General features: G+C 47.2%; 55 protein-coding genes, 5 pseudogenes and 1 riboswitch (2 of these 61 only partly in view). Of the genes and pseudogenes, 19 read left to right on the top strand and 41 right to left on the bottom strand.

The genetic code is table 11. The features are described from left to right. From NST07_RS33520 to pnuC, 4 genes are all read right to left on the bottom strand, one after another. Positions 1 to 555 carry the 5' end (the start) of a phytase gene (locus NST07_RS33520; protein WP_341097327.1) on the bottom strand. It extends 849 nt beyond the left edge of the window, so the window shows 555 of its 1404 coding nt (coding positions 1-555); its start codon is at positions 553 to 555; the stop codon falls past the left edge of the window. 316 nt (positions 556 to 871) lie between these two features. Further along, positions 872 to 2263 (bottom strand): amino acid permease, encoded by a 1392-nt coding sequence (locus NST07_RS33525; protein WP_341097329.1) that lies wholly within the window; start codon positions 2261 to 2263, stop codon positions 872 to 874. 163 nt (positions 2264 to 2426) lie between these two features. Beyond that, positions 2427 to 2507, bottom strand: a riboswitch (glycine riboswitch). A 117-nt stretch (positions 2508 to 2624) separates the two neighbouring features. Further along, a complete protein-coding gene (locus tag NST07_RS33530) occupies positions 2625 to 3635 on the bottom strand; it encodes an AAA family ATPase (RefSeq protein WP_341097330.1) in 1011 nt (336 codons plus the stop codon). Beyond that, positions 3632 to 4309, bottom strand: coding sequence for a nicotinamide riboside transporter PnuC (pnuC, locus tag NST07_RS33535; protein WP_341097331.1), 678 nt, complete (start codon positions 4307 to 4309; stop codon positions 3632 to 3634). Before pnuC ends, NST07_RS33530 begins: the two co-directional genes overlap by 4 nt. A 269-nt stretch (positions 4310 to 4578) precedes the next feature. On the opposite strand from pnuC, the gene NST07_RS33540 reads away from it, so the two are divergent. Then, complete coding sequence (locus tag NST07_RS33540; RefSeq protein WP_342480859.1) at positions 4579 to 5607, top strand: helix-turn-helix domain-containing protein; 1029 nt, start codon at positions 4579 to 4581, stop codon at positions 5605 to 5607. Positions 5608 to 5742: 135 nt separating this feature from the next. Here NST07_RS33540 and NST07_RS33545 read toward each other — a convergent pair whose 3' ends face one another. The 8 genes from NST07_RS33545 to NST07_RS33580 all read right to left on the bottom strand — a co-directional run bounded on the left by NST07_RS33545 (position 5743) and on the right by NST07_RS33580 (position 12164). Continuing rightward, a complete protein-coding gene (locus tag NST07_RS33545; protein ID WP_341380232.1) occupies positions 5743 to 6639 on the bottom strand; it encodes a HAMP domain-containing sensor histidine kinase in 897 nt (298 codons plus the stop codon). Positions 6640 to 6661: 22 nt separating this feature from the next. Continuing rightward, complete coding sequence (locus tag NST07_RS33550) at positions 6662 to 7423, bottom strand: ABC transporter permease (protein ID WP_341380234.1); 762 nt, start codon at positions 7421 to 7423, stop codon at positions 6662 to 6664. Further along, positions 7416 to 8339 carry an ATP-binding cassette domain-containing protein gene (locus tag NST07_RS33555; RefSeq protein WP_341380236.1) on the bottom strand — a complete coding sequence of 308 codons (924 nt, stop codon included), beginning with the start codon at positions 8337 to 8339 and terminating at the stop codon, positions 7416 to 7418. The genes NST07_RS33550 and NST07_RS33555 overlap by 8 nt, the downstream gene beginning before the upstream one ends. Positions 8340 to 8422: 83 nt before the next feature. Continuing rightward, entirely contained in the window at positions 8423 to 9115 is a 693-nt protein-coding gene (locus NST07_RS33560) for a response regulator transcription factor (protein ID WP_341097340.1), read from the bottom strand. 249 nt (positions 9116 to 9364) lie between these two features. Next, positions 9365 to 10036 (bottom strand): SMI1/KNR4 family protein, encoded by a 672-nt coding sequence (locus NST07_RS33565; protein ID WP_342480860.1) that lies wholly within the window; start codon positions 10034 to 10036, stop codon positions 9365 to 9367. Positions 10037 to 10180: 144 nt separating this feature from the next. After that, the gene (locus tag NST07_RS33570; protein ID WP_341097342.1) at positions 10181 to 11158 is read right to left on the bottom strand and encodes a phosphotransferase; all 978 of its coding nucleotides are present in this window, start codon (positions 11156 to 11158) and stop codon (positions 10181 to 10183) included. Between the two features lie 21 nt (positions 11159 to 11179). Beyond that, positions 11180 to 11770, bottom strand: a complete 591-nt coding sequence (locus NST07_RS33575; RefSeq protein ID WP_342480861.1) for a hypothetical protein — start codon at positions 11768 to 11770, stop codon at positions 11180 to 11182. Positions 11771 to 11831: 61 nt separating this feature from the next. Next, on the bottom strand, positions 11832 to 12164 hold the full coding sequence (locus NST07_RS33580; RefSeq protein ID WP_341380242.1) for a helix-turn-helix transcriptional regulator: 333 nt from the start codon (positions 12162 to 12164) through the stop codon (positions 11832 to 11834). A gap of 136 nt (positions 12165 to 12300) precedes the next feature. Here NST07_RS33580 and NST07_RS33585 point away from each other — a divergent pair, with 136 nt between their 5' ends. The 5 genes from NST07_RS33585 to NST07_RS33605 are packed head-to-tail and all read left to right on the top strand — an operon-like array spanning position 12301 to position 16578. After that, on the top strand, positions 12301 to 13008 hold the full coding sequence (locus tag NST07_RS33585; protein WP_341380244.1) for a lantibiotic protection ABC transporter ATP-binding protein: 708 nt from the start codon (positions 12301 to 12303) through the stop codon (positions 13006 to 13008). Position 13009: 1 nt separating this feature from the next. Then, positions 13010 to 13738 carry a lantibiotic immunity ABC transporter MutE/EpiE family permease subunit gene (locus NST07_RS33590; RefSeq protein WP_341097350.1) on the top strand — a complete coding sequence of 243 codons (729 nt, stop codon included), beginning with the start codon at positions 13010 to 13012 and terminating at the stop codon, positions 13736 to 13738. 1 nt (position 13739) lies between these two features. Beyond that, positions 13740 to 14498, top strand: a complete 759-nt coding sequence (locus NST07_RS33595) for a lantibiotic immunity ABC transporter MutG family permease subunit (RefSeq protein WP_341097352.1) — start codon at positions 13740 to 13742, stop codon at positions 14496 to 14498. Positions 14499 to 14527: 29 nt separating this feature from the next. After that, on the top strand, positions 14528 to 15190 hold the full coding sequence (locus tag NST07_RS33600) for a response regulator transcription factor (protein WP_038598089.1): 663 nt from the start codon (positions 14528 to 14530) through the stop codon (positions 15188 to 15190). After that, the gene (locus tag NST07_RS33605; RefSeq protein WP_342480862.1) at positions 15178 to 16578 is read left to right on the top strand and encodes a HAMP domain-containing sensor histidine kinase; all 1401 of its coding nucleotides are present in this window, start codon (positions 15178 to 15180) and stop codon (positions 16576 to 16578) included. Before NST07_RS33600 ends, NST07_RS33605 begins: the two co-directional genes overlap by 13 nt. A 25-nt stretch (positions 16579 to 16603) precedes the next feature. Here the strand turns inward: NST07_RS33605 and NST07_RS33610 are convergent, their stop codons facing one another. Both NST07_RS33610 and NST07_RS33615 read right to left on the bottom strand, forming a co-directional pair. Beyond that, the gene (locus tag NST07_RS33610; RefSeq protein ID WP_341380246.1) at positions 16604 to 17482 is read right to left on the bottom strand and encodes a MerR family transcriptional regulator; all 879 of its coding nucleotides are present in this window, start codon (positions 17480 to 17482) and stop codon (positions 16604 to 16606) included. 148 nt (positions 17483 to 17630) lie between these two features. Then, positions 17631 to 18557 (bottom strand): LysR family transcriptional regulator, encoded by a 927-nt coding sequence (locus NST07_RS33615; RefSeq protein WP_341380247.1) that lies wholly within the window; start codon positions 18555 to 18557, stop codon positions 17631 to 17633. 133 nt (positions 18558 to 18690) lie between these two features. Here NST07_RS33615 and NST07_RS33620 point away from each other — a divergent pair, with 133 nt between their 5' ends. Together NST07_RS33620 and NST07_RS33625 are read left to right on the top strand one after the other, a co-directional pair. Further along, positions 18691 to 19701 (top strand): alpha/beta fold hydrolase, encoded by a 1011-nt coding sequence (locus tag NST07_RS33620; RefSeq protein WP_342480863.1) that lies wholly within the window; start codon positions 18691 to 18693, stop codon positions 19699 to 19701. Positions 19702 to 19723: 22 nt separating this feature from the next. Then, positions 19724 to 19983, top strand: a pseudogene (locus NST07_RS33625) (MFS transporter); the annotation flags it as partial. Here NST07_RS33625 and NST07_RS33630 read toward each other — a convergent pair. The 4 genes from NST07_RS33630 to NST07_RS33645 form a co-directional block, all read right to left on the bottom strand. Continuing rightward, positions 19979 to 20125, bottom strand: coding sequence for a hypothetical protein (locus NST07_RS33630; RefSeq protein WP_342482005.1), 147 nt, complete (start codon positions 20123 to 20125; stop codon positions 19979 to 19981). The pseudogene NST07_RS33625 and the gene NST07_RS33630 sit on opposite strands and share 5 nt — an antisense overlap. A gap of 101 nt (positions 20126 to 20226) precedes the next feature. Next, on the bottom strand, positions 20227 to 21198 hold the full coding sequence (locus NST07_RS33635; RefSeq protein ID WP_342480864.1) for a YafY family protein: 972 nt from the start codon (positions 21196 to 21198) through the stop codon (positions 20227 to 20229). Positions 21199 to 21267: 69 nt separating this feature from the next. Further along, positions 21268 to 21597: a hypothetical protein gene (locus NST07_RS33640; RefSeq protein ID WP_341097364.1), complete on the bottom strand. Its 330-nt coding sequence runs from the start codon at positions 21595 to 21597 to the stop codon at positions 21268 to 21270. Between the two features lie 212 nt (positions 21598 to 21809). Further along, complete coding sequence (locus NST07_RS33645) at positions 21810 to 22733, bottom strand: AraC family transcriptional regulator (RefSeq protein WP_341380253.1); 924 nt, start codon at positions 22731 to 22733, stop codon at positions 21810 to 21812. Positions 22734 to 22906: 173 nt separating this feature from the next. Here NST07_RS33645 and NST07_RS33650 point away from each other — a divergent pair, with 173 nt between their 5' ends. Continuing rightward, positions 22907 to 23635, top strand: a complete 729-nt coding sequence (locus NST07_RS33650) for an SDR family oxidoreductase (protein WP_342480865.1) — start codon at positions 22907 to 22909, stop codon at positions 23633 to 23635. Between the two features lie 173 nt (positions 23636 to 23808). Here NST07_RS33650 and NST07_RS33655 read toward each other — a convergent pair whose 3' ends face one another. Together NST07_RS33655 and NST07_RS33660 are read right to left on the bottom strand one after the other, a co-directional pair. Next, the gene (locus NST07_RS33655) at positions 23809 to 24570 is read right to left on the bottom strand and encodes a leucine-rich repeat domain-containing protein (RefSeq protein ID WP_341380255.1); all 762 of its coding nucleotides are present in this window, start codon (positions 24568 to 24570) and stop codon (positions 23809 to 23811) included. 199 nt (positions 24571 to 24769) lie between these two features. Further along, positions 24770 to 25318 (bottom strand): pyridoxamine 5'-phosphate oxidase family protein, encoded by a 549-nt coding sequence (locus NST07_RS33660; protein ID WP_341097372.1) that lies wholly within the window; start codon positions 25316 to 25318, stop codon positions 24770 to 24772. Positions 25319 to 25541: 223 nt separating this feature from the next. Here NST07_RS33660 and NST07_RS33665 point away from each other — a divergent pair, with 223 nt between their 5' ends. Together NST07_RS33665 and NST07_RS33670 are read left to right on the top strand one after the other, a co-directional pair. Continuing rightward, a complete protein-coding gene (locus NST07_RS33665) occupies positions 25542 to 26972 on the top strand; it encodes a PLP-dependent aminotransferase family protein (protein ID WP_342480866.1) in 1431 nt (476 codons plus the stop codon). Between the two features lie 309 nt (positions 26973 to 27281). Next, entirely contained in the window at positions 27282 to 27521 is a 240-nt protein-coding gene (locus tag NST07_RS33670; RefSeq protein WP_342480867.1) for a hypothetical protein, read from the top strand. A 102-nt stretch (positions 27522 to 27623) separates the two neighbouring features. Here NST07_RS33670 and NST07_RS33675 read toward each other — a convergent pair whose 3' ends face one another. Continuing rightward, positions 27624 to 28364, bottom strand: coding sequence for a glycoside hydrolase family 16 protein (locus NST07_RS33675; protein ID WP_341097378.1), 741 nt, complete (start codon positions 28362 to 28364; stop codon positions 27624 to 27626). Positions 28365 to 28517: 153 nt separating this feature from the next. On the opposite strand from NST07_RS33675, the gene NST07_RS33680 reads away from it, so the two are divergent. The 6 genes from NST07_RS33680 to NST07_RS33705 all read left to right on the top strand — a co-directional run bounded on the left by NST07_RS33680 (position 28518) and on the right by NST07_RS33705 (position 38373). Next, positions 28518 to 29438 carry an ABC transporter permease subunit gene (locus tag NST07_RS33680; protein ID WP_038598111.1) on the top strand — a complete coding sequence of 307 codons (921 nt, stop codon included), beginning with the start codon at positions 28518 to 28520 and terminating at the stop codon, positions 29436 to 29438. Between the two features lie 15 nt (positions 29439 to 29453). After that, positions 29454 to 30338 (top strand): carbohydrate ABC transporter permease, encoded by an 885-nt coding sequence (locus tag NST07_RS33685; protein WP_341097379.1) that lies wholly within the window; start codon positions 29454 to 29456, stop codon positions 30336 to 30338. 50 nt (positions 30339 to 30388) lie between these two features. Next, positions 30389 to 32056 (top strand): extracellular solute-binding protein, encoded by a 1668-nt coding sequence (locus tag NST07_RS33690; RefSeq protein ID WP_341097380.1) that lies wholly within the window; start codon positions 30389 to 30391, stop codon positions 32054 to 32056. Positions 32057 to 32191: 135 nt separating this feature from the next. Next, a complete protein-coding gene (locus NST07_RS33695; protein ID WP_341097381.1) occupies positions 32192 to 34033 on the top strand; it encodes a histidine kinase in 1842 nt (613 codons plus the stop codon). 12 nt (positions 34034 to 34045) lie between these two features. Next, a complete protein-coding gene (locus tag NST07_RS33700) occupies positions 34046 to 35572 on the top strand; it encodes a response regulator (protein ID WP_342482001.1) in 1527 nt (508 codons plus the stop codon). Between the two features lie 176 nt (positions 35573 to 35748). Further along, the gene (locus NST07_RS33705) at positions 35749 to 38373 is read left to right on the top strand and encodes a family 16 glycosylhydrolase (protein ID WP_342480868.1); all 2625 of its coding nucleotides are present in this window, start codon (positions 35749 to 35751) and stop codon (positions 38371 to 38373) included. 257 nt (positions 38374 to 38630) lie between these two features. On the opposite strand, the gene NST07_RS33710 is transcribed toward NST07_RS33705, so the two are convergent. From NST07_RS33710 to NST07_RS33755, 10 genes and pseudogenes are all read right to left on the bottom strand, one after another. Next, positions 38631 to 40613, bottom strand: a complete 1983-nt coding sequence (locus tag NST07_RS33710; RefSeq protein ID WP_341097383.1) for a fructose-specific PTS transporter subunit EIIC — start codon at positions 40611 to 40613, stop codon at positions 38631 to 38633. A gap of 305 nt (positions 40614 to 40918) precedes the next feature. Then, positions 40919 to 42853, bottom strand: coding sequence for a BglG family transcription antiterminator (locus tag NST07_RS33715; protein ID WP_341380270.1), 1935 nt, complete (start codon positions 42851 to 42853; stop codon positions 40919 to 40921). Positions 42854 to 42967: 114 nt separating this feature from the next. Next, on the bottom strand, positions 42968 to 43213 hold the full coding sequence (locus NST07_RS33720) for a hypothetical protein (RefSeq protein WP_341380443.1): 246 nt from the start codon (positions 43211 to 43213) through the stop codon (positions 42968 to 42970). Positions 43214 to 43328: 115 nt separating this feature from the next. Beyond that, positions 43329 to 44111: a methyltransferase domain-containing protein gene (locus NST07_RS33725; RefSeq protein WP_342480869.1), complete on the bottom strand. Its 783-nt coding sequence runs from the start codon at positions 44109 to 44111 to the stop codon at positions 43329 to 43331. 296 nt (positions 44112 to 44407) lie between these two features. Beyond that, positions 44408 to 44602 (bottom strand): annotated as a pseudogene (locus NST07_RS33730) (glycosyl transferase family 1); the annotation flags it as partial. Positions 44603 to 44860: 258 nt separating this feature from the next. Next, positions 44861 to 45116 (bottom strand): annotated as a pseudogene (locus NST07_RS33735) (histidine kinase dimerization/phospho-acceptor domain-containing protein); the annotation flags it as partial. 69 nt (positions 45117 to 45185) lie between these two features. Beyond that, positions 45186 to 45401 (bottom strand): annotated as a pseudogene (locus NST07_RS33740) (response regulator); the annotation flags it as partial. A gap of 209 nt (positions 45402 to 45610) precedes the next feature. Beyond that, entirely contained in the window at positions 45611 to 46888 is a 1278-nt protein-coding gene (locus tag NST07_RS33745) for a hypothetical protein (protein ID WP_341097386.1), read from the bottom strand. A 161-nt stretch (positions 46889 to 47049) separates the two neighbouring features. Continuing rightward, a complete protein-coding gene (locus tag NST07_RS33750) occupies positions 47050 to 48057 on the bottom strand; it encodes a phosphotransferase (RefSeq protein ID WP_341097387.1) in 1008 nt (335 codons plus the stop codon). 142 nt (positions 48058 to 48199) lie between these two features. Next, positions 48200 to 48475 (bottom strand): hypothetical protein, encoded by a 276-nt coding sequence (locus NST07_RS33755; RefSeq protein ID WP_342480870.1) that lies wholly within the window; start codon positions 48473 to 48475, stop codon positions 48200 to 48202. 81 nt (positions 48476 to 48556) lie between these two features. On the opposite strand from NST07_RS33755, the pseudogene NST07_RS33760 reads away from it, so the two are divergent. After that, positions 48557 to 48890: pseudogene (locus NST07_RS33760) on the top strand (helix-turn-helix transcriptional regulator). A 399-nt stretch (positions 48891 to 49289) separates the two neighbouring features. On the opposite strand, the gene NST07_RS33765 reads toward NST07_RS33760, so the two are convergent. The 3 genes from NST07_RS33765 to NST07_RS33775 all read right to left on the bottom strand — a co-directional run bounded on the left by NST07_RS33765 (position 49290) and on the right by NST07_RS33775 (position 51842). Continuing rightward, the gene (locus NST07_RS33765; RefSeq protein ID WP_342480871.1) at positions 49290 to 50087 is read right to left on the bottom strand and encodes a class I SAM-dependent methyltransferase; all 798 of its coding nucleotides are present in this window, start codon (positions 50085 to 50087) and stop codon (positions 49290 to 49292) included. A 487-nt stretch (positions 50088 to 50574) separates the two neighbouring features. After that, the gene (locus tag NST07_RS33770; protein WP_341097391.1) at positions 50575 to 50985 is read right to left on the bottom strand and encodes a contact-dependent growth inhibition system immunity protein; all 411 of its coding nucleotides are present in this window, start codon (positions 50983 to 50985) and stop codon (positions 50575 to 50577) included. 176 nt (positions 50986 to 51161) lie between these two features. Continuing rightward, complete coding sequence (locus tag NST07_RS33775; protein ID WP_341097393.1) at positions 51162 to 51842, bottom strand: TetR/AcrR family transcriptional regulator C-terminal domain-containing protein; 681 nt, start codon at positions 51840 to 51842, stop codon at positions 51162 to 51164. A gap of 131 nt (positions 51843 to 51973) precedes the next feature. On the opposite strand from NST07_RS33775, the gene NST07_RS33780 reads away from it, so the two are divergent. Then, a complete protein-coding gene (locus NST07_RS33780) occupies positions 51974 to 53326 on the top strand; it encodes an MATE family efflux transporter (RefSeq protein ID WP_342480872.1) in 1353 nt (450 codons plus the stop codon). Positions 53327 to 53439: 113 nt separating this feature from the next. Here the strand turns inward: NST07_RS33780 and NST07_RS33785 are convergent, their stop codons facing one another. The 7 genes from NST07_RS33785 to NST07_RS33815 all read right to left on the bottom strand — a co-directional run. Then, a complete protein-coding gene (locus NST07_RS33785) occupies positions 53440 to 53820 on the bottom strand; it encodes a hypothetical protein (protein ID WP_342480873.1) in 381 nt (126 codons plus the stop codon). Positions 53821 to 54054: 234 nt separating this feature from the next. Next, a complete protein-coding gene (locus NST07_RS33790) occupies positions 54055 to 54420 on the bottom strand; it encodes a GntR family transcriptional regulator (RefSeq protein WP_342480874.1) in 366 nt (121 codons plus the stop codon). Next, entirely contained in the window at positions 54417 to 55073 is a 657-nt protein-coding gene (locus NST07_RS33795) for an ABC-2 transporter permease (RefSeq protein ID WP_342480875.1), read from the bottom strand. The genes NST07_RS33790 and NST07_RS33795 overlap by 4 nt, the downstream gene beginning before the upstream one ends. Continuing rightward, positions 55066 to 55920, bottom strand: a complete 855-nt coding sequence (locus NST07_RS33800) for an ABC transporter ATP-binding protein (RefSeq protein WP_341097400.1) — start codon at positions 55918 to 55920, stop codon at positions 55066 to 55068. Before NST07_RS33800 ends, NST07_RS33795 begins: the two co-directional genes overlap by 8 nt. 166 nt (positions 55921 to 56086) lie before the next feature. Next, positions 56087 to 56215, bottom strand: coding sequence for a hypothetical protein (locus NST07_RS33805; protein WP_341097402.1), 129 nt, complete (start codon positions 56213 to 56215; stop codon positions 56087 to 56089). A gap of 111 nt (positions 56216 to 56326) precedes the next feature. Next, positions 56327 to 57295: a helix-turn-helix transcriptional regulator gene (locus tag NST07_RS33810; RefSeq protein ID WP_341380278.1), complete on the bottom strand. Its 969-nt coding sequence runs from the start codon at positions 57293 to 57295 to the stop codon at positions 56327 to 56329. 373 nt (positions 57296 to 57668) lie between these two features. Beyond that, on the bottom strand, positions 57669 to 57671 hold the final stretch of the coding sequence (locus NST07_RS33815; protein WP_342482002.1) for a tyrosine-protein phosphatase. 180 nt of this gene lie beyond the right edge of the window; the window shows 3 of its 183 coding nt (coding positions 181-183); its start codon lies beyond the right edge, outside the window — the gene reads right to left on this strand; the stop codon is at positions 57669 to 57671.

The raw sequence follows: 57671 nt of genomic DNA on the forward strand, positions 1-57671 counted from the left end.
CATTTTTCCTACTTTATAATTCTGAAGCTCTTTGCCGTTCAAATCATAGACGAGAATGCCTCCGCCTTTGTTCGTTGCAATGATTTTGGAATTCGCCGGGTTCGCAGAATCGAGCCAAATGGCCGGGTCATCGGCTGCATCCTCGCCATCTTCAACGGCTGCCGTCTCCACCTGGGCGGTTACCGGATACGGGGTGATGATATCCGCGGAATTGATGAACTTTGCATTTTCCGCCAGAATTGCTTGAAGCAGCTTGGAAGGAATGTACATCGTGCCATCGACTAATTTGACCTCCGCTGGAAGCTCGCCTGCTTTACCCGCTAGACGATATTCCTTATCGCCTGCCGTGAACGTGCCTGCGAATCCGTTCTTCAGCTTGACCAGTGCCGACTTATCGTCGCTATCCCAAGTGATAGTTGCTCCGATCCCATCCATATGCTTGCGCAGAGGTTCATATCCTTTTAGGTCTGAGGCGGATGCTGCATTAGTTGTTGCGGCAGGAAGTAGAGCGCCTGCAAGGAGTAGCGTAGATAGTACAGTTTCCCATGTTTTCATTGATGTTCAATGTTCCCCTCTATTGTTAGTAATTGCTTAACTATAGAAGATGAGTGTAAAAGACGTATTAACGGACAACTAGGCCTTTGTAAAATTTACAATGTAAATTCAAGATAGTATTTGATTATTTCTCAGCAGGGAATTTGCTCATATGATATAGGATACGACATTTATGATAATCTGGGAAATGAGTTAAACTCGATTGCGAGGGACACTGTTGCAATTACCCAGGATACTACTTCTGAAGATTTATTGTTCGGGACGACTCACCCGGCCGGAGCATATAAATTGGATCTATATAAAAGAGCGACCTCGGTCAGGCATCCATGGGATGTGATTCTGTACTGATTATTTTGCTGCTTCTTTCCCGCTTTCTCCGATTCGCCGAATACAAAACAAATAATAAAATAAACCATAACGGCGTCAATAATAAGGCCGGACGTGTTTCTTCAGCAAACAGCATAATAATGAGTATGATTGCAAACAACGCTAAGACTACATAATTAATAAATGGGGTGAACGGGGCTTTGAATTTTGACTTCGCCTGCAATTCGGGCTTTGTTTTCTTATACCGCACATGGCAGATCAGGACGATACCCCAAACCCAAATGAAACAAATGGCACTGATGGTTGTCACGATTCCAAAAGCAGTCTCCGGAATCAGCTTACTCAAAAGAGCTCCCATGGATAACACAAGCGTGGAGATGAAGAGCGCATTGCTTGGGACATGATTTTTATTCAGCTTTGCAAAATTGGCTGGAGCCTGGTCATTCCTGCTCAAATTATATAGAATCCGGCTTGTTGAGAACATTCCGCTGTTACAGGCAGACGCGGCTGAAGTTAATACGACAAAGTTAATAATTCCAGCAGCAATCGGTATCCCGACTAAACTAAACGTTTTAACAAAAGGACTTTCTGCCGGATTTAGTTCTGTCCATGCGTTGATGGATAATAAGGCAATAATGGCACCCACGTAGAAAAATAGAATTCTCAAAGGGATTTTATTAATCGCTGATGGGATGGTTTTTTCTGGATTAGATGTTTCTGCTGCCGATACCCCCACCAATTCCACACCTACAAAGGCAAACACAACCATTTGAAAGGAAAGTAAGAACCCTGAAATCCCGTTCGGGAATACTCCCCCATGCGCCCAAATATTACTGACAGTAACCGTTCCGTTAGCTGTTTTGAATCCAATCACGAGCAGGATTGCCCCGATAACAATCAACGCGAGAATAGTCACTACCTTGATTAATGCAAACCAAAACTCTAATTCGCCAAAACTTTTTACAGTTAATAAATTGAGCCCTAATAAAATGATCAAACAAATGACGGCAGGAATCCATTGCGGGATATCAAACCAATATTGTACATATACGCCAACAGCTATAATATCCGCCATAGCCGTCATGATCCAACAAAACCAATAGGTCCATCCGGTTACAAATGCTGCGCGCGGTCCAAGATAATCTTCGGCGATGTCTGTAAAAGATTGATAACCCGCTTTTGACAACAGAAGTTCTCCCAACGCCCTCATAACAAAAAACACGGCAATACCGACGATTAAATAAGCAAAGATGATGGATGGTCCTGCGAGTTGTATAGCTTTACCTGATCCTAAAAACAATCCGGTCCCGATGGTCCCCCCAATTGCAATGAGCTGAACATGCCGATTCTCTAAATCTCTCTTTAGTTCTTGTGGTGCCATGTGAAACTCCCCCCTCTAAATTTAATAATTCTTTGTGAAATAATGAACAAGTAAAAATGACAATAAAAAAGAGACTGGATGCGCTCCAATCTCACGGTCATAAGAATATTAAATAAAATACACTCATTATTCTGACGATTATCAGAATAACAAATGAAATATCCAGTACTCTTCTGTCCTTTTGCCTGAGATTGTGAACCCTTCGGCGCCGGGGAATCCCCACGGTCTCTCCAGAAGCTGCTCCTGCTATAGTGTGATCCATAGCATTCATAGCTTAGAAATTATTTGATTATAGGATCATAACTTCTTTTAAATATTTTTCAATACTAATCATAGTCAAAAGTTTTGTCAATAACATTAATTACCACCGTGCTTCGCCAAAATAATTATGATAGGGCTTGAACGTTGCCAGTACTTCGTCTACCTTGCCCATTCGTTCCTCCAGGCTTCCCCGAAGCGTGATGTACGGAATCCGCCGCGCCTTCAAATCCGCAATAATTTGCTTATGGAAAATATGCCGCTTCTGATTCCCGCTGCGATCCCATGTATCCTCGTAAGGAATATCGTCGTCACACAGGAAAAAAAGGTCATACCGCTGTGCATTTTCCAGGGCGATCCGGGTTAAGCGTTCAGGGGCCCGGCCGTGGTAATCCAGGGCAAACATATAAGTGGTGATCGCATTGGTATCGACAAAAAGATATTTATCCGCTTGCAGTAAAGCCCGCTCTTCCCGCTCCATATGGCCGACAGCAATTTCATCGAACGCCTCCAAGCCAATTCGGCGGTCCACCTGATGCTCCGTCCAATAATCGCGCCCGTATTCGCTCGCATAGGTTGTACGATACCGCCGGGCCAACGCTTCGGTGATCGTGGATTTGCCGGTAGACATCGCTCCCACAAAAACCACTTTTGTTATTAAATCCCGATATACGCTATCGCTCACATATTCCCGGTACTTGTAAGGATCCGAACGGACCATAGTAGCTGAAATCGGTACCTGCCCGCGGGCTTGATCCACCCTCCGGTCTACTGCGCCCAAAGCGATGCTCATATGCTCTCCGTAAAACTCGCTGGAGTAGAAATGTGTCACTTGCTCGCCTTTCAGTAACCCCAGAATATATTGCTCTTCCCTTATCTCATGCTCCCGGTTGTTAGAATACCCATCGGGACCGTCCCAGGCTTCAATCACCCGTACCGCCGGGTAGAGCTTGCGAATCCAGTTGGCCCGGATATGCAGCGGGATCGGGGTCACCGTCGTCTCATAGATCACTACAATCAGTTCATCGACCTCTTGCAGCGCCGTCTCGAACATAAACTGATGCCCTTTATGCAGCGGGGCAAACTTCCCGAGCGTCAAGCCAAGTCTCTTCATGCTGATACCTCCCTAGCTCCCTTGTTCCAATTGTAGTAGCCGTATACAGCGTTAACCAGATACGCACTCCACATGACGATCATCAGCAGGCCTTCACCGCTCCCCTCCAGCATTCGAATCACCCACAGCAGCACCGTGAACATATTGAGGACCATATAGACCAGCCATTGTTCCTTGAATCTTCGAACCATTAAAAGCGTGGCGACAACGGATAACACCGTCGTAATCGCATCAATATAAGGCGAATTCTGCCCCGGTATGAACGATAGACCCAGGCCCAGCAACAGGCTGCCTAATACGCAGAACGCCCCCACAAGGAGCAGACGCTTGAGCTCCAGCTGACGCATGGACAGCTTGCCGTTAGTCTGGTTATTTTTCCACATGTAGAAGCCAACCACATTCATAGGAACAAAGAAAAGCAGATTTAGCATAACCTCTCCAAACAAACCGTTGACGTAAGCCAAGTATGCATAACCAACGGTATTGTACATCCCAAACACATAACTCATCAGATTTCCCTTCGCCGCGAGCACCACGCACAGCACCCCGGTGATAAAGACCGTAAATCCGAATAAAGAATCCTTAGAAATCACCGTAAATCCAACAGCAATTGAGGTAAACAAAACCAGCCAGGTCAATTCAAACAGGTTCCAGCCGCCCCATGATTTATTCACTTGCATCCCCTCTGCTTTCATCCGATTTGTGCACCATAAGGTTAGTTCGTTCTTACTTTCAATTTGATAATAACATATTGTTAATATCATTGAAAGCAAAAAATGTACACTTGATGAATCGAATGATCCAAAGAGAGGCTTCGTGCCTTGTGGCCGCTAATGTAACTGATAAGTTAATTCGTTTAACCACGCGGTCATTGAGGAGATTTTAAACCACAAGTTATAATTCAAGGGACTAGTCGAACTGATAAAAATTGGAGGGTATTCAAATGAATATTGAGATCGGAAAAAAAATCAAAACCCTACGTTTACAAAAAGGAATGACTCAGGAAGAGCTTGCAACAAAATTGAATATGTCATCCCAAGCCATATCCAAGTGGGAAAACAACGTAACCATGCCAGATATTCAAATTCTCCCTGAGTTATCTGTGATTTTAGGGGTTACAATTGATGAGCTATTTGCATTATCTGATGACACACATCTAGAGCGTATTGAAAATATGATTAGTACCGAACATTTTATTTCCAAAGATGATTTTAATTATGCTGAACAATTTCTCAAAGAAAGGCTAACTAATGACGAAAATAAGGCCCCATGTCTCACATTGCTGGCTCAGTTACACATTCATCGTTCAGAGGAGCACCGTGAATTAGCTTCCCATTATGCCAAGGAGGCCCTGTTATTAGATCCACATAAAAAAAGTAATCATAATGCTTTACGGGATGCGGAGAATGGAGTCATTTTTGACTGGAACTATTCAAATCACCATAAACTTATAGAGTATTATAAAAATTTCGTGCCAAAATATCCAGATTACTGGCAGGGTTATGTATGGCTTATGAACCACTTACTTGCAGATGGCAGATGCGCTGAAGCTAAAGAAACTCTAGAAGGATTGAACAAAATCCATCCAGGTTATTTATATCAATTATATGGAGGACTGATCTGCAAGGAAGAAGGCAACCTTTCTCAGGCATTAGTTCTTTGGGAGCAGATGACGGATCTGTATCCTGATGAATGGCGAACGTGGTCCTTTAGGGGAGACTGCATGGCGAAATTGTGCAAATACGACGAAGCCATCGAATATTACACCAAAGGATACGAACTACAACCCAATCCCAAATATATAGATGCATTGATAGCAATTTCACATATATATGAGATTCAAGGAGAATATGATAAAGCTATTGAGAAGCTTCAAGAAATCATCGAACAATTGGAAAGTAATTGGGAAATCACAGAGGGTAAGGCAGTTGATTTTTATGCAAGAGAAATAGAATATTTCAAGAAGCTGTAAGTAAAGTGGCATAAACGACTAGCCCATCAATTACACCGCTTCCCCTGCTATATTATGGGGTGGATTTCAGTTCTGTTCACGAAAAGCCAATCAATGGAGCACGCTCCATTGATTGGCTAATTCGGTGTCCCGTGATCACAGCTTCCAATGGCAGGTCATCTTTAAGTTGCCCCCGCGCAGCTCCGCGGTCAGCGTACCGTTCATCTTGTCCATTAGACTTTTGGCGATAGAAAGACCAAGTCCCGATCCTTGGCCGGATCGGGTGCGGTCGACCGTGTAGAAGCGGTCAAATAGCAGCCTCACATCAATATCGGATAATTCCTTCGCTTCGTTAATGATCGTGAACTCGGCAATCTCAGGCTGTTGCTGGAAGCAAATTTTTACATGACCGGTCGCATGCTTGATAGTATTGGTAAGCAAATTCTCAATAACCCTCCGCACGGCTGATTCGTCGGCATATACGGCTACCTCTCCCTCCGGCATCCGGATATCCGGCGTAATATCCCGTTCGTTAAACCGGTCGTAGAAACCGACCAGAATGTCTGACAAGAGGACAGTCATTCCGATCCGCTCGGTCTTAAGCTGATAATCGGAAGATTCGATTAGGGATAACTCGAAGAAATCGTTCAATAGAGCTTGCAGCCGTTTTGTACGATTCTTAACGATGGTGAGGTATTCGTGCTTCTCCTCAGGCGTAATAGGCTCCGCTTCCAGCAGTTGAATATAGCCAAATATGGAGGTGAGCGGAGTACGGATATCATGGGAAATGTTCGCAATCGCCTGCCGCAGCTCATTCTCGGTTCGTCTTCTGCGGGCCTCCGCGTCGACTACGAGATCGGACTGGCGGTTAATTTGACCTGCAAGCGTTTCGAGCCTATGGTCGAATAGAGTCACGTCTATTTTTTTACCGGTTGTCCGTTCATTATAGTGACGCAGTTGCTCTGTCATCCGCCCCAGCTCCCGCCTCATCAGCAGCAGATGGGTAAGCAGGAGAGCCGCCACCGTAACCGATATGAGCGTTATGATAAGCAAGACTCTCCCGCCCCTCTCATTATTATTTAATTTCTTTTCTGCGGAACACGAGAATACCGAGTAGCGCGGATACGACAATCGTCAGCACTGGCACGAGCAGGAGCGCTGGCAGATCGCCGCTGGCAATACTGGGCTTGCCGATATCGTTCATCAGCTTGAAGATAGAATAATCATACACTGTAGTAAAGAAAGGGATGTACTCACCTAAGCCCCCCAAAATCGTATCAATCATTAGGAAGAAAATCATCGAGAAGCCGATCGTTTTACCGCTTTCGGTGAACACGGCAGTGAACAGCGCCCCGATCGCCGCATAGCCTGCAGTGTACAGCAGTGTCAGTCCTAGGACCCGCGGTATGAAGGACGCGTCAAACCCCTCCGGCAAATGGCCGAAACCTGAAAGCAGGGAAACCTCGGTCGTGCTTACGATCGGGAATACCAGAGAGATAGCCATGGCTCCGACCGAGAAGCCGATCAGTTTGGCGGTGAACAGCCGCCCTCTATCGTTGCCCGACGATGCGATCGTCTTCATGACACCCGTCGCATATTCATTGGCGATGAAGAATCCGGCCAGCGCTGCAACGCCGAATTTGATCAGATAGGCATTGCTTGCAATAAATTGAATCAGAAATTCGGCTCCCGTGAACTGCGGCTCTCCATTCGACTTATGGTCAAAGTAGTAGAGCAGTGGATAGACCAGTGAAAGAATGGCGGATATTAGCAGCAGCACGCGGAATGACCTGTCCTTACGCAGCTTGAACAGCTCGGATCTAATCAGATTATACATGCCGGGCACCCCCGATCCGCTTCATGAAATAGCTCTCCAGGTCTTCGCCCATCGGCATAAACTGCTCAATTTCCAGACCTGCGGAGAATAGCGTCGAAGATACTTTACCTGGCTGTTCGATGCGGCCAAACAGCTTAATCGCGCCGTCGGGCATCACTTCGAAATCGTTGGTGTGGAGTTCGTTCTGAATAACCGTTGCCGCTTTGTCCGGATCATCCGCTTTAATAAACACATATTGCTGACATTTATCATTCAATTCCTGAGCAGTGAGCTGCTCCAGCAGCTTGCCGTTATGAATAATGCCGTAATGGCTTGCCAGCAAATGCAGTTCGCTCAGAATGTGGCTGGAGATCAGAATCGTTATCCCTCGTTCGTGGTTGAGCTGCTTGAGCAGCTCGCGCATTTCGATGACGCTCATCGGATCGAGCCCATTGGTCGGCTCGTCCAGAATTAGAAATTCCGGATCGCTTAGCATGGCGATTGCCAGACCCAGCCGCTGCTTCATTCCAAGCGAGAAATTCTTCACTTTTTTCCTGCCTGTTTCCTGCAGTCTGACCAATTCCAGCATCCTTGGGACGCAGTCTTTGCCGGGGATGCCCCGGAGGAGCCGGTTCACCTCCAGATTCTCGGCGGCGGTCATGTGGGGGAAGAGCGAGGGGCTCTCGATAATCAGACCCATCCGCTTACGGGCCTGGGTCAACGCCCGCTCGTCGCTCGCGCCGAACAGCGCGATATTTCCTTCGGACGGAAAAGCAAGTCCGGTAACGATGCGCATCAGCGTCGATTTTCCGGCTCCATTCTGCCCAATAAAGCCATATATGGAGCCTTTACGGATAGATAAATTCACTTTATCCAGCGCTACGCTGCCTTTGAACTTCTTAGACAATTGATTCGTCTGCAATACATATTCGCTCATTGTAGTCTTGGCCTCCCTTATGTGATAGACCAAGTATAGAAACGAAAACTTAAGAGGAGCTAAAGCCAATCCTTAAGAATGTCTTAAGGCTTTAGCCGATAGCCCATGCCCCATACCGTCTCAATAAATTCGCTGCCGGGCGCAGCCTTCGCAAGCTTGCTCCGCAAATTGCTCATATGGACGTTGACCGTATTGTCGTCTCCGTAGTATGGCTCATCCCATACGCTTTCGTATAAATTTGCTTTCGTGAATACCTTTTTCGGTGCTGATAGAAGCAATGTGAGAATCTCATACTCCCGGGCGGTCAGCGCAACCTCCGCTCCCTCTGCCGTCACCGTTTTGGAATCATGATCGAGCACAAGTCCCTTATGCTGCAGCACGCTCTTCACAGCCGGCGGAGCAATCTGCGCAAACCGGCGCAGATGGGAATCGATTCGCGCCGAGACTTCCTCGATATCGAAAGGTTTCGTAATGAAGTCATCCGCACCCCCGCGCAGCGCTGACACCTTGGTCTGCTGCTCACCCTTGGCCGAAATGATAATGACTGGCACGCCTCCCCGCAAGCGGATCCATTTAAGCAACTCCTCGCCCGTCATTCCCGGCAGCATCAAATCTAGCAGTACCATGCTCCATTCCCGCTGCTCCAGATAGAGTAGCGCCTCTGTTCCGGAAAAGGCAGGCTGTGGCACATAACCGCTCTTTCGAATAATGCTGCACAGCAGCCGGCTGATGTCATTGTCGTCCTCGGCCACGAGAATATTTATTGAATTATCCATCTTTTCTCCTTGTATTATCCTTAATCAGCTGTCATTTAGATGTTCTATAGCCTATATGATAGACGATTTTTACCTCTATTTCCAGAATAGCCTTCCTGATGCGGCCCTTTCGGTGTTCGCTGGAATCCGGTGGTTTTTTATGCTATTCAAATGTTCCACGTGGAAATTCGAATCCGCTGTGATGAACATGAAAAAGATCAACCGAGCCCGGTTTTTTCGACCACAATACTATCTCCCCGTCTCATCAATCTATTGCTTCAAAAATTCATCCACACTGATTTGCTGTAATTCATAATCCGCACCGATGGCTTTTAATTGGTCCTCTATGTTAGCCGCAACCCGATCAATGCCCTTATACACCAGTAGAGGTGCCGCCTCCAGATAAGTTTTGGCCAGCGCATAATCGCAGGAGAGTATCTTTTTGATGAACACCAATGTTTTTATTTTGTCGGTGCCCGGGCCTGTAATGAATACTTTGTAGTAATCCAACTGCCCGTCTTCGCCCATCTCCCATTCCTCCTCAATCCCCCTAGGAAGTAAGACGCTGTGAAGAAATTCGATAAGATTATCATAAGCAACAGAGAAATCCCAAGAACCCTCTCCATGCCTTGCAGTATAAATCACGGTATCTCCTCTGGAGAGATCCAGGCAATACGGGTCACCTTCATCCGACGCAATAACGAGATAATCGCGCGGCCAATCGGTAATGACCTCTTCCGTAACGGGATTATAATTGTAACCCGATTGGCCTTCAACCAAGTCCTTGGCGCCGTAAATAAATAGATTGATATATTCATCCGTGCTCCAGGAGACTGATTCGGGAACATAGTGCTTCAGAAAGTAAATGTACTCATCGGGCAGATTCCATTCACCGGAGACGGTGCGTATTGCCTGCTCTTCCGCCTCGGTTAGCAGCTGCATTGGATACTTCGCGTAAAAATCAGGGTTTTGCTGCCTTGTCTTCTCTAAAGCTGATTGCATTTTCTCCAAAACGTTGTCTATTCCTTGATAAACGTTCTGCATTAAGATCACCACTTTAATTAAGATTGGATTGCTTCGAAGGAATCAAAAACTGTAGAAAACAGTTTCACCGTTTAGGAAGGGTTTGCAGTAATTCTCAATCAAATCCGGCATTTGTTTACGTATCCACATATGCTTATCTTGGTTACTTATCAGAAAAGAGTAGTAGGAAAATATCACCAAAAATATGAAACCCTCTAATTGTTCAGTGTCTATTTTTCTGGAAATGACAGTTGTGTAGCCGGATAGTAGAGCGTCTCGCAATTCTCCTTCAGTCAAAAGGGCGCCCATAGCGATATCCATCGCGTAATATCCAAAACCCGACAAGCCAAAGTCAATGAATGAAATCCCCTTTGGTGTGCGGATTAGGTTACTATAGTTAATGTCTGCATGGATGAATCCCCATGTCTCCATCGTTTTGCTCAATACTTTAACACGATCATTGATCAACGAAAATGTATTTTCAAGAATATAAAAATCCTTGGTAGTGATAATCCCCATTTCTTCACCGGATCGCAATTTGGCCAGCATGGTATTTGTCCACTCTATTTCATATTCGGGCCTAATAAAACTTGAACCCTGTTGATAGCGCATTGAAAACTGATGCAAATGGGCAATACGCGTCCCAAAGGTACGAACTGTTCCCTCACTGTTCAAATCTTGCTTGGACATGATTTCCCCAAAAATCCATTTTAAGACGGAACAGTGCACTTCTTCGTGTTCAATAACAACAGTTGTTACCAGTTCACCGTTTAAATTCGGAACAGGGATTTGAACAGGTAATTCGGAATGAGAAGACCAAGCTAACAGATATTCCAACTCCGATTGAACAGCCTCACGCGTATTATGTACACCCTGCATGTTTTTTGTAATGGGTTTATGCATCCGCAACAAGTAAGTGTCTCCAGAATACTTTTCTGTGACCTTGTATGTGATGTTCTCGTTATGACGGATCAATTCCACGAAAGGGTCAATAAAAGAATACTTCAGTAAGACTTCCTTAAAACACTTCGTATAATCCATAGAATATCCCCCCTAGTTACCCTACTCTTCTTGGAAAATCTCCTTAATTCCCTCTAATTCCCGGGGCTTAATTCCGTTCTCACTAAGTACAACCACGGAATCGGCCCTTTTCCAGACAAGAATTTCTCCGTTCGTATCCCAACTAATAATATCCTCAGGGAAATCTTCCACCTTTTTTAGCCCCAGCAGTTTGACTAATTCACCATACTTGTTCTCATCCGCAATCTCATAGTAGTCTCTATATGCGTCTAACTCATATTTATAAACGGTCTGCCATTTCCCTTTGTTGACCTGATTCAGCATGGCTGAACTCTCTATATGGGTCTCAAAATTGTTGCATTTCAAGTCGTATCCCTCATAATATCTGCCTTGCTCATCAATTGAAAATATCTCTTGATACAACGTATCTGCACAATTAAAGTGGCGTATGACGATATCATCCTCCGGTTCCATTACGATTAATCCGCCGAATCTTGTTTGGAAATCTATTAACGGATCTGTAGGCATGATTCTTGCCGCTTGAAAGGCATTGATTATCTCCTTCTCATCCTTAACAGAGTCTTTCCATTCGGAGTGTGCAAGATAATCACAAGCTCTTTTTGACAAAACCATATCGTCACCCTTTCCTTATTCGTAATTTAACAGCTGGTTAGGCCGCGGCCATACTTTTGTTTCATAATAATTCTTTTAGTACATTTTTAGCCAGCCGTATCTTCTCATCATTGGCATCACGAAGTAAAGCCACAATGTCTTGAATATCGCTCTCTGCTGATGTAACGATGAAATCTTCATCCAGATATGCAAACAACTGTATTAAATTCACTTCAAGGGATTCCGCAATCTTATTTAAATTCAGTAAAGATACGTTTTTCTCCCCACGTTCAATCTGCCCTATGTATGAAAAATGAAATCCGCCTTTCTCACCAAGAGCTTCCTGAGACAAGCCCAGCTCTTTCCGAAGAGCACGAATACGGGTTCCAACGAGCTTTAAGATTTCCTTATCCATTACGGTATTCACCTCTCCATGTCAATCCTGCACTATTTATAGATTACCTCTTAATTCTTCGGGTGTATCCCCCATTATCCTTACAGAATCCTTAGAATCTCCCCTTACACTGTGGAAGTGGAAAGGATGATATAATATGCGGGACATTATTTTAGAAACTCAGAATCTTTGCAAGAGCTTCAAACATCAACCAGCCGTCAACAAAGTAACGTTAGCAGTACCCCGTAACTCGATCTATGGGCTCTTAGGGCCGAATGGCGCAGGTAAATCAACAACGCTCAAAATGATCGCAGGCATGCTGCGCCCCGATTCCGGGAGTATTCGCATTCATGGACATGAATGGACCCGGAAGGATTTAAGCGAGATTGGCGTATTAATTGAGGCGCCACCGCTCTATGAGAATCTGACTGCCAGAGAGAATCTTAAGGTGCGCACGCTTGCCCTCGGACTGCCGCAGTCCCGCATCGAGGAAACGCTCGCTGTCGTGGATTTAACCCATACCGGAAAGAAACGTGCCGGACAGTTCTCCATGGGCATGAAGCAGCGGCTGGGAATCGCGATTGCGCTCTTGAACCAGCCCAAGCTGCTGATTCTGGACGAACCGACCAACGGGCTGGACCCCATCGGGATTCAGGAGCTGCGGGAGCTGATCCGTTCTTTTCCCGGGCAAGGAATCACCGTCATTCTGTCGAGTCATATTCTCTCTGAAGTCGAACAGGTAGTGGATCAGATCGGAATTATAGCCGGGGGAGTTCTGGGATATCAGGGAGCCGTTCCCCACGGGCAAGAGCTCGAAGCCTTGTTCATGCAGGTCGCCGCAGCCAACCGAAGGGCTGGTGAATAACATGCTTCGTCATATTAGGGCTGAACGTTTAAAATGGCGGGGCACCTTTATTCCTAAGCTTGTCTGGCTAGCACCTGTGTTCACGCTGCTCCTTTGCGCCATCTTAATGGGCGGACGCTTATTTCAAAGCGGGGCGTACAACTGGTGGTACACGATGCTCTTGCCCGGGGCGCTGACCCTAACCTGTTCACTGGCTCTGCATAAGGATGCCAAGATGAAATACCGTGGACTGCTGGCTCTGCCCGTTGATCTGAGGACCCTCTGGACCGGGAAAATAATAGCCTGTGCAGAATGGCTATTAGTCGCCATCCTCCTGTTCCTGGTTGCCGTTACGTCAGGGGGAATACTGTTCGGCCAAACCATTCCGCTGATGAACAGCATGGCCGGGAGCCTCCTGATCTTCGTCACGTTTCTGTGGCAGATTCCGCTGTGTCTGTTCCTGACCGCACGGCTCGGATTATTCGCTGCTGTTCTGCTTAATATATTCGGTAATGTTATGGGTGTCGTTGCCTTCGATACCGGAGGACTGTGGGATTTCATGCCTTATACTATTACTCCCAGGCTCATGTGCCCGGTTCTGTCCATCCTGCCGAACGGTCTCCCCGTACCGGTGGACAGTCCGCTGAGAAGCACGGAAATGATTCTTCCGGATGTCCTGATCTCCCTGGCCTGGTTCGGATTACTCTCCCTCCTTACTGCGCTATGGTTTCGTAAGCAGGAGGCGAAGTAACATGGCTTCACTACCGGGATTGCTGAGAGCGGATCTGCTCAAAAGCCGGCATACGCCGTTTCTGCTAATTCATCTGCTGGTTCCTCTTATCGGAGTTGGCGTATTCTTAGCGTACTATTCGTACTCCCCATGGAGTGCAACCGACAAAGCTCTGGCGTTTATGCAGTCTCTAGGATGCGCATTTCCTACCCTGATCGGGCTAGTCTGCTCCATGGCGGTGGAACAGGAAGCGGCTGCAGGACAGTTTCAAAGCATGCTTGCTATACCCGCAAACAAAATTACTGCCTATATAAGCAAGCTGCTTCTCCTGCTGTTGTTTGGCTTTGGAGCCGTCCTGTTTGCTTACACCCTTTTTGGCCTGGGGTTCGGCGGAATTCTCCAGCAAGACAGATTGGGAATGCCCTTTTACATCACCGGGGCGGTTATTCTGTTCGGGAGCAATATGTTTCTCTACCTTCTTCATCTGACAGCCAGTCTGCGCTTCGGAAGAGGCGCTTCCATCGGGGTGGGGATTGTAGGGAGTCTGGTCGCCGCCTTAATGCTCACCGGGCTAGGCGATGCCATCTGGCCGTATATTCCCTTCGCATGGGGCGTCCGCTTCATCTCTCTATGGACAATCCACGCTTCCGGTACCACGCTATCCCCCACTGTATCAGGGCTGAGCGCCGGAATTACGGTCTGTGTACTGGGAACGATAATGGCTGCTCTTCTATGCGCTGCATGGTTCCAGCGGTGGGAGGGACGGTCAACCGATAATTAGACATACAACTTACAATCGAGGGAACGAATATGGCAAAAATACTCGTGGTAGACGATGAACCCGCCATCCTGTCGCTGATCCGCAACGCGCTTATTACTGACAATCATCTGGTGACAACGATCTCTGATTCTACACAGGTGTGCCGGAATGACCTTGGCGCGTATGATCTTATTTTGCTGGATGTGATGATGCCGGGTGTGGACGGCTTTACACTCTGCCGGGAAATACGCGCGGCGGTGGATTGCCCGATCCTTTTTTTAACGGCCAAAACACTGGAAAGCGATCTGATGTACGGCCTCGGACTGGGGGCAGATGATTATATTGTGAAACCTTTTGGCATAGGCGCGCTGCGGGCACGGATTGGCGCCCACCTCAGGCGGGAAAGCAGAGAGCGGCGGAATGTTCTCTATCTGGAGAATGTACACTTCAACCTCTCCGGTAAAGAACTGTTGGTCCAAGAGGACAAGGTGCCTCTGACCAAAAGCGAATATGAAATTTGCGAATTTCTGGCCCGCAGCCGCGGACAGGTCTTCTCCAAAGAACATATTTATGAAGCGGTCTTCGGGTTTGACGGAGAAAGCGACCGCAGCGCCATTACGGAGCATATCAAGAACATCCGCGCCAAGCTGAGCAAATACGGGATCGACGCGATTGAGACTATCTGGGGGATTGGATATAAGTGGAATCTGTGAAACGAATCAAAACAGTGCGCCTTCGCACCTTTTTCCTGCAATACCTCTTGTTCTTAAGCACAGGGACGATTCTGCTGCTGGTGCTTGTACTTGGCTTGTTCACACTGGCGTTTTCCTCCAATATTATACTGCCTGCTAACTATGCCGAGAAGGAGATTGCTGCGTTCAAGGAGCGTCTTGCCTCAAGCAGAACAGTAACGCCCGATAGCGTTCCGGGAATGGTAGATTATACGGTTTTCACCCAGGAAGGAGAACCTCTCGCCGGTAATCTGAGCCGGAGTGAAGCAGCACATGCCTGGGAGATTATACAGCAAGGCAATACTCAGGACTCTCATTTCTATACAACCGCCCGGCACGGACAGGAGATCTGGATATTCCGGTATAGCTTAACACCGCAGTATGCATCTTCCTTGCTGCGCAGCTATCTGCCGAATCCTCAGTTGCTGGGAGTGCTGCTCTTCATCTTGGGCATTTTGCTCCAGGCAGCCTTGCTTGCCGCCCGGTTCGGCAAAAAGCTCACTGAGAAAATGGCAGGATTACAGGAAGCGACAGAGAACATCCAGCGCGAGAATCTTGAGTTTACCGTCAAGCCCAGCGGTATCCGCGAAATCGATGATGTGCTGGCCTCACTGGACCGGATGAAAGAAGCCCTGCACACCTCACTCAAGCGGCAGTGGGAGCTGGAGCGTTCCCGCAGAGAGCAGATTTCAGCGCTGGCCCACGATATCAAAACCCCGCTTACCGTCATTCGGGGAAATGCAGAGCTGCTGCAGGAGACGACACAGACTGCTGCCCAGCTGGAATATAACGGATACATTCTTCGCAGCGCCGAGGATATTGAGGCCTTCGTACAAGAGGTTATTGATCTGTCCAGCATGCAGGCCAGTTTTGTTCGTCAGAAATCGCTGGTACGTACAGCGGAGATTATTGGGGAATTAGAGCTGCAGATGAAGGCTCTGTCCTCCGGCAAGGACCTGCATACGCATATCCAGAAGGATAAGCTTCCTGCATTTCTCCTCTTAGATAAGGAACTGTTTCAGCGGGGAATCGTCAATGTGATCGCCAATGCGGTCGAGCATACGCCTCCCCAGGGGAGCGTTGCTTTGCTGGTGCGGGGGGATGACGCTGCTGTCCATTTCACGGTCACGGATACGGGCAACGGCTTCTCGCCAACCGATCTGAAAGAAGCCGCCACCCAGTTCTATAGAGGGGACCAGAGCCGAAGTTCCGGCAATCATCACGGGATGGGGCTGTACATTGCCGAGTCCGCCGCCCAGCAGCATGGAGGGAGCTTAGCTATAGCCAATATGCCATCCTCCGGCGGAGGGAAGGTGACTATGAGCATTCCTGTTTCTGCGGGAGGCTGGGATGGTTATGGGCAGGAGTAACGAGCGCTCTTGTGGTGTCCCTAGATTATTTCAGTTTTACAGGTTCGAATAAATTCAGATAATATTTGCTTCCGCAACCATCTGGATTATCATTACGAATGTGTTCTTCCAAGCATACTCTTGAACGGTCAGATTTGTACTTATTATGCTTGGACAAGTGACGCATTAACGTTTTCCATGAATCACCTATATCGTCACTGCTTTCAAGCATAGCGTATTGGCCCCCGGGTAACATCATTTCTTTTAAATGTTTTGGAACATCCGTACCATCTGGGATGGTAGCACACATGCCATATCCATATGGGGTACCCAGATGACTTGGCATTGGCTTCACATTACCACCAAATAAACGTGCTGTGCCCAGTAAGTTTGCCGACTTAATCCAATCCAGCACCGGTGCCATTGCTTCATCTTCCGGGGATACACCTATAGCAATATTGTAGGCCACCCTCATAGGAGGAAGGGTAATAATTTTGATTATGTTGGCTTCTTTCAAATTGCTCATTAACAAATCCTCCGTTTCAGTAAGAATCTCATCCAGACTAGACAAACAGTCTGCGTTTTGCTTTTGAAGCAGTTTCAAGACCCGGTCTAATTGCTGTTCAAAAAGGAGTACTTCTGCTCTCTGCACCTTTAGAGTGGAGATTTTATTTGCAATAACCGTGCTAAGCTGTGAAGGGGACTTGTTTGCGATAACAGATTTTATATCCTTTATCGGAATATCCATTTTGCGAAGTACTGCAGTAATTCGTATACATAAGAGTGCATTTTCATCATAAATTCTCCAGCCAGAGGAGGTATCCCTTGAACTCTTAAAGAGTCCTTCTGATTCCCAGTGGCGCAAGGTGCGACTCGTCAGTCCCATCTGCTCCGACAATTTATTGATTGCAACAGATCTGTTCATCCTGATCTCCTTTCCGAGCTCTCAAAGTTATAATAGCACTTGACGCTGCGACAATTTCAAGAGTGTTCCTTCTCTAAGCACAGTGAAGTGAAAAACGCTCCATTGAGTCATGTTCACAACCACCCATACAGGAATGAAAGATTCTAAATCACCTTCCTTTTGAAGATAAGGTTTCAAATCCACCCGAGGATTTCAAAAATGTTTCTCTGGTCAAGCTCAAAAAGGCTTCGATTACAGGCGAGATCCACTTCTCTTCATGCCAAAACATTTGGGTTGCAAACGATGTGGCGGTCAAATCCCACGGCAATGGAACCAGTTCTCCCCGATCCATTTCTCCTATCACGGCCATTTCAGGCAATATGGCAATGCCCATTCCTATTTTCGCGCATTGTTTAATAGCCTCAGCACTGTTAAACTCCAATTCAGTAATTCCCCCCATGCCCTTCTGTGAAAGACTTCGATCAAAAAAAGTGCGATAGGAACATCCCTTTTCCGTTAACAAAAAGGTCCCGCCATGAAAATCTTCAATGGCCAGTGCAGTACGTGCAGCCAAAGGATGATCTGGTGATACCAATAGATAAAAGGGCTCATCCAGCATTTTTTCACCGCAAAATCCTGTCTCGCCCTTGTCCTCATCCAGCATAAAAATAATGTCAGCGTCCCCTTCACGCAAGCTCTGTTTGAGGTTCGAATTAGCCAGCGGACGAAACATTAACCGAATCCCTGGATAGCACAAACGAAACTGGCGCAAAACAGCCGGCAGCCGGTACGTACATAACGTTTCATCGGCACTTATGACTACCGTACCCGTCAATTCGCCGGATTGCTTAACGGCATGCTGTGCTTCTTCAACCACACTCAATATGTTATCTGCATAGCGCAGGAACTTTCTCCCTGCATCGGTCAAAGTCACATTTTTACCCAATCTGTCCACCAACTTGACACCCAATTCTTCCTCTAAGGCCTTCATTTGCATCGTAACCGTTGAAGGGACATAGTTCTGCACTTCTGCAGCTCGGGTAAAGTTGAGTGTGGAAGCAAGCGTATAAAAGGTTTTTAATTGGCGCAATTCCATCACATTTCCGCTCCTTAATTCAAAAAAAATGAACGTTATATTCATGAACGTTTCTTTGACTTAACAATAGCGGCATCGTAGAGTGATGACAAGGAAGGCAGTCCCTACTTTAGCTATGAGAAGGAGTTTTTATATGAGAAATTATGATATTTATGAACTAGGAGATGTTCTGCTGCAATCCGGTAACACTCTGCCTAATGCCATTCTCGCCTACAAAACATACGGCATGTTAAATGCAGCCAAAAATAATGTGATTGTATATCCCACCTGGTTTGCCGGCTTGCATACTGATAACGAATGGTTAATCGGACCTGGCAAGGCACTGGATCCAGAAAAATATTTTATTATCATCCCTAATATGTTGGGCAATGGACTCTCCTCCTCGCCAAGCAATACGCCATCGCCCTATCAACAAGCAAATTTTCCACTGATCTCAATTTATGATAATGTGCGGCTGCAGCATCAACTGGTGAATCAAAAGTTCGGTATTACAGAAATCGCCCTCGTTGTAGGTTGGTCACTAGGCGCTGTGCAGACCTTTCAGTGGGGGGCAAGCTATCCCGATATGGTAAAACGAATCGCTCCATTCGGCGGAACTGCCATGACCCGGCCACATACAAAGGTTGTATTTGAAGGAATGATCGCCGCCCTTCAGGCTGATTCTGCTTGGAAAAATGGTTTTTACACACAGAAACCTAAAACGGGATTGGCAGCCATGGGTCGAGTCTACGCAGCTTGGGGGTTCTCTCAGGCTTATTATCTAGAGCAGCTCTATCAGCAGGAGGGCTACCACACACTGGAGGAATATCTCGTAGATTACTGGGATCAAGTATTTTTGACCTTTGACGCTAATGACCTGATCACCATGTTACGAACCGGCATTACAGGTGACATTAGCGCTAATCCGATGTATAACGGTGATTTTCACCTTGCATTAAGCAGGATAACCGCACGGGCCCTGGTTATGCCGGGAAGTACAGACCTTTTCTTCACTCCCCAGGATAGCAAAGTTGAAGCACAACAGATACCAAATGCATTCTTCCTCCCTGTTGAATCCAAGTGGGGGCATTGCGCAGGCATTGGACAGCATGAACCAGATTCCGTATTTATAGATAAAAGTCTAAAGAGTTTCTTGCTTGAATGAAACTGAGGAGAAGCGGATTAAATTGAAAAATAAGTTGATTATATATGTCCTCGCACTTACTGTTTTTCTAATCGGAACCATTGAATACATTATTACAGAGTCATTGAAATGATCGCCGTGGATTTAAGAGTATCTACTTCCGAAGCTGGTTTACTAGTGACTGTATTTGCTCTGGGAGCGGCCATTGTTGCTCCGATTCTAATTGCATTAACAATCAATATGGAGCGCAAGAAGCTACTGATGGCTGCCCTCAGTGTGTTTATTATCAGCAACGGGCTTATGCCCGTACACCTTTTGGGTCTTGATAGCCGATGCCCTCTGCAATTTCCTTCAGCGTAGCATCTGTTTCAAGCAGCAGGTGGGTGAATAGCTGGTCATTCGCCCAAACATGATATTCGTACAATTGCTGCCGGTGTTGAAGCATGTATGAAACCACCTTTCCTTTATTCATCATCGTTTAGCTGCCAATTCCACAGCCTTATCTCTATCGTATGACGGGTTCGCTGACAACCATTGTCAGCGAAGTCAATCGGAATCGTCTTCGTAATGTTTTGCGATTCCGTAGGCCATTTCCTGAATCCGACGCTTCAGCTCCAGCGGCTCCCGTATACAAATGGCCGGACCAAACGTCAGCAGATACATCGGAAGGTACTTGTTCATCGTAGGAACGTCCAGCAGAAACCTCGCCTCGCGATCGGTCCGTTCCGTCAAATAGTGGCGTAGATGCCAGTGGCGGCAAACCGCGTTCAGGGTGTCGGGCTCTCCCTCGATGCGGATAACCGTCAGCGGTCCGTCCGCCTCCCGTTCCTGTTTAGACCGGTCGCGGAAATAGGCGGACGCGGAGAAATGCTCCGGCTTTTCGAACCTTGCATCGGTCGGCTCCAGCCGCGCGATACGATCTACGCGGAACGTCCGCATTGCCAGCGACCGATGGCAAAACGCGACAACGTACCATTCGTTCCGGTCGTAAGCCAACCCGTATGGATCGACTTTACGTTCGTCAGCCTGCCCCGCATTCTCTTTACGATAAGCTATGCAGACCGTTCGCCCATCCTTCGCCGCCTGCTCCAGGTCCCGCAACAACAGAACGCCGGAAGGCGGACGTACCGGAGAAATCACATCCAAGCCACTCGTCTGGCGGGACAGATCGTCGCGCTGCTCTTCGTGCAGCCCATTCTTCACTTTCTCCAATGCACTTTCCAGCTCTTCGGTATACGGATAGCCAGCGCCTTGCGCAAATTTAAACGCGTCCACAAGCGCCTTCAGCTCTACGGAATTGAAGAATAATGGCGTCTCCCTGAAGCTTTCCAGAATGTGAATGCCGCCGTCATGGCCCGATTCCGCAACGACTGGCACACCGCTGGCGCATAATGCGTCGATGTACCGGTACACGGTGCGGATGCTGATCTCCAAACTGTCCGCGATCTGCGCGGCGGTGAGTTTCCTTCCGGAGCGTAGCATCCAGAGCATCGATAGCATATTATCCCATTTTGCCAACAGTAGCACCTTCTTTCCTCGCGAAAATTCAATGTTATATCATCATATTTGGAAGTAATTCTTTACGATCTACGGATGGATAACTTCAGTCTGTTCATCAAAATATCCAGCTTCGGATAAGACGGTCTCACTCAGATCATATTTCACAAATATCCGTAAAGACCTGGCAATATGATCCCCAACATTCTCACCAAAGTAAATACTGTAATAATCCCTTTGATCTACCTCATTACTTTTACTATCTGGTCTTTTTTCGACTAAAACAAAATAAATAGGGTCGCTCAATTGTTCTTCGTCTTCATCTGTATCAGGCCAATCCTTTAGTTTTACTGTAGTTTCGTTTAAATTACTGTATTTAAGAACAAAGGAAAGGATCTCATCATCTGAATAATTGTTCACGCTGGTGGTACTGGAACCCTTAGGAAGCTCTGTGGGTGAAGCTGTTCCCGTAGAAGTAGCTACTGATGGGGCGGCTGCTATTTGCTTGGACGAATTACTGCTATTGCATCCGACGATGAAAAGAAAGTGATAATGAAAAAAAACCGGATAAACTTCATCAATCTGGGAGTCCCTCCAATGTAAATAGATAGGTTAAAGAGTGAAGTTGCATATCAATCAACCGGAACATTTAAGATCTTACGCAGATGCTTAACGTCGTTCATTGGGGAACGTCCAAACATGCGGCTATACTCCCGGCTGAACTGCGAAGGGCTCTCGTAACCAACGAGAAAGCCCGCAGCAGCGGCTTCTAATCCCTCTGAGAGCAGCAAGCGGCGTGCTGTCTGCAGCCGGATGGCCTTCTGATACTGAAGTGGGCTTATCGCCGTTACCTTTTTAAAATGCTTGTGCAAAGAAGAAGGGCTCATGTTCGCTTCGTTCGCCAATTCTTCGATCACAAGAGGCTTGGAGTAATCGCGGTTAATCAGATGGATCACTTTGGAAATGTTATACGCATAGCTGCCGGCTATGGCAAATTGCCTGATTAAAGCTCCCTGCTCACCTTTCAGCACACGATAAAGAATCTCGCGGGTGATAAGCGGCGCAAGGAACTCAATATCCTCAGGGGTGTCCAGAAGCCGGACAAGCCGAAGCAGCCCATCAAGCAGCGGCGGGTCCGATTGGCTCACCAGTATACCCCGTCCCGTCTTTCCGTTCCATTGGGGGCTGCTCATCTGAATTATATCCAGAATGACATCTGGACTAATGGATAATTGAAGGCTTAGGTAAGGAAGCAGCGGCGAGGCTTGAGTGATTTTTCCGATTACAGGCAGATGCACCGAGGTGACCATGTAAGTGGTCGGATCGTACACGTAATTTTCCCCTGCCAGCGTTGCTGTCTTTGAACCTTGTGCGACCACGTACAGAGAGGGCATATTGACCGTATGCTTCGGCTCCGACACCTGGCTTGCGCGCCTGAAACAAAGTTCCGGTACCGCTGAAGCATGTGTTCCGTCCGAAGGCGCGTGACGTTGAATAAGAAGAATCAGTTCTTGCAGATGAGCAGAAATCTTAGAGGGAGAGACGAAATCGGGCATGCTTCACCTTTCCTTTCCACAACGCTGATGGCTAATTATATCCACACCGAATAGGATTAGGCAAGAATTGGACGGGATTAGTCTACTTGCTTCCATCGAATTTTACTTAAAATGTACTTGCAAGGCCAATAGATCAAAGAAAGAAGGATTGAGCTATGAGCTTGGAAGGAAGAATGGAGAACAAAGTCGTCGTCATCACGGGTGCAAGTAGCGGAATTGGAGAAGCGACAGCACTGTTGCTTGCCGGGCGCGGAGCAAAGGTCGTGCTTGGGGCGCGCGGAGTTGATCGCCTTGAAGCATTGGTGACAAACATTACGAATAGAGGCGGCGAAGCTATTTATGCAAGCACTGACGTGAGACGGCGCGAGGATCTGTGCAGACTTGTTACATTGGCTTGCGAACGGTTCGGGAAGCTTGATGTTCTCGTCAGCAATGCTGGCGTTATGCCTATTTCCCCTCTCGATGATCTGCGCGTCGAAGATTGGGAGGACATGATTGACGTCAACATTAAAGGCGTTTTGTATGGCATTGCAGCAGCGTTGCCTGTTTTTCGCAAACAAGGCTTCGGGCATTTCGTGAACACTGCTTCTACAGCAGGACATAAGACCGTGCCGAACCAGTCGGTCTACTCCGGAACAAAATTCGCCGTACGCGCCATCTCGGAGGGACTGCGCCAAGAGGCTGGCGATAAGCTGCGTGTAACCATCATTTCGCCCGGTATTGTACAGACTAATTTCACGGAGGGCATGACAGACCCGGCATTGAGAGACCAACTCGCCGCCATCCGGGATAAAATGGCGATGACGCCAGACGCGGTAGCCCGCGCAATTGCATACGCAATAGAACAACCGGATGATATCGATGTGAACGAGATCGTGCTCCGTCCCACCGCCCAAGTGTAACGCAAATAGATATGGGTACCTGTTCCCCTGGTTTCAATACGAAGGGGGTGTCCCAGAAGCCATCAAATGGCTTGGTACACCCCCTTTAAGTTCCCGATTACTTCCAAATCTCTTCGGTGGAATTTTCAACGCCGCATTGCGGGTTCAGGCAAATACGGTTCAGATCGAAGTAGCTATTCCGGCTGAGTATCCCCGTTATCTTCCAAATTTACTATGACACCATTGTTCTCCAGCTCTTGGATAACCTGCTCCGCTTGCTCATTCAGCGGGTTGTTTGCCAAAGATACTTCTTGTAATTGGGGCAACGTTTCGAGCACTTCAATATCCTGGATGAGGTTATCGTCTAGATAGAGATGTTCCAATGTTGGATGATTTCGTAACGGCGTCAAATCTTGAATTTTATTTCCGCTCAGTAAGAGCCATTCTAACTTCAATTTCTTAATGGGACTTAGGTCTTCCACCTGATTGTTGCTGGCAAGAAGATCGGTCAGCTTATTTAGATTTTTTAACGGCACTAGACTTTTTATCATGTTACCGTCAACAACCAGCTTCTCTAGAGAACTTAACCCGGAAATCGGTGAAAGATCAGTAATCTGATTCTCCTCAACTGCTAAGAACGTTAACTTTTTCAACTTGCTTAGCGGTTTAATATTCTTTATCTTTTGGCCGGGCAGAAATAAGCTCTCCATGTTAACCGCATATTCAAGACCTTGTAAACTGGTGATTTTAGCCTTAGATTCGCTAGGATACAAAGATTCCAACTTCTTCAAATCAGCTGCCTTCAGCTCTTTCTTAGCCGGCAGCTCTAATTCCGCGCGAACGGCTTTCGCCAAAACCGGGTCCGTAATGACGGATGCGGCCCAAATGGATGTTGACGGTAAGAATACGAGAACCAAACAAATCACGATGATATTTTTCATTAGCTTAGTAGGCATATACATTCTCCTTTTCAAGCACATTGAATAAGTGCCATTCCTTACCTTTATCGGATTTCACTGCAGAAATGTTCAGCTTAACCTGTTGAATTCAATCAAAATAATTAAAATCAACACCGAAAAAACGCCCTAAAACTATATCAGATAGTCATAGGGCATTCGCGCTAAATTTGCAGAAATATGAAAGCTTATCTTGTCATTAAATCTCTCGTCCGACATTGGTGTCCGTTCTATACATTTTTCCTGCTTCAATAGGACTTTCTTTTGCTGTCATATGGTGCGGGATTACCCGGTAAACTTGAACCGGTCCGCCGAATACAGCCGACCTATACTTGTCCACATGCTGCTTGGACAAGGGGCGGTTATAATAGGCGGGTACGTATTTATTGATCAATCCCTGAAGTACATGAGTGGCTTCGTCCAAATCTGTGATCGGCTCTGCTTGTCCAAATATCATTACGCTCATATAAGCCGTATCCGTTTTAGCAGGTACCGGATCCGTAATGGTCCCGTATTCCTCACATACCGTAAAACACACCTCTGGATTTTTGCTCATGACCTGATTACGTCTTCCATCGCCAGCCCCGTGAACATAGAGCTTCCCCTCAGACCATACATAGTTTAGCGGTACAACATAGGGGAGGTGCCCATCAACCAACCCAAGATATCCTATTCTCGCTTGCTGCAGGAAGCTTTCAATTTTCTCCTGATCCTTGCATTCCCTGGTCTTGTAACGAACTGGATCCATTTCGAAACCTCTCCTTTCACTCATGAGATATTCATCCCACTCCAATAGTTTGAACTCCGATACTCTTCTAGAGTGCGGCAACGACTCAGATTGCAAATACCAGCGTTATTACGGTAGTATATCAGTGAATGGAGTGCCTTTTAAGATCCAAACATTAAGGTTATGAGCAATCCATAACTACTTAATATTTTATGATTGGAGCTACTATTTGGAGGTATACACGATGATGAAAGTAATTCGTAATGATAAGAGACCGATCTGGCAGCAATTGCTTGATCAAGCCATTCATAATATTACAAGTGGAATCTGGGCTCCAGGAGAACTGCTGATTCCTTCCCGCGAACTCGCTCACCAGATAGGCGTTTCTCGCTCAACTATACAGATCGTCTATGAGGAATTGCTAAGCCGAGGCTATACGGTTACATCCCGAAGAGGAGGAACGCGGGTTAGTAAATGGAATCAAATTACTGGGTCAACGAAGGAAAACATAGCAAATGGCCCTCTGCCTCCCTCACTTCCCTTGTTGAACTCGGCGGTCGATCAATTACAGGACTGGTTCAGAGGCAAAGAACATGGAGAAGCGGATATTGATTTTAGTCCCCACGAACCTTATTTGGATGGACATTTTCAAAAGAACTGGCGGCAATCGTTTCTCCACGCATCCGCTGCAATGGACTTATCAAGCTGGGCTTACGGCAACCCCTATGGTTTCACACCATTACGTGAGCAAATTCAGCGTTATTTATCACTTGAACGAGGTATCCATATCCAAACAAATCAGATTCTGTTGACCTCTGGAGCTCAGCATAGCATTGACTTAATCGCACAATCGCTTTTATCTGATGGGGACACTGTCTGTGTAGAAGATCCCGGTTTTCCAGCTTCCTGGATGGCGATGAACTATCGGCGTATGAATGTGGTGCCCGTTCCCGTTGATGCGCACGGTCTTGTGGTTGACCGTATTCATCCACAATCCAAACTGATCTTTACGACTCCTTCGCACCAGTGCGCAGTCGGGGTTGTTATGTCAGAGCCGCGCAGGCAACAACTGCTGCATAAGGCCGCGCAAGAACAATTTTGGATCATTGAGGACGATTATGACAGTGAATTTCGATATCGTGGGGACCCGCTTCCAACGCTCTTTAGTCAGGCATCTAATAATACCTTGTACCTCATGAGTTTTTCTAAAATGATTGCTCCAGGCATTCGTATTTCGGCTATCGTTGGATCTGCCCGGGCAATTGCTCAACTAGCCAGGGTACAGGAGCTGACTTACCGTCATCTTCCGATTATGGATCAGCTAACACTAACCCACTTCATCAAGAATGGACATTTTATGCGCCATATGCGAAGAGTCAGAAATGTGTACCGGCGAAGACACGAAGCTATGACAAAGGCTATTATGGCTAGCGGTTTAGGGGAACGCTTCACACTAAGTGGAGTAGAAACGGGATTGCATATGTTACTTGAAGCTGAAGAATCATACGACGAAGAAACCGTGACAAAGTTAGCCCTTCAACAGGGAATACGTGTATACCCTCTTGGACCTTATTGTCTGGAAAGCAAAAGGAAGGGATGGGTGTTGGGGTTTGCAAAAGTAGATGAAGCATCGATTGAGCAGGGAATCCATCGTCTTGCGGAGCTGATCTTATAGGGTCATGTTCACAATTCCCAGCCTTCTGAGTGTATTCATGAACGTTAGGCTGACGATTCGGTGCCGGGGCGCTTGAAAAGTCAGTCTTTTTATTGATTTACCTTGTAGAGTTGACCGGCACGTTATAATACTCTCCTAATCTCGTCCCGTCAAGAGATAATGTGTGAATGAGCGGCGTAGCGGGGATTCCCCCCTTTTACTTTCGAAATATAGATGAATTTCCGAATATGGAGAGCGATATCACTTTTTCCAATTCATCCGATTTCACGTAAAATTTTCTTCAGGTTGTTGGGGAAAAGGAGAATCTGCATGCACAAAGTGATTAAAATTAAATTCACGCTTTTTTACGGTGAAGTGCCTGAAGCAAATTGTGACGGATACATGGAGTTGAATCGGGATGGTCATATGATCGCGCTCTACAATAGGTATGGCGAGGAAATAGACATGTATGGCGGACATAAATTTGTCAGGGTGCGGACGCTTGGCAAATTCGATAACGAAGACCGCGATAATTTTTACTCCTTGTTAGAAAGTGATGGTGTGGGATAATCTGCACGACAGGCTGGCGGTTCATTACTAGGCAAGTTTGGGCCACCCTTTAGCAGGTGGCCCTTTCTTCCGCCCAGAGAATTATAAAATGATGCTCCAATCCTACGCATACAGCCAAACCCCCGCCACCGTCATCAGCCCGGGCAGCGCCGCCTCGTCCACCTCCACGTTGTCGTACCAGCCGCCCACAGCCAGATTAAGCAGCAGATAGAAGGGCTGGTCAAACGGCATACCCGGCTCCAGCTGGCGCTGCGCGAAGCAGTACCCGTCTACCAGCCAGCGAATAGAACCCGCATCCCATTCCAGCGTATAATCGCGGAACTCATTAATGGTTCCGTCTTCAAGCTCGTGGGTGAATTCCTCAACCACTTTGCTGTCAAGGTCCTTTCCGTAGTGCAGCGTGCCGGCAATCTGCCGGGGCAGGCGGCCCTTGGCCTCCAGAATGTCGAGCTCTCCCGAGGCTGGCCAAGGCCCGTATGCCAGATTCTGCGGCAGCAGCCAGATGGCAGGCCATAGACCTTGCCCTACCGGCAGCTTGGCGCGTATGACAAGCTTACCGTAGCAGAAAGAGAAGTGATTCCTTGTATCCAAACGGGCCGACGTATACGCAAAGCTCCGCCCCTCCTGCTGGGCTTTTTCAAGGCACGCTCGCAGGTTTAAGCCGTACTCATCGAAATAGAGATTGTTCGGGTGATCCGTATAGAACTGCTGCTCGCCGTTTCCCCAGCCGGCATAGATGGGATTGTCGTTATCATCAAGCAGATCGTTGCCTATACGGATGTTCCAGAGACTCAAATCACCTCCGCCGTTCACAAAATCCTGCTCCCATATCAGCTTACTCATCCATGACACGCTCCTTTCCATTTAATCACAGCATAATGCATTTCAGCGCCCGGTCCGAATGAATCCAAAAAAATGGGATAGGGTCAAAAATCATGCCCCTTTTTTTCCTGGGTCTTTTTTCTTACGATGAAGAGGAAAGGGGGGACACGAGACATGTTTCAATTCCAAACGAAACAAATGAAAGCGTTTTTTAGACAGTGGCAGATGCAAAGTATGGTCATTCCGGGAATCATCTGGATGTTGATCTTTTGTTATTTTCCGATGCTGTGGCTCATTATCGGCTTTATGGACTATAGTATCGCGAAGCCTATGCTGGAGTCGCCGTTTGTCGGGCTGAAGCACTTTCAGGATTTTGTGACGGACGACCGGTTCTGGCGTTCGATCCGCAATACGCTGGGGATGAGCAGCATCAAGCTTGTGCTGGGATTTCCGATTCCGATTTTGTTTGCTCTACTGCTGGGCGAAATCCGCAGCCTGCGCTTTAAGCGCACCGTGCAGACCATTTCGTACCTGCCGCACTTTATCGCCTGGACGATCTTCGGCGGCATCGCGCTCAACTGGCTGGGTGAAGGCGGTGTGGTCAACCAGCTGATGATGACACTCGGACTGCAGAACCGCGAAATTCTCTTTAACAGCGACCCGAAATATTTCTGGTGGATTACCTTTTTTACCGATACGCTGAAGGAAACAGGCTGGAGCGCCATCATCTATATCGCGGCTATATCCGGCATCGATCCTGGTCTGTACGAGGCCGCGGAGCTTGACGGAGCGGGACGCTGGCAGCGCATGTGGCACATTACCGTGCAGAGCATCCGTCCGACCATCGCTATTCTGTTCATCCTCGCCGTCAGCGGCATTCTCGGCAGTAACTTTGAGCAGATCTTTATGTTAAAAAACAATATGAACATGAAGATGGCCGAGAGTCTCGATCTCTATATCTATAACATGGGACTTGTGTCGGGGCGCCATTCTTTCTCAACAGCCGTTTTATTTGCCCGTTCCATCGTGGCGCTGGGGCTGCTGTTTATGGCGAACCAGACATCCAAAAAATTGACTGGCGACGGCATTTTCTAGAAAGGGGGCCATCCGGTGAAAAGACGCTCAGGACTAAGGGGCATCGGAGTATTTGAGGTCTGCAACACCCTCCTGATGCTGGGGGTATGCTTTCTGACGCTGTACCCGATGTGGTTCGTGCTTATTAACTCGCTTAACGCGCCGGAGCAGGCGTTGCTGGGCACCGTCAACTGGTTCCCGGAGCAGTTCTCGCTGGCCAGCTACAGCGTCGTATTTAACGACAAGACAATGATGAACGGGTTCGTAATTACGACCCTGCGTACCGTAATCGGGTCGGCTGCGCATGTCTTTTTTACCGCCATAATAGCTTACGGCATGAGCAAGACAACGCTGATCGGCCGCAAGCTGTATATGAAAATTGCCCTGATTACCATGCTCTTCTCAGGCGGACTCATTCCAACGTTTATCCTGATGACGAAGCTGGGCCTGTACGACAACTTCTGGGTATTTGTCATTCCCGGCATGTACAGCTTTTTCAATATGGTCATCTTTATGAGCTTTTTCCGCACCATCCCGGATAGTCTTGAGGAATCGGCCAAGGTGGACGGGGCATCAGATTACGGCGTGCTGTTCCGGATTGTACTGCCTAACAGCATGGCTGTAATTGCTACTATCTCGCTGTTCTCCGCAGTTTATCACTGGAACGATTATTATCAGGGCGTTATCTATATCCGCTCGCAGGAGATTCTGCCTTTGCAGACCATTTTGTACAAAATCATTGCCGAAAATTCCATGTCCTTCATGCAGCAGCAGGCAATGGCCCAGTTCGGGGCAAGGCTGCCCGGCAACTCCATAAAGTTCGCCTCCATGATGGTGGCTACCCTGCCGATTCTGGTGTTCTATCCCTTCATTCAGCGTTATCTGGTCAAAGGGGTCATGATCGGCGCTATCAAGGGGTAAACCGGATTCCCTAATCAGTAACCTACAAAAACTGAAAGGATGATCTTCTTATGAAGCATAAACCCGTTAAAAGAAGTCTGACTATAATGCTGACCTTGATGCTGTCGCTGGCTCTGGCTGCGTGCAGCGGCAATTCCGGCAATAATGAAAGTGCCCCGACTGCGCAGCCGGCAGACTCCACACAAGCGCCGCAGAACGAAGCAACGCTGAATCCCGATGAGCCCGCATGGAAACTGGACACGAGTCCAATCGATTTAACCTGGTTCGTTGGTGCCAACTGGTACGCCCACTCCTGGGGCGAAAGCTTGACCTCTAAGTACATTACAGAGAAAACAGGCGTCAATGTTAAGCTCGAAGTCCCTTCCGGCGAAGCGAACGAGCATATCACCTTAATGATGACCTCCGGCCAGCTGCCGGACCTTATCTCCATGGGATCATGGGAAACCGCTGTCAAAAAACTGTGGGAAGGCGACCATGTCTATGCCTTAAACGAACTGGCAGATCAGTATGACCCTTACTTCTACAAGGTGGCGGGCGACGGGACCCTGAAATGGTACCGGCAGGAAAACGGCAACACCTATGGCATTCCGAACGACTCCTACAGCCCGAATCTGATGCATGAAACGGGTATGACGGCGGCCAATCAGACGTTCCTTGTACGGAAGGACCTGTATGAAGAAATGGGCAGTCCAGACCTCAGCACCCCGGAGGGCTTTCTGAACGCGCTGCAACTGTTTAAAGATAAATATTCCAAATATAAGGGCCAGCCGATGAGCCCCTTCTTCGCCCAAGGCAATGTGCCATACGGCATGACTGAATATCTGCATAATCTGTTAGCTATACCGCACGAGAAGGACGGAAAAGTATATGACCGCGTAACCGATCCCGAATATATTGCCTGGCTGAAAACCTTCCGCACCGCTTACGAGCGCGGGCTGATCAACGTAGACTTCCTGGTGGATTCCGATACGCAGGTGGAGGAGAAAACGAATAACGCGCGCTATTTCATGATGATCCGCGAATGGTCCGGCATGACGGCCGTGAATCCGATGCTGGCTGCCGGCACCAATCCCGATTCGTATTATATCGCTGTGGATGGACCGCAGAACAGCAGCGGCGACAGCGCCAAGCTGTTCCCCGGCAATATGGACGGCTGGATGGTGACAATGATCAGCAAGTCGACCAAAAATCCGGAACGGGCCATCCGCTTCCTGACCTATCTCTCCAGCGAAGAAGGGCAGCACGATCTGTTCCTCGGCAAAGAAGGCGAAACATGGGAGACGGTGGATGGCAAGCCTCAGCTCAAGGCTGATATGCTGAACCTGATTGAGAGCGATATTGAGACGCTGGAGAAGCAGTATGGCGTGCTCGATACGTACTGGATGATGCGTAACCCGGTTATCGTTAACCAGTGGAGACCGGAGAAAGCACCTGTAATCAAGCAGATGGAGGACTTCGCCAACGCTCAGGCCGATATTGACAGCGGCATTTACAAGGGGCTGGACCCGCTGGGTGATTCCGAGGTTGCAGTAGCCTGGTCACGGATTTCACAGAACTGGGAGGAAGTGCTGCCGGAGCTGATTACAGCCAAGGATGAGGCTGCGTTTGACAAAATCTTCGCAAGCTTCCTTGAGCGCCGTGACAGTTACGGCTTCCAGCAGGTAATGGAGTTCCGCCAGGCCGAGCTGGATGTGCGGAAAGCGAAAATGGCCGATTAACAGCACTGCCGGCTGCCTGAGGGCAGCCGGTCTTGCCTGCTTACGCAGGGGTTTCAGCAAGTTCGCTCATTCTCCTGTTTACCTGCCTGAAGGTTTGTAATCCATGGTATATTACAAATGTAGGGAGGTATGGGAATGAAGGCTGTATGGATGAAAATAAGGAAGCTTTACCGCAATTCCCGTATATCGCAAAAATTATTTCTGGCTTTCAGCCTGATGATTGCCATCCCTGCCATTGTGGTATCCTTCCTGTTTATCCGGGCGCAGGAAACCCAGCTCTACAAGGACGCCATGGCCACCGGCAGCAGCCACGTCTCGCGCCTGGAGGAACAGCTGCGCAGCCGCATGGATATACTTGAGAACGCTTCCTCAACAGCTCTTACACAGAAAGCATTTGTCGACTTCATTCATTCCGATATGCGGGCCGACGGTCTGCGGCTCGTCAAGTTCAGGCAGAATCAATACGAGCAAATGCATAATATTATTCAAAGCTACGACATGGTTAGCGAGCTAAGCTTCTATGTCGATAACCCGAACCTGTACGAGATCTGGCCGGAAATCTATCATTACGACCGGTTCTGGCCGCAGGACTACTGGATGTCACTGCGTGAAGAGAACGGAGCCGCTTACCGCTTGTTCTCCCTTCAGGACGGGGAGCATACGTTATCCTACTACAGATTGGTGCGCCTTCAGGGACAACAGTACAAGCGGCCTACCCTCATGGAAATCCGGACCCGGCACAGCGTCTTTTTCAGCAATCTTTTGGAGGAGGAGACAGGTGGTAATTTCTTCTCCGTTGTAATGGATGGAACCATTCCTTCACGCCATATTTATAATACCTCTCATGCTTTTGCCCTGGACGCAGGCGGGCAGCTGAATGATATCCTTACCCGCGTTCACGGGCAACTCGATGTACTGCAGCATAACAATCCCGTCGAGGTCCGGGCCGGTGATCAGACCTACTATGCGCTATACCGTTACATCGCGCCGCTGGATGCCTATGTCATTGATATCGCTTCCCGCCATGATCTGATGAAGGGGCCGCGAAGCTGGTACCTGCTCGTCGTGGCCATTACATCCTGCGTGCTGCTGATGATGCTGCTGTTAGTTTCATATATGACCCGGCGCATTTTCCGCCGTCTGGAGATGGTACTGGCTTCCATGCGCAAGGTGCGCAGAGGCCAGCTTGATGCCAAGATCCATACAGGTCTTGGAGACAATGAACCCGGTGATGAAATCGACTATGTCGCCGTCAGCTACAACAACATGCTTGATGAAATCCAGCGCCTGATGACCCAGGTCATTGATAAGCAGCTGATCGCCAAAAACGCACAGCTCCATTCACTCCATTCGCAGATTAATTCCCACTTCCTGTACAACGCACTGGAGTCGATCCGGATGCATGCGGAAGTGGAGCGGCAGCCGGCTATCGCCGGGGCGTTGGTGTCACTCGGTTCGCTGCTGCGTTACAGCATGCAGTGGCGGGGCGATACCGTCAGTCTCGGGGATGAGTTAGCCAATATTCAGAGCTATATCCGCTTCATTAACTTTATGGAAGGCAGCAGCTTCGAGCTGCAGGCGGACCTTCTGCCTGAAGTGCTGCGCTACCCCATTCCGAAAATGTGCATGCAGCCCATTGTGGAGAACGCCGTGCATCATGCGGCACCCCCGGGAGGCAGCGTGAGCATCGAAATTAACGTAACCGTAGAGAACAACCTCATGCTTCTGATCGAAATCCGCGACAACGGAGCCGGCATCAATTCTCAGACGCTCAGCACTCTGCAAGAGGCGCTGGAGGATGAGTCGGATAACCCGATTGTCGCCAGCCAAAATGGCCTAGGATTAGAGAATGTGCACAAACGGCTGCAGCTGCACTACGGCAAGGGCAGCGGCCTTTCCATTGATAGCATACCGGGCGCCTATACATGCGTCACGATACGGTTGCCTTGGGAACAAGTCAATCTGGGGGGATGGTAAAAGTTGATCAATATGCTGATTGTGGACGATCAGAAGCATATCCGCGACGGCCTGCAGGCTATGGTGCGCCAATTCCCGCTCCAGCCGGACAGCATTTACTGCGCAGGGAATGGCATTGAAGCGCTGCAGCTGCTTCGCCAGAACAGCATCCAGCTCGTCATTACCGATATCCGCATGCCCGATATGGACGGACTGACGCTGATGGCGCACGCACGGGAAGAGCACATCACAGCTGATTACCTGATCATTAGCGGATACGGCGATTTCGCTTACGCCCAGAAGGCGATCGAACTGGGGGCGAAGGGCTATTTGCTCAAGCCGGTGAACCGCGAGGATCTGCAAGCCTCGGTTGAGCATGTGTGGCAGGAAATCCGGACCCGGCAGACGCTTTCGCACAACATGGAGCAGCTATCCCGGCTCGCCCGGGAGACGGACCGCAAGGAACTCAGCCTATACATGCAGGGCTCGGCAAGCGATGAAGTGTGGGTGGGCGAGACGGAGCAGCAAAATGCGGAGCTATGGCGCAGCTACCGGCTCTGCCTGCTGCGCGAGGAGCGGCGGATTAACCAGCCGTGTGTAAGCAGCGCCCACAGCATGGAATCCATCGCCTACCGCGTGTATGGCAGTGAGGGCTGCATCTGCCTTCAGCACCGGCCGCACCTGATATTAGCCGTTGATGCCTCTGTTCCTACCGACAAGCTGCCCGCCGCTCTCAAGACCGCACAGATTGGCGCTACAGCCGTCATGACCGGGCCGCAGCAAGGGTTAAAGACGCTTCCCTGCGCCTACACCGAGGTCCAGGAGTTATACCGGCACAGCTATTTATTCCCCGAGCTGCGCTGCATGCTGCCGGAGAACATCGCGGGGCTTATGCAGCAGTGGCAGCTTCCCCATGAAGAGCTGTACGCTTTGTTCCGTTTCATTGGAGCTAACAACGACGGCAAAATCGCCGAGGGCATTTCGATGCTTTTTCACAAAGATGTGCTGCAGCGTTATCACATTCAATATACCGACCGGTTATGCCGGGCTGTGGTGCAGATGCTGGAGGAGTACGAGTGGGTGATACGCCCTTACATGGGGGAGGATGCGCTCGATATTGAATCGCTGCGTAACCTGTATGACTATCCTGGTATCCGTGATTATATTCAGGCGCTGCAGCATCAGATGCTGCGTCTCAACCATTTCTATTACGAGTTTAAGTGCAGCTACCGTAACTCACAGGACCTGAACGAAGCGATCCGCTTCATCCACGAAAATTACCACAAGCCGCTTGATCTCGCCATGGTTTCCAACCATGTATCGCTGAACTACGCTTATTTCTCCAACCTGTTCAAAAAGAATGTCGGTAAAGGATTTGCCGAATACTTGCGTGATGTGCGGCTGGATAAAGCCCGGCGGCTGCTGGCCGAGACGGAATATAAAATCGTCGAGATCACGCCGCTGGTCGGGTATGAAAGCTACAAAAGCTTCACCCGGGCCTTCCGCGAAGTGATGGGCATGCAGCCCACGGAATACAGACAGATGATCCGGCGGAAATAAGTGTACCGATCCCCCTTTATGGGGGATTTTTGGGGTTCATCCTGTCTAAAACTAAAATAATGGGACTTCATATAAAATCCTGTACCTTTAACCGAATTATTCCATTGGTTAGAATATAGATGTATTAATCTGAAAGCGTTTTCTATTGTGCCAAACGATTCTAAAGGAGGGCAAGTATGAAACGAATGTACAAAGCTGAGGTTAGGTTTACACGCAAAGTATGGGGCCTGTTCCTCGCGCTGGTGATGTTGTCGGGCATCGGATTGTTACCAGCTTCCAGGGTTCAGGCGGCAGGCAGTACTGTAACGTCCATGGCTTATTTCTCAGCGGCAGACGGGCCGGTCATCTCCAAATCCGGAGTGGGGCAAGCCAGCTTTGGGTTTGTTATGCCGGTCTTTAATGGAGGTTCCGCCAGCTGGAACGACGTTTCCGGCGATGTAGGCGTTAAGGTGAAGAAAAGTGGCAATTGGGTAGACATCGACAGCGCAGGCGGTTATGTCTATAACCAGAACTGGGGACACTGGAGCGACGGCGGCGCGAATGGCTACTGGTTTACGCTAACTGCTACCACAGAAATTCAGCTATACTCCAAAGCCAATAGCGGAGTTACACTGGATTACACGCTTGTGTTCCAGAACGTTAACACCACTACCATCACGTCAATGACGCCGACGCAAGGACCGGCACTTACGGCGGGCTTCACCGGCAGCGCAGGTTTTACGTATCCCGTCTTCAACAACAATCCGGGCCTCATCTATGATGCGGTAGCTCACGATCTCAAGCTGTCCGTCAAGCCTGTTGGCAGCACCCAGTGGGTTAACATCGACAACAATGCGGCCAGCGGCTGGATCTATGACAGCAATTTCGGCCAGTTTACTGAAGGGGGCGGAGGTTACTGGTTTAAGGTAACAGAATCAATCAACGTCAAGCTGGAGTCGAAGACCTCTTCCGCCAGCCTCATCTACACCATTACCTTCAATCAGCCTGTCCGCAATTCGTTCGTCCTCTCCGCTTACGACGGCACCACCTACACAGCGGACAAGAGCGGCGCCATCGGCTTCCCGTTACCTAAGATTGACGGAGGCGCGCCGATTGGCAGCGAACTAGGCAACTTCGTGTATCAGATTAAAATAGGCGGGCAATGGGTCGATCTCAGCAGCTCCGGCCAGAGCAGATTCGTCTACTCGGGCAACGGATACAATAACATGTCCGCCGCCAACCAGTGGGGATACTGGGCAGACTACGTCTACGGCCTCTGGTTCCAGCCGATTCAGGAGAACATGGAAATCCGTATCGGCTACCCGTTAAACGGGCAGTCCGGCGGAAACGTCGGCAGCAACTATGTGTATTACAACTTCATCGGCAACCCCAATGCACCGCGTCCCGATGAAACCGACCATGGAGACATTGTGATCGGGACGCCAAGTGATCCAGCCATCGCCGGCATGAACCTCATCTGGCAGGATGAATTCAGCGGCACCGAACTCGATACAAGCAAATGGAATTATGAAACAGGCTATTACATCAGCGATGATCCCAACAGCTGGGGCTGGGGCAATGCAGAGATGCAGCACTACACGAACAGCACACAGAACGTATTCGTGACTGGCGGACAGCTGAACATCCGGGCCTTGAACGATCACCGTTCGTTCCCACAGGACCCGAACCGGTACGCAGAGTATTCCTCCGGCAAAATCAACACCAAGAATCATATGTCCCTTGAGTACGGCCGGGTGGACATCCGCGCCAAGCTGCCTACCGGCGACGGTATCTGGCCGGCGCTCTGGATGCTGCCGGAGAATTCCGTGTACGGAGCCTGGGCTGCATCCGGCGAAATCGACATCATGGAAGCCAAAGGGCGGCTGCCCGGCACCACCAGCGGGGCTATCCACTTCGGCGGCCAATGGCCGGTGAACCGCTATATCGCCGGTGAGTATCACTTCCCGCAAGGGCAAACGTTCGCGAACGATTACCACGTCTATTCTATGGTGTGGGAAGATGACAACATCAAATGGTATGTAGACGGCAAATTCTTCTTCAAAGTAAGCCGTCAGCAATGGTATTCTGTCGCCGCGCCGAACAATCCCGACGCACCGTTCGATCAGCCGTTCTACCTCATCATGAACCTGGCAGTCGGCGGCCATTTCGACGGGGGCCGCATACCGGACCCATCCAGTATCCCGGCTACAATGCAGCTAGACTATGTGCGGGTATACAAAGAAGGCACGGGCGGCGAAAATCCCGGCAACGTTCCAGTTAGCGGCGTCACCGTCACACCGTCCTCTTCCCAAGTAGAGGTAGGCAAGAGCGTCCAGTTAACTGCGGGCGTAGCGCCTTCGAATGCTACCAACAAAGTAGTCAACTGGTCGGTCTCTAGTCCCGGCATCGCCTCCGTCAACGCAACCGGCAGCGTAGCCGGCCTCGCGCCGGGCGTTGTCACCGTAACAGCCACAACCGCTGACGGCAGCAAAACGGCTGCCAGCACTATCACTGTCGTCACGCCGTCACCCGGCACCGTCGTCATCGGTGACAGCGTGCGCGGCCTGAAGAAGACCGCCAACAACCTGCAATTCTACGTTAACGGCGCGACCTTCGCCGACCTGCATTACAAGATCAATGGCGGCGGCCAGATCAACGTCGCCATGACCTCTACAGGGAACGGCAACTTCACCTACCCGCTCCTCAACCTGCAGCAAGGAGATACAGTGGAATACTCCTTCACCTACAACCCAGGTCAGGGAGCGCTCGACACGCCTTGGCAGACGTATGTGCATGGATTGACACAGGGAGTTCCGGAGTAGGGATTATGGCGGGATGAGTGATTAAGCGGAATGCAAATAACCAAGCAATGCCCCTGGGGCAATGCTTGGTTGTTTTTTTACTTGTAGACCTAATCGGTTAGCTAATCCTCTTGCAAATTCCTTTTGTGCGTCCAAGTTTAATTCACTATACACTCTAGCCGTGCGTTCCTGTGCTTTTTCCATGACTGAATGTTCACTGTTGCTGGAAAAGTCAAAGGCAAATTGATCGTCATTTCTTTACTACTCAGTGCAATGAATCAACGCACCTGATCTAGCAATTGATAGGCTTCTGCCTTCGTTTTTACCGCCAACAGTTTTTCCCTGAAGTCATCATCCATCAGCTTTCGGGACAGCATTTGTAAGACTTTCAGATGAGCGTTTCCTTTACTGTTGCGTGGCACTGCAATCATAAAGATCAGTTTGGCTTCACTTCCGTCCAGGCTCTTCCAGTCTACTCCGTTCTGCTTGATGCCAAAGACAACACTTGGCTTCAGTACAGCGTCCGATTTGCCGTGCGGAATGGCAATATTCATACCTATGCCTGTCGAGCTTTCTTCTTCCCGAGCCCATATAGCCTCTTTAAAATCACGGGTTGAACTTACCGCTCCGACGCTATCCAATGTTCCAATCATTTCGTCGATAATCGCATCCTGAGTATCCCCGTCCAGATCTAAATCAATTAAATCGGGCGTAAGGATATCGGTTAATTTCTCAATGTGGAAGACTGGCACTTCTTCAATAATCTGATCCTTTATCTGTACAGATGCTGACACAGCTGTAGCAGTTCTCCCACCAGTCACAACTGAATGTTCAAGATCCGCTTCTCCCGCGATATCCAGAGTCCCTGTTACAACATCCTTTTTCAACATACTGATCATAAGAGCTGTTACTATTGAGCCGACAATAATAGCAATAAAAAACATCAAAACATTGTCAACAGCACCAAGAACAGCTACAATAGGTCCACCATGGGCAACTCTATCACCAACATGGCCAACCATCGCAATCACCGAACCTACCATCGAACCTACCACGACACTTGGAATGACACGTAGTGGATCTTGTGCAGCAAACGGAATCGCACCTTCTGTGATACCAAATAAGCCCATTGTAAATGATGCTTTACCTGCTTCTTGTTCCGAAGGTTCGAATTTACGCTTGCGAATCATCGTTGCAAGTCCCGTACCAATAGGCGGGATACAAATAGCAGCAGCAATTGGACCCATTATTTCATAGTTTCCTTCACCGATCATGGCCGATCCGAATAGGAAGGCAACCTTGTTCACTGGACCGCCCATATCGAAGGAGATCATCGCACCTAGGATGAGAGCTAACAGAATCGAACTTGTACCTTGCATACCTACGAGCCATACCGTCAGGGATTCAAACACCTGTGCGATTGGAGAACCTATAACGAACACAAAAATCAGCCCTACAATCAAAGAGGTCAATACGGGTATAATAATGATTGGCATAATAGGCTTCAACGCCTTAGGGACCTTAATCTTCTTAATTCCGAGCGCTATATACCCTGCAAGGAAACCGGCGATAATCCCGCCAATAAATCCGGCTCCTGCTTCACTACCATAGAAACTTCCGTTAGCAGCGATGAACCCACCGACCATACCTGGAGCAAGACCAGGCCTGTCCGCAATACTCATTGCTATAAATCCGGCCAATATTGGTACCATGAAAGTAAATGATGCCGATCCAATATCCTGTATCGTCTTCCAGAATGAATCATCTGGAATTAATAGCCCCCCTGGGGTTTTCACTCCGCCTAGGGACACCGCTATAGCAATCAGCAATCCGCCGACCACGATAAACGGCACCATATAAGACACACCGTTCATCATATGGCGGTAAAATGAATTCTGTTTCGACTTCTTCTCTTTCTTGATATCATCAGCCGACCGTAATTGTGCCCGATGGACCGCCACATCACCGCTCATTATCTGTCTAATCAGATCCTCCGGATGGCGAATCCCTTCCTGTACCCCAACGACGAGTAGCTTTTTGCCGACGAAACGATCTTTGATCACCGTTTTATCCGCCGCGATAATGATGCCGTCTGCTTCACGGATATCCTTTTCGGTCAGCTCATTCTCCACTCCAATGGAACCCTGAGTTTCAACCTTCATCTCTATTCCCAGTTTATCAGCAGCCTTCTGAAGGTTCTCAGCCGCCATATAGGTATGTGCAATTCCATTTGGACATGAGGTAATCGCTAATATTTTCATGATCATTCTCCTTTACAATAGTTATTCCCGTTACATTCATAGTATAAACGGCAAATAAACTATTATCGGACTGAAGTTTTACCGTTATTTCCGGCAAAACCTAGTTTAATGTTCCATAAAATAAAGAGCTATTCATGGCTCATGATCCTTATTTCATCCGTTTTAGCATCGCACTAATTCCACGTACACTCATGCTGACGTCAAATTCCCGTTTAATCTATTCCGCCACCAGTGTAGATTGCTGTATTCAACCGTTCAATCTCTTCGTTGCACATTTTTATCGCCGTCTCGGATTCATTTATTATTTACCCTTTCAGTTTACTTAGAAATTTCATCACATCGGTCTCTTTGGACAACGCGCTGACAAAAGCCGGACGTTCACTGACCAAGGACAACTCTTTAAACAGCTGCCTCGCATCTTCCCGTTCGTCACTTTTTAATGCAAGCATAAATACGAGTTCGACCTTTTCAGTTCCCCAGAGGATTGGCTGCTTTAAAGTGGCGATGGCTATAACCGACTGTCTGATCCATTGCGGATTCCCGTGCGGAATCGCAATCCCTCCCCCTATTGTCGTAAAGGACATACTTTCTCTCATCAGAGCGCTCTCCGAATAACCTGTCTCTGCATATCCCTTATCCATCAATATTTGCCCCAACCTAGCTATAATCTGGGCCGGACGCTGAACATCCTGTTGGAGAAAAACTAGAAATGGTGAAGTGTACTTTAGAAAAACAGATTCTTGTCTGCTGTCAGGCTCATCAAGTTGCTTAATCTCTAGTTCAAGCTTTCGCACATCTCTCGCCTCCAGTAGGGGGGAGACAAGAATGCAAGGAACTTCCAACCCCGACAGCGCAATAGTAGAAATGACAAGATCAACTTGATGGGAAAGCAGATAATCTTGAACTTCCGCTTTGCCCATAGAGGCTTCCACCAGCACAGACGGAAATTTTCGTTCAATTTTCGTTCGCAGCAATTGGGACATGCCAATGCCCATGTGACATACAACAATTACCTTTTTGGGATTACTCTGACCTTGATGAAACCTTTCGACGGAAGCTTGGAAATGCAACGCCAAATAAGCCGCTTCTTCCTCTGGAATGGATAGATGAAGTGATTTTCTCACCTCTTCCAGCACCATAATGACCCGATCGAACATATAGGGATACATTTTCTTGATCTCCACCAACATCGGGTTGGAAACGGATAACCCGTAATCGAAACGATTCAAAGTAGTATATAAATGGACTTTCAATCCATTCATCAGAATCAGATCTTGAGAGAACTCAATCATGTTAAGCTCCGACATTCGGCGCGTTAACTGCTCGATCAAATCAGGTAAGAGCGGATGTCTGTCCGCCAAATCTTCTTCGCCCTCTTGACGATAGCGAAATTTTCCACCAAGCAAATGTAAGGCTAAATAAGCGGCTTCTTCGCGAGGGAAAGACATGGCAAACAGCTGTTTCAAGCGCAACAGAAAATCTGTAGCCCAGGTAAATTCCACTTTCTTCTGCAAAAATGAAATTTCATTATCCGATAAAGAAATCGGCTGCTTAAGTTTCATTCGTTTGACAATCAGTAGGACATGCAACATCAAACTTTCAAAAGCTTCATCCGTGTAATACAGCGAATGCCGCTTTTGCAGCTCTCTAAATTCATAGTATACGCCAGTAATCTCATGCGGCTCGAACTGTTTTTTTATCATCTGCCCCGTCAACTCTGAGCTGTCTATTAACTGATCCAAGCGAGCTAACGCCCTCCGTTTGTTCTTCTCGGAGCCTTCAATAACAAGACCAACTCGCTGCTTGGAAAGTAACCGTAGATTAAACCGATGCAGCCACCCCTCAATTTTGGCCACATCTTTACGAATAACCGCTTTGTTTACAAAATACCGCGAGACCAGGTCCTGAATTGTAACGGGCTTGGTGTCCATCAACAGTTGATAGGCTAGATGCAGTACTCTCTCCTCGTCAGATTCCTGTCGAACCGGGCTTTCTTCCTCATAAAGGCGGTGGAATAGCTCAGCTTGATCAGTTTCGTCAATGTCTAGATAAATGCCCCGGCCAGGTCGTCTCACTAGGCTCGCATTGGCGTACTTTTCTATATATTCTCCAATTATTTTCAGATCGCTCCGTATGGTTTTCTCTGAGCAATTGATCTCATCAGCAAGATTCTGTACTAACAACAATTGGTTCGATTGAGTTAATAAAATGCTAAGAATTTTCTTTTGTCTTTTATTCATTAAATTCCTCTATTCCTTCATGGTTTTGAAGACAGCACCAAGAACAGGGACACATTGTCATAATATATAATTGCCCTTCATTCACTGGAATACACAGCATAACTATACAGCTTACTACAAAATAATTTGCTCTGCGGCTTCGATACTGGCAAACAATACCTGCACTTTCTCTTGCAGCTTGGCCTTGTGTTTAGTCACGGCTTTGCCCCAAACAAAGGTGTAGCGATTGGCATTAGCCTCAATCTTGGTACCATCCACGAAATAATGCTCCAGGGAGACATATTCTTCGTCCGCCAGAAATTGAAGCACGGCGGTGAATACCGTTTCAAGGATACCTTGTTCGCGGGGCGTCCTCACCAAGTTCCTATGTGGATCCTACTCCAAAACCAAGGGGCGTCCCAAGCAGCCATTACATGGTTTTTGGGACGCCCCCTTACGCTGTCCCTTTGAGGAAATTCAAGGCACATTGCTTCGCTTATGTAGCCCTCCCGATCATCAAGGCATGATAGTTGACGACCTTTAGGCCTCTTGAGGTGGCATGGCGAAGGAATATTTCCTCCACATCTTTCAGGCATTCCTGCCAGACAACTTCCTTCAATGTTTCCTTCTGGCCAAAACATTTCTTGATCAATACATCCTCAGGTCTCGACAGATATTCAACCTCTTCAAATATCTGTAATTCAACCTTCTGTAGATTGCTTTCGGTCAGTTGGCGTTCAAATTTCGCTTTAATCTCCCCCAGGTAGTTGTCCGGAAGTGGAGAATACAACCCGGGAAAGTGACTTCGAAGTCCCCCGTCTGTTCCGCAATGATACAAACCCAGCGCCATACCGCCGGGTTTAATGACCCGATGCCCCTCCTCATTTCCCTTGTGGAATAGCCACGGTCCCTTTTTTGTGTAGACGACGTCAAAAGAGTCCACAGGAAATGGTAATGGTTCCTCAGCATCCATTACAAGAAATGTAAGGGATTTGGCTGCGCCCTCTTTTGCTGATGCAATGTATCCCTCGACGGCATCAATCCCCACGACTTCTTTTGCTCTGCAAGCAAACGTCCTCGTGAATTCACCGTGACCGCAGCCAACATCCAATACTCGTGAGTTCTCATGGAGACAGGCTGCAATTTTGTCTGCAAAGATAACCTCGGCCCGCGGTTCATCGAACACCGACTTCCACGGATACTTGTATTCTCCGGTTTCCAACGCTAAATTTGCGTACCACGCTGTAGTCTGCGGCGGAATCCAATCGGGATGTTTCATTGGGTCAAATAATAGTTTCGGCACACTAACATCACCCTTTCTATAAATTACAAAATATTCGCGACCTAGCACCAAGCTCCCTCTGCAGGACGTTGCGGCCCCAAACTACTTGTTTGCGGTGTTATCCTTGATGTACCCGAAAAATGTCATTTTGCCGTTTTCGTTCTCAGCAATACTGTATGATGGATCTGGTCTGAATATCTGCGGGCAAATCTCCCTTCGCCTACCGGATAGATCTCAATATGAAGATTGCCAGAGTATCTCATAAAGTATAATTTCCCATCAATAAGTTCTACTGAGATAAAGGCTTTTATAAATTTTTGATCGTCAAATGTTCGTACCGAAGCCCCCGTCTTCTCCATACGTTCCCGAAAAGCTTCTATACAAAAGTACACTACCTCTTCTCCACGCAGAATAAGCTCTTGCACAACTCCAATCGTTGGATTGATATGTCCCTCTGATCGGCCATTAATAAATAAAACAAGCGCCACATACACCACTTCTTAGGTATATTGCTCTCTAACTCCTTCTAATATAAGGCATATTGACCGGTGCAGCTTTCATTCGAGGTATGGTATATTCATTTGGCACTATCTCCAAAGCACTGCAAAATTCGCATGCTCCGACTATACAAAAACGCTACTGACAACGGAATAGTAGCGTTTTAGCATTTATTTTATGGTTTTTTAAATAATGTTCCACCCGTGTATTCTGAACGTGACTTTTCTACTCTATTCGCTTACAAGGGTTTCTTTGTTTTGAACATAGGTATATTCAAACAAATCTTTATTAAATGATGTACGCGTTCAACCTTTGCATACACAATCTGTATATAACCTCGAAGCCCCACTTCGTCCCTATATTCATCTTCATTTATAAGATTCAAGTATCCGATGATAGAGGTTAGAGGGATCTAAGGTCATGGGCAACATTCGTCACCAAATCATTTTTAATCTGTTCTGATCTTCGCTCTTCCGCAATGGCCTTCTTGGCTTGAATTACGACATTAAGCTCAAAACCAACAATTTTATCCATGTCTTCTGCTTTTGCACTTAACATCAAGACTGGAATTTAATGCTCTCTTCGAATTTCTCTACAAACATCCAGTCCATTCATCTTGGGCATCATAATATCTAATATCACGAGGTCAATAGAGTGACGCTCCATGAATTGAAGTGCTTCAAGTCCATCCTGCACTGTATAAATTTGATAGCTTTCATTGCGCAAATACACCCCGATTAACTCGGCAATCTCTTTATCATCGTCTACAATAAGTATCTCGGTAGTCATATATTCCCGCCTCAAAAACCATATCCAACGTCACCCTATCATAATCTTATCTTATTCAATAAATTATTCCCATTGCTTCTCTTTAATAGTCCATTTAATTACTACATACCCCAAAACCGCTCCGCAGTGAATCCTCTCTTCGGCAAAACGCTGCACATAAAGAAAAGCCCAAGCATCTTCTCTGCTTGAGCCGATTCCCAACAAACAAATTACTTAAGTACAATCAATTCTGACACGCAGGTATCAGCAAACTTTTTCCCGGGATAGGTCGATAATATGGTTAATTTAATCTTGCTGACTTCTTGTCCGATCTGACCGATCTGTTGCGAAAGAAGATATATGCTATTCTGGTCTGCAGCTTTCTTGGAATCGAAAGGCAAGTCAGCAAGATCAACATCTTCCGTTATCCATTCTGAATTGCGCATAAGGTACGATAAACGAATGGTTTTGATTCTTGCATTGTTCTCATAGCTCTCCTTGCTTTTCATATAACCGTTGATAATCCGCACACCGTCAACATATGTACCTGGTTTCAACTCTAAAGTAATGGTCTCCCCGATTCCAGTTCCTTTGGCGCCCTCAACCCATGCTGTATTCAGCTTCCCATCAAACATATTCGTAATTTTGTACTCTTTCCCTAACTCAGTAGAAGCAATTGCGCTCTTGAACTGACTTATCGGTATTTTTGAGGCTGTAATATGTTTGGATAATAAATACGCCTCGTACTCATACTTAAACTCAAGCTGGCCAAGTTTCTTCAATTCAGTATTTTCCAGTTGGAGTTTAAGTAATCCTTTTTCTGTTTCTTTTCCGTATGGAAGTGAGAGACGGATGGGAGAGCCGCCTTTCCTAATAATGTCGCGGTAATCAAATGTGATGTTTAGTTTGCCGGCTCTCCCATTCCCCCAGTATCCTGCTGGTGCTACATCGTAGCTAAAATGTCTATCCCCGAAAATTACTAAAGGCTGGCCGGAAATCATCCAGTCGTAAAATCCAGCGTTTACCGAATATCGCACCGTAAGCTTTTTGGTCTCCCCCTTTGCAAAATTAATCTCAGTTATGTATTCGCGGGTAACTTTTTGGACGATATATTCATCTTCTATTACTTGATTTACAGTTTTGGTTGTATGTTCATTTTTTATTGGGAGTAACTTATTGCCATCTGTAATCCGAAAGTTATCTGCTTTGAAGTCACAATTCGGTTCGCAACCATGTTCATTAACGTAGAAATGAATAGGAAAAATATACGCCGTTTTATCAGCTCCGCCTTTATTAAACAAAGTATACGCTGCAGTGATTTCTACCGTATCACCCTTGATAATAAAAGATAAATTTTCTTCTTTAAGGATAATGTTTTTCTTTTGGGTGAACTTCATTCCCCCTCCTTGAACATCTGGTGATATATCCCCAGGGCCTCCATTGGCTGTCGTCTGGATAGGTATTGCAACAAGAGCAGATACTCCTGCAATAAGAAAGACACATAACATTTTGGTAAATTTACGAATAACTGAACACCTCTTTACTGGAATAGGTCTAACTCAATGAAGTCAGGGTGAAAGAGCCACGGCAACCTGTTGCTCAGTCCCCTTTCTTCGGAATTCGCTTGATTCAACTACCGTATCCGGGCACTAGGTTAGCGTACATCCAGCTAAATGTCCCCAAGAAGAGCGTCAAGTTGCTCCCACCGCTCCGCAGTGTGGATCATTTCTTCGGCAAAACGGACAGGTACCGCGCTGGACGATTCGAACGACGGCTGGATCCACCAAAGAGATTCGATACACCAGACGTACTTGATTGCCCTCAAAATCGAGCCTGGCGGTAGTTGCCGCACACTACGGTAGCCTTCAGTGAAAGCGACCACTGCATCCTTGCGGAATCCGCGCCCGCTGAGCGTGCCGGAAAGGACAGCCCGCCCGAGGTCCAGCGCTGGAAACGAGTAGCGTGCCCGGTCGAAGTCAACGATGGCTGCCAGAGCGTCTCCTTCGAAAAGCAGGTTGTCTGCCCACAGATCGAGGTGGGCCCAGCCGGCAGTCAGAGGCTTAAAGTCATCATCTCCAAGTGAATCAACAATCGCCTTCTGTAATTGCAGTGCATTCCGGACACGCTCAGACGAGTCACGGGCCGCATCCCAGCTTACCTCCCAGGTTCGCTCCACCTCCTCGCGAGACAACCGCCAAACCGGTTCCTCCGGCGGCACTGCTGCTCCGAACCCCAATGCCGCCGCGGAATCCCAGACGGTATGCATATCCGCGGCAGCCCGTCCGAGTGCATGCATTCTATGCTCACCGATCATGCCAGCAGGCACCATAGCGCCCGGACAGCATGTCATGACGGTCATGTACCTTCCGCACGGCAGAATGTGCATGCAGCGCCCTTCCAGCATCAGCGGCTCAGGGCACGGTCCACCCGACTGATAAAAAAGAAGTTGCAGTTGCAGCGCATTTTCAATCTTGCCGCGAAACTCCGGATCACCCATCTTAAACCGCTCAGGGTGATAGCTTTTGGCGAACAGCCACCCCTTGTTCGTCTCGACGATCCACTTCTCGTTCAATAGCCCACGCCTAACACGCCCGGCAGACAGCAGCTCAGCCGAAAAATGCTTTTTCAGCCAGTCCGCGATTTCGTTGACTATTTGGTCCTCAGTCGTCAAGAGCATTTAAAACCAACCTTTCCAAATGCCTCTGCCCCCGAACAGCGAAACTGCGCAGAGAGCGTAGTTGAGTTATAAACTATAATGAAACAATGTTAAAAAGAGGCAGTTCTCCCCTTTCCGGGGGATACACCTCTAAATGGTCAGGTCACAGCCATGTTTCGGCCTTGTTATATGCTTCATAATTAAGAATATTATGGGGCCTCAGAATAGTCAAACTAAATAAGAGCGTTAAATTCACTTTTGCTAAGAACCGAAATTCACGAGCGATCTCTAGTCCTTTTTTCCCCAAATCCTCCAACCAGCCAAGTTCTGCGTATCTGTAAATACTATCTTTGGCCTGCTCATAATCCCCTAGCTGTTGATATGCAATTCCCCGCATCTGCTGACTAAACCCAAAATAATAAACAAGCAGATGCTGCATCTTAATTAGGGGTCTAGTCAGTCCCATCGCCTTGCAATACTGCCTCTCTTCATAAATACGCTGAACATAGTTATGCAGGATATCCGCCGTATAGAAAACGTCGGCAATCGCATACGTGAGCTTAGAAAAGCAAAAGGATGGACTCAAGAACAATTGGCAGAAGCAGCATCGCTTCACTACAGTTACATAGGCGGTGTCGAACGCGGAGATCGAAACATTTCTTTGGAGACGCTGGAAAAAAATCATTGCAGCGTTTCAAGTTCCCGCCATTGAAGTTTTTCGTTTCGATGATGAGACCGAGCACCGAAAGGCGCTCGATGAGCATATGGCTTTGATTAGCAATAAGAGTGCAGAAGAAATAGCAGCAATCACCCGGGTTGTGCGGGAAGTGATTGCTGCAATGGGGATAGACTAGGATGAGAAGGAAGATCTTTTTAGGAGAATAAAATGAAGAATATCTCAATAGGAGGAAGTCCCCTTTGTATATTCTCTAAGAAAGTTTGTTTTCTTTTGAAAAGCTTCAAAAATCGAATCCAAAGAACGACTGCCACTCTTTTTCAGTTTACCAGCCTATAACGCAGACTGGAGTTTGACCTTCGTTTCCGTTACCATGTGGGTTGCGGTTGAATTGCCCTGCCCCTTCCCTTTCTACGTTAAGACGAGTCTTTTCCGAGCTGACTCACAAAGGACCTTGCCCTCTGCGCTGTCTGTATCAGCAAGTTTTAGGTCTATCCTTTGCGGGATTTGATCTCGCTTTGTTCTACTATCGTAGCCGTTAGTTTAGCAAAAGGATACGTCATACGTACATGTCAAACTATAACTTTCTTGCCCAGATAATAGCACGATTTGTATCTTCAACAATCGGCTTCGGTATCGATTCAGCCGTATAATTTTGATAGGTACGCTCTATAGTAAATCCAGCATCGGACAGCCAACCGTAAACTTGCGTTTGTGTAGGAATATGCTTATGCCACCGCTTGGGTACAATAAATTGCTCACCGCTATTTGTGGTAAGCTCCCAGTGACCAATTCCGGTACAAATCTGGGTTATAGGATCATACACGCTGCCATAGCTAACAGTGCGACCAGTCGTGCCCAATTCGTCTGTTCCTTCGAAATAGCTACTCTCATTCAACCTGCTGAATGAGGCTGCTGGATTATAATATAAGTCAAAATCCATATAAAGATGTCCACCAGTACGAAGCGACGCCGCAGCATTTTTAATAAAGGTCTTCTGTGCCTCTTTGTAATCCATTTTGCTTTCAATGTTAATCAAGATATTGCCTGCCATAACTACTACATCAAAACCGAGACCCCAATCAGAAATCGCCGCTTCAGCCTGATAACAGTGTATATTAGGCAAACCCACCATCCGGCGATAACAGCGTAGGAGCATATGTTCATCTGCATCAAAGCCTGTAACAGTATGATTCGCCTTTGCAAGTGATACACATATCCTACCACCACCACAGGCAACTTCAAGAATACTTTGTGACTGGTTGCCTGTTTGCTCTGCAAGTACTTTTAATAGAAAATCGATGTCATGTGTTTGGTTTTCAAACTTTTCATACACACTGGCATACCAATGTTTTGCGATAAAATCTCTGTTCACAGATTTACCTCCAATTTTTTAGGAGGGTTAAAGTATAGTCACCCTCCAAGAAATTATGCGGGTGGACAATTCTGTTATATTAATCATCTAACATCATCCTTTCAACATTTAATGGAAAGCGGGATAAATAAAAACTGTGTTTCTATATGATTATAATTGGAAAAATTTCATTATCAATGTAAAAGTTCTTTATAGTTATTCCCGTCAGCTTAAAAGGATTCGTCAAAATTAGGATAATTCGGCCATGCTCTGTAGAACCTTTTCACTAAAATAGATCCCACATTGCTTTCAGCGACAAACCTTTTTGCGGAACCCCCTCCCCTCCCTGCAAGGAAAGCCATAAAAAACTTGCCCTACTTATGATACGGTTCACCGCAATGTATCTTAACACAAAGTAAAGTTTCCACAAAATATATATCAATATATAAAAGACATAGCCACTCCTGGCAATCAAGTGGTTTCTTAATAGAACTAGCTATTTTATTGACTACTCACTTTTGGGAGGAATATACTGTTCTAGCAATGGTTTTAATACTTCAAGACAGTGATTGACACCAATAACGATTGAATTAAACTCCCAATGCAAATCAATGTGTTCCTTCCAAAAGTCATATCCTATATCTAACATGGCACAAAGCAGATCACCTGTATACCTCGCACCTGATACAAACTCGTTCACGGCTAATCGTTCAAGAACAATAGGGACAAGATACGCTAAACAGAATTTCTGACCAATCATTAACCTTAGGTCTTCATTAGTGAAATCTTTTAGTGGTACTGTTCTAAGACGATGAACGGTTTTAACAAGGTTAGAATTGAATGTAGGCTCACCCCAATCATCTCCATCTAATTCCTGCAAAGATTTTGTTATATCGAATTTAATTAAAGAATTTCCCATACAAAATATCCTCGTTTCACTAGGATGAAATCCATGCTTTATTTAACAATCAGGTCTTTCCATGTAAAACTAATCCGCTTAAATTAACGATGACTTTGCCATTATTTATGATACGGTTCACCTAACCTACATAGTGCGTCGCCCATCCGATAACCGGATGAGCGGTTTTACCCATTCTACTTCTCCTGCTCCTTTATCACCTGCTCAATCCCGAGCAGAATCAGCTTCAGCCCGAACTCAAACGCCCCGTCGGTTCCCATTAGCTCGAATAGCCCGCTCGTAAACATCCTCCTGAACAGTCCCGTATCCGTCTCGCTCATGGAATCGAGAAGCCGAATCAGCTCCTCACCCGGAGGCGCCCCCTGGTCTTTAAGGATCGCGGAGACATTGCGCTCATGCTGATAATTGTCCAGAACGAAGTAGAAGACATAGTTCACAAGCGTAGTAACCACCTGCATTTTCTGCGCTTGCGCGAGCGGCGTCGATTCCACGCAGAGCAGCATACGGTTGGTGAACCGGATGATGTCCGGTTCGTGGGGCAGCGTCATCATCATGAGCTGCGTAGAGCAGGGATATCGGCTGAGCACGCTCCGTACTGTTACCGCAAGCCCTGTCAGTTGCTCCTTCCAATCCCCCTCGGAGTGGAACTCCTCCAGGATCACCTTCGATACCTGATTGGCCAGGCGCTGGTAAAGATTCTGTTTGCTCTTAAAGTACCAGTACAGGGAGGGAGCCTGAATCCCCAGCCTGTCGGCCAATCGTCTCATGCTGAATTTCTCAATGTCCTCCTCTCCAAGAAGCTCCCACGAGGCTTCCAGAATCCTATCCTCCGAAATTTGAGGCTGCTGCTTTTTCATCGTTATCCGCCCTTTATCTAACAGTGTAAGTTTATGCTTTACAGGTTTATAGGTTCATGATATCATCTAACACTGTAAGGTTCAATCTAACGCCGTTAGATTGAATAAAATAAAGAAAGTGGTGATCCAACATGGATGCAGAAAACCTCTATTATTTTGAAAAAGCACCGGTCGCAAAGGCCGTAGCTCACTTCGCTATACCGATGATGCTAGGCACCTCAATGAATGTCATATACTCCATCTTGAATGCCTATTTCCTTGGTACACTCCATAATACTGCTATGTTAACCGCACTCGCGCTAACCTTGCCGCTATTCGCAGTCATTATGGCGCTGGGCAACTTGATTGGCATGGGCAGCGGTACCTACATCTCCCGTATGCTAGGAGAGAAAAAGTATGATGACGTAAAGCATGTGTCTTCATTCGCTTTTTACAGCAGCTTAGTTCTTGGTCTTCTCGTGATGGCCGCGGGTCTCCCGTTGATCGATCCCATCGTTCATGGCCTGGGGGCAACGCCTGACTCCTTCGGATTCACGAAGGACTATGTCACGGTTATGCTTATCGGTTCACCGTTCGTCGTGTTATTTTTCACGCTGGAGAATATCGTACGCTCGGAGGGTGCAGCCATCACGTCAATGATCGGTATGATTCTAAGTGTTGTTGTAAATATCATTCTCGATGCGCTCGTTATCTTCGTGTTCCATTGGGACGTGATCGGCGTTGCGTCAGCTACGGTCGTTTCTAACTTGGTTGCGAGTGTATACTACGCCTTCCACATGAGATATAAAAGCCAATTTTTAACTGTCTCCGTAAAATGGTTCAAGGCTACCAAAGACATTCTGGGCAATGTATTCAAAATCGGGGTTCCCGTCTTTATTATGAGCATCTTTTTGGGGGCAATGTCGCTTATCTTCAACCATTTTCTTGTCGAATACGGAGATTCGGCCGTAGCGGCTTACGGAATTTCATCACGTTTATTGCAATTTCCTGAGTTTATTCTGATGGGCTTATGCGAGGGGGTCGTGCCGCTCATTGCCTTCTCTTTTACAGCGGATAAATTGCGCATGAAGAGTACCATTGGATTTACGACCAAAGTGATTGTGGGGTTAGCAGCCGTATTCGGCATCATCGTCTATTTAGTTTCCGACCATTTAATTGGTCTATTTACAAATGACCCGCAATTAATTGAGATGGGCAGCTACATTCTGCATGTAACGTTCTTATCCTTATTCATTACAGGAATGACCACTCTGTTTACCGGGGTCTTCCAGGCAACAGCGCAAGGAACGGCCGCGTTTATTATGTCAATTATTCAAGGAGTTACGCTGATTCCTGTACTTTATATCGCCAATCAAATGAACGGCTTCCACGGGGTAGTCTGGTCGATTGTCATTGCGGATGCCGCCGCATTCCTTGTCGGTGCCGTCATGCTGTATGTTCTGCGGAACAAATTGCAGCCGGAATTGGATAGTTTGCTACAGTAGAAGTTATATAACAGCCAGATCAGCCAACCTTGGAGTTCTGCCGCCTCGTTAAAAAAAGAAGGTGCGAGCAGCCGGTTCATCACCGGACGCTTTTCGCACCTTCGCCTTTTTGTCTAAATCAACGCGTTGAAATGGCCCTCTGAGTTTACCGTCGCCGTCCGGGGATCAGTCAGACCAATGCCCTTGAGGCCTCCCTTTCCTTCCGTCCGCCAGAGCGGGAGATGGTCTTGAAGCGGAGGAGCCAGTACAAAATCGACCGGGGCGCTACTCCCACTTTTCTGCACCATTTGGGCCTCCATCAGTCGAATTTGCCGCTGCAGCTGCTCCCGGCGATAAGGAGTCTGCATCTCTCCGCCCTGCGCTGCATTCACCTTGTCCAGTTCCATCAGCAACCGGTTCCGCTGCTTCTCCAGGGAACTGACATCGCTTTGTGCGCCACCGTAAGCTGCAATGGCCTGTACCGGGCTGATGCCTGATACTGTCTGTGCCGCCATGATCTTTCCCTCCGTTTACTTGGCTCCTAATCCAAATTCAGCCAAATTTTAAAGTTCTAATCATGTCTATTACCCGGCCACCCCCGCCATGACAACATCCCAAACGCATATCGGATAAAAATCGTCGCATAGTCTCAGTCGGCCGCTTGTTTCGACCATACCAAAGACCCATATATCATTATAAACAAGTCCACAAACGCCGAAAGGGATCGTGGAAGGTTTTTGTCTATACTGTTAATAAATCTTGTTCAACAGCCCAATCACTTCATCAAGGGTGAGGCCAAAGGACTTGTAATATGATGTGTCGCTGTCCATTTGCTTCAGGACCATTTCGTTGCGTATCCGCAGCATCTCATCGGGCGAGAATTCGGCTACAAAACATCCTTTACCTGTTACCGTATTGATCAAACCGCTTCGCTCAAGTTCTTCCCACGCTTTCTTTACGGTGATAACACTAACATGAAGTTCCAGGGCTGCCTGACGAATGGGCGGTAAACAATAGCCGCTTTCCAGCTCACCTTTCAGAATTTGTGCGCTGATCTGTTCGTAAAGCTGCTGATAAATCGGCTTCTCGGATGTGCTCGAAATCGTTACGTTCATAATATCTCCACTCTTAGGAATCTCTTTACCGCAATCCGATAGGCAATCAGGGTGAATGAAATAAAAATTACGAGGCCCGCGATCAGAATGGATAGCTGCAGCGCTTTATTATCCGTCCCGGAGCCATAGAAAATGTCGTTCATCCAAGGACTTTGGATTCCGGCCCATTGGGCCACTCCGGCAAAAAGTATAGCGGCCGTAGTGGATGTGGTCGTTGCCACGCCATACTTATACGCCGTCTTGTAGTACATGGATATAAATATGATGTTGAAAATCGCAAGCATGATAAAGCATAATCCCCAAAAACCCATGTGTGGTGCATAGAAAATGTAAGTCAGATGGGGGTATAAGCGAAACGTAAATATACCGAAGATCATCGCAACAAGAAGATGCATTAGTTCAAGAATGACAACAACGGCTATCCTGGACTTCACGATGTCTGTTTTGGTCACTGGCATCATCGTACTAAACATCAAATCGTTCTGACTTTTAAATCCGCCAAACATGTTCGGTACGGTAATGAAGCAGAAATATAGCGGGACAAGAAAGTAGACCCAACCGGGAATTAGCATTAAGCCGCCCAGAATTAAGGGTAATGCAAAGAACCAGGGATTTACTCCCAATTTCAAATCCTTCATCACTAAATTATACATATACACCCTCCTTTTTCGCAAAGTAGATCATGATTTCATCGAGGCTGGGCGTGGTTGCCCTTAGGCTGGAGGATGGATCGACATCATTGGCATGAATCAATCCGGTAAAGCCGAACGAGTTGATTTTGTAGGAAATCAAATATTCCTTTACTTCGCTCAATTGGGCCTCGCTGCCGCTGATTAAACGATAGGACTCCTTAAACTCGTTTTTCTCGGAACTGGCGACGATTTGCCCGTGTTCAATGAAGGTTATATAATCTGCACATCTTTCCAAGTCGGATGTAATATGGGTAGAGAAAAGAATACTGATCTCGCCGTCAATGATAAGCTCCTGAAAGATATCTAGAAGATCGTCTCTCGAGACAGGATCGAGTCCGCTGGTCGGTTCATCAAGGATAAGCAGCTTTGCGCCATGCGATAAAGCAAGGGTCAAGCTGTACTTTACTTTCATTCCTGTAGACAGTTCCGCTATTTTTTTATTTTCATCCAATTTGAATCTTTTTAGATAATTGTAGTAAGTTTCATCATTCCAATTCTTATAGAACTTCTTTGTAATATTGGTTAGCGTCTTTATCTTGCTGCGTGTATAGAAATCGATATCACCGAATGCGCATCCAATATCCTGCTTCAATTCGGTTTCATGTTCAGCGATGTTCTTGCCAAAAATGCTGATCTCGCCACTATCGGCTTGAACCATGTTCAAGATCGATTTTATCGTGGTTGTTTTTCCCGCGCCATTGACCCCGATAAAACCCATAATATAACCCTTCTCCAATTGAAAAGATACGTCTTTGATCTGAAAGTGAGGATATTTTTTATTTAAATTTCTAATATCTAATGCCAGCATACCATACCTCCTCAACAAATTGTGTATTCCGTGTATGCACAATATATCATGAGGCTTTTACAAAGTCAATTGGTTCAAGACGCAGAACGACAGGAGAGCTAGCCAGCGCCACACATCCCTTCCCCGAATAGTGATAATCCCTTTTTTAAAAGGATTACGGTACGGTTTACAATAAAATCACTAAAGCAGTCATATAACCTTGTCCGTTCAGCACAATCTCCAGCTCCTTCATTAAAATAAAAAAGGGCGTCCCTTCGTCATTATGACTTGGGACACCCAATGTCGAGCTATTCATATCCCTACAACACTCTCCGACTTTCTACAACAATAGGGGCACTTTAAACTTATATTTATTTTCTTCATCAGCACATAGCACCAACCGTATTGTGCAGGTGGTTTTTATTGATTATGACTTCAGTACTGGCCTGATATACTTCAAAAACCGCTCCGGATCGTGATAAACGTAAATGATTCTCCCAGGGGAAGTATCAAAGCAGTAACCAGTGTCTGCAAAATCAAAAGTTGCCATTACCTTTTCCATCTTTTCCTCCACCCTACGATTTTCCTGCTCATAATTGAATGGCCCATGTTCAAAAACAATATACTCGGCTTCGGGAACATCAATCATAAGCATTTGTGGTGGTACTTCACCTTTATAGTCAAAAGGAAGACGTACACCAAAACACTCTATACGTGGAATCCCCCAATCGCAGAGTCTGCCATCCGGGTCATTAATGTAAGCCATAATCTGACCGCTGCCACCGTTAGATTCACTCCCGCCATCATCATCCAATTTGCCCTTGATACTATCGAGTAAGCCGCAAATTGTTTCGCAGTCCTGTCCCGGAATAAGGCTTTGCTTTTGCCAAAAATCCCAATACCCATTACTCTCATAGTTTTTAATGTGCAAAAATTTGTGTGCGGGAATGGTTACAAAATAAATGTTAACATCATCTGTAGATTTCATCATACCCATCTCTCCAAATCCGAAAAAGTAGCGGTCGAAAGAGTTTATTTTTGTACGAAGAGCGACAGGCATAGGCTTTTTTCGGTATTCACTTGGAGTTACACCATATGTTCCCTTGAAAGCCCTGGTAAAAGCTTCATGTGATGAAAAACCATAATCAAAAGCAATATCCAAAATGCTTTTTTCACTATCCCGAACCTCTTTTAGTGCAAAGGCTAATTTTCTATGCCGCAGATAATCCCTAAATTGCATACCCGATATTTCCTTGAATTTTCTCGTAGTATGAAATTCGGAATAACCTAACTTGTGAGAAAGAAATCGTAGCGTTATTGCTTCACTGTTACGATTCTTAATACACTCGTCAATTTCATTAACGATTATTTGGATTTGCTTGTGCCACTCGTACAATCGGTCTGTTCACCTCGTTTCAACCACTCTATAGTCATTGTAGAGTAATGGAAATTGCATTACTTGATTTCACTTGCGGAAAAGAGTTTTGGTCCTACTGTTGAATCTCAGACACTTGAATCCTCATTTTCAATCTCTTTCTTCTGTTCTGGTGTACGGAACGTTTATAGGCAGATGCAATTAAGACCAAAAGGCCGCAGGCGCCGATCCAGACTAGGACGACTGTCGGATGATTCATGCGTAGCCTTTGCCCAAAGAATAACAACTCACGCAGTCCCTCTACCATGAAGCGCATCGGCAACCATGATAGTATCCACTCGCGGTAAAACGGAGATAAGAACTCCGAACCGAAACTAAGGAGTGGCTTCTCGGGTTA

It is taken from the genome of Paenibacillus sp. FSL L8-0340, assembly GCF_038593145.1.
Taxonomy (GTDB): Bacteria; Bacillota; Bacilli; order Paenibacillales; family Paenibacillaceae; genus Paenibacillus_AQ.

Coding starts and splice junctions, on each gene's coding strand:
- NST07_RS33550 (WP_341380234.1), bottom strand. CDS start 7,423: ATGTATAATCTGATTAGATCCGAGCTGTTCAAGCTGCGTAAGGACAGG.
- NST07_RS33660 (WP_341097372.1), bottom strand. CDS start 25,318: ATGGATCCAGTTCGTTACAAGACCAGGGAATGCAAGGATCAGGAGAAA.
- NST07_RS33790 (WP_342480874.1), bottom strand. CDS start 54,420: ATGAACGTAACGATTTCGAGCACATCCGAGAAGCCGATTTATCAGCAG.
- NST07_RS33805 (WP_341097402.1), bottom strand. CDS start 56,215: ATGAATAGCTCGACATTGGGTGTCCCAAGTCATAATGACGAAGGGACG.
- NST07_RS33680 (WP_038598111.1), top strand. CDS start 28,518: ATGTTTCAATTCCAAACGAAACAAATGAAAGCGTTTTTTAGACAGTGG.
- NST07_RS33600 (WP_038598089.1), top strand. CDS start 14,528: ATGGCAAAAATACTCGTGGTAGACGATGAACCCGCCATCCTGTCGCTG.
- NST07_RS33690 (WP_341097380.1), top strand. CDS start 30,389: ATGAAGCATAAACCCGTTAAAAGAAGTCTGACTATAATGCTGACCTTG.
- NST07_RS33800 (WP_341097400.1), bottom strand. CDS start 55,920: ATGCTGGCATTAGATATTAGAAATTTAAATAAAAAATATCCTCACTTT.
- NST07_RS33725 (WP_342480869.1), bottom strand. CDS start 44,111: ATGAAACATCCCGATTGGATTCCGCCGCAGACTACAGCGTGGTACGCA.
- NST07_RS33715 (WP_341380270.1), bottom strand. CDS start 42,853: ATGAATAAAAGACAAAAGAAAATTCTTAGCATTTTATTAACTCAATCG.
- NST07_RS33670 (WP_342480867.1), top strand. CDS start 27,282: ATGCACAAAGTGATTAAAATTAAATTCACGCTTTTTTACGGTGAAGTG.
- NST07_RS33650 (WP_342480865.1), top strand. CDS start 22,907: ATGGAGAACAAAGTCGTCGTCATCACGGGTGCAAGTAGCGGAATTGGA.
- NST07_RS33615 (WP_341380247.1), bottom strand. CDS start 18,557: ATGGAATTGCGCCAATTAAAAACCTTTTATACGCTTGCTTCCACACTC.
- NST07_RS33565 (WP_342480860.1), bottom strand. CDS start 10,036: ATGCAGCTGCTAACCGAGGCGGAAGAGCAGGCAATACGCACCGTCTCC.
- NST07_RS33700 (WP_342482001.1), top strand. CDS start 34,046: ATGCTGATTGTGGACGATCAGAAGCATATCCGCGACGGCCTGCAGGCT.
- NST07_RS33675 (WP_341097378.1), bottom strand. CDS start 28,364: ATGAGTAAGCTGATATGGGAGCAGGATTTTGTGAACGGCGGAGGTGAT.
- NST07_RS33705 (WP_342480868.1), top strand. CDS start 35,749: ATGAAACGAATGTACAAAGCTGAGGTTAGGTTTACACGCAAAGTATGG.
- NST07_RS33590 (WP_341097350.1), top strand. CDS start 13,010: ATGCTTCGTCATATTAGGGCTGAACGTTTAAAATGGCGGGGCACCTTT.
- NST07_RS33750 (WP_341097387.1), bottom strand. CDS start 48,057: ATGCTCTTGACGACTGAGGACCAAATAGTCAACGAAATCGCGGACTGG.
- NST07_RS33630 (WP_342482005.1), bottom strand. CDS start 20,125: ATGCTTCAACACCGGCAGCAATTGTACGAATATCATGTTTGGGCGAAT.
- NST07_RS33595 (WP_341097352.1), top strand. CDS start 13,740: ATGGCTTCACTACCGGGATTGCTGAGAGCGGATCTGCTCAAAAGCCGG.
- NST07_RS33610 (WP_341380246.1), bottom strand. CDS start 17,482: ATGAACAGATCTGTTGCAATCAATAAATTGTCGGAGCAGATGGGACTG.
- NST07_RS33540 (WP_342480859.1), top strand. CDS start 4,579: ATGAATATTGAGATCGGAAAAAAAATCAAAACCCTACGTTTACAAAAA.
- NST07_RS33795 (WP_342480875.1), bottom strand. CDS start 55,073: ATGTATAATTTAGTGATGAAGGATTTGAAATTGGGAGTAAATCCCTGG.
- NST07_RS33580 (WP_341380242.1), bottom strand. CDS start 12,164: ATGGATAAGGAAATCTTAAAGCTCGTTGGAACCCGTATTCGTGCTCTT.
- NST07_RS33780 (WP_342480872.1), top strand. CDS start 51,974: ATGGATGCAGAAAACCTCTATTATTTTGAAAAAGCACCGGTCGCAAAG.
- NST07_RS33575 (WP_342480861.1), bottom strand. CDS start 11,770: ATGGTTTTGTCAAAAAGAGCTTGTGATTATCTTGCACACTCCGAATGG.
- NST07_RS33525 (WP_341097329.1), bottom strand. CDS start 2,263: ATGGCACCACAAGAACTAAAGAGAGATTTAGAGAATCGGCATGTTCAG.
- NST07_RS33695 (WP_341097381.1), top strand. CDS start 32,192: ATGAAGGCTGTATGGATGAAAATAAGGAAGCTTTACCGCAATTCCCGT.
- NST07_RS33530 (WP_341097330.1), bottom strand. CDS start 3,635: ATGAAGAGACTTGGCTTGACGCTCGGGAAGTTTGCCCCGCTGCATAAA.
- NST07_RS33785 (WP_342480873.1), bottom strand. CDS start 53,820: ATGGCGGCACAGACAGTATCAGGCATCAGCCCGGTACAGGCCATTGCA.
- NST07_RS33555 (WP_341380236.1), bottom strand. CDS start 8,339: ATGAGCGAATATGTATTGCAGACGAATCAATTGTCTAAGAAGTTCAAA.
- NST07_RS33655 (WP_341380255.1), bottom strand. CDS start 24,570: ATGCCTACTAAGCTAATGAAAAATATCATCGTGATTTGTTTGGTTCTC.
- NST07_RS33745 (WP_341097386.1), bottom strand. CDS start 46,888: ATGTTATGTGTCTTTCTTATTGCAGGAGTATCTGCTCTTGTTGCAATA.
- NST07_RS33645 (WP_341380253.1), bottom strand. CDS start 22,733: ATGCCCGATTTCGTCTCTCCCTCTAAGATTTCTGCTCATCTGCAAGAA.
- NST07_RS33570 (WP_341097342.1), bottom strand. CDS start 11,158: ATGGATTATACGAAGTGTTTTAAGGAAGTCTTACTGAAGTATTCTTTT.
- NST07_RS33775 (WP_341097393.1), bottom strand. CDS start 51,842: ATGAAAAAGCAGCAGCCTCAAATTTCGGAGGATAGGATTCTGGAAGCC.
- NST07_RS33620 (WP_342480863.1), top strand. CDS start 18,691: ATGAGAAATTATGATATTTATGAACTAGGAGATGTTCTGCTGCAATCC.
- NST07_RS33710 (WP_341097383.1), bottom strand. CDS start 40,613: ATGAAAATATTAGCGATTACCTCATGTCCAAATGGAATTGCACATACC.
- NST07_RS33560 (WP_341097340.1), bottom strand. CDS start 9,115: ATGGATAATTCAATAAATATTCTCGTGGCCGAGGACGACAATGACATC.
- NST07_RS33585 (WP_341380244.1), top strand. CDS start 12,301: ATGCGGGACATTATTTTAGAAACTCAGAATCTTTGCAAGAGCTTCAAA.
- NST07_RS33665 (WP_342480866.1), top strand. CDS start 25,542: ATGATGAAAGTAATTCGTAATGATAAGAGACCGATCTGGCAGCAATTG.
- NST07_RS33770 (WP_341097391.1), bottom strand. CDS start 50,985: ATGGGAAATTCTTTAATTAAATTCGATATAACAAAATCTTTGCAGGAA.
- NST07_RS33755 (WP_342480870.1), bottom strand. CDS start 48,475: ATGCAGCATCTGCTTGTTTATTATTTTGGGTTTAGTCAGCAGATGCGG.